General features: G+C 61.2%; 46 protein-coding genes and 1 pseudogene (1 of these 47 running past the window's edge). 14 read left to right on the top strand and 33 right to left on the bottom strand.

The window, feature by feature from the left end; genetic code table 11:
• From ACODSR_RS17500 to ACODSR_RS17515, 4 genes are all read right to left on the bottom strand, one after another.
• Nucleotides 1–408: hypothetical protein (locus ACODSR_RS17500; RefSeq protein WP_489077909.1), on the bottom strand; the 408-nt coding region annotated here is incomplete at its 3' end.
• Nucleotides 409–413: 5 nt separating this feature from the next.
• Nucleotides 414–4,145, bottom strand: a complete 3,732-nt coding sequence (locus tag ACODSR_RS17505; RefSeq protein ID WP_489077910.1) for a DUF6079 family protein — start codon at nt 4,143–4,145, stop codon at nt 414–416.
• A 21-nt stretch (nt 4,146–4,166) separates the two neighbouring features.
• Nucleotides 4,167–4,625 carry a BREX-3 system P-loop-containing protein BrxF gene (gene brxF / locus ACODSR_RS17510; protein WP_158514397.1) on the bottom strand — a complete coding sequence of 153 codons (459 nt, stop codon included), beginning with the start codon at nt 4,623–4,625 and terminating at the stop codon, nt 4,167–4,169.
• Nucleotides 4,618–5,514 carry a BrxR family helix-turn-helix transcriptional regulator gene (locus tag ACODSR_RS17515; protein ID WP_054725453.1) on the bottom strand — a complete coding sequence of 299 codons (897 nt, stop codon included), beginning with the start codon at nt 5,512–5,514 and terminating at the stop codon, nt 4,618–4,620. The genes brxF and ACODSR_RS17515 overlap by 8 nt, the downstream gene beginning before the upstream one ends.
• A gap of 406 nt (nt 5,515–5,920) precedes the next feature.
• Here ACODSR_RS17515 and ACODSR_RS17520 point away from each other — a divergent pair, with 406 nt between their 5' ends.
• The 4 genes from ACODSR_RS17520 to ACODSR_RS17535 are packed head-to-tail and all read left to right on the top strand — an operon-like array spanning nt 5,921 to nt 7,496.
• Nucleotides 5,921–6,562, top strand: a complete 642-nt coding sequence (locus tag ACODSR_RS17520; protein ID WP_031286149.1) for a S24 family peptidase — start codon at nt 5,921–5,923, stop codon at nt 6,560–6,562.
• A 12-nt stretch (nt 6,563–6,574) separates the two neighbouring features.
• Entirely contained in the window at nt 6,575–7,000 is a 426-nt protein-coding gene (locus ACODSR_RS17525) for a thermonuclease family protein (protein WP_489077911.1), read from the top strand.
• On the top strand, nt 6,964–7,299 hold the full coding sequence (locus tag ACODSR_RS17530) for a DUF5818 domain-containing protein (protein ID WP_054725451.1): 336 nt from the start codon (nt 6,964–6,966) through the stop codon (nt 7,297–7,299). The genes ACODSR_RS17525 and ACODSR_RS17530 overlap by 37 nt, the downstream gene beginning before the upstream one ends.
• Nucleotides 7,299–7,496: a DUF6961 family protein gene (locus tag ACODSR_RS17535; RefSeq protein WP_054725448.1), complete on the top strand. Its 198-nt coding sequence runs from the start codon at nt 7,299–7,301 to the stop codon at nt 7,494–7,496. Before ACODSR_RS17530 ends, ACODSR_RS17535 begins: the two co-directional genes overlap by 1 nt.
• A 24-nt stretch (nt 7,497–7,520) precedes the next feature.
• Here ACODSR_RS17535 and ACODSR_RS17540 read toward each other — a convergent pair whose 3' ends face one another.
• The 4 genes from ACODSR_RS17540 to ACODSR_RS17555 form a co-directional block, all read right to left on the bottom strand.
• Nucleotides 7,521–7,760, bottom strand: a complete 240-nt coding sequence (locus ACODSR_RS17540; protein ID WP_082395428.1) for a hypothetical protein — start codon at nt 7,758–7,760, stop codon at nt 7,521–7,523.
• Nucleotides 7,761–7,830: 70 nt separating this feature from the next.
• On the bottom strand, nt 7,831–10,755 hold the full coding sequence (mobF, locus tag ACODSR_RS17545) for a MobF family relaxase (RefSeq protein WP_489077912.1): 2,925 nt from the start codon (nt 10,753–10,755) through the stop codon (nt 7,831–7,833).
• A 37-nt stretch (nt 10,756–10,792) separates the two neighbouring features.
• A complete protein-coding gene (locus ACODSR_RS17550) occupies nt 10,793–13,189 on the bottom strand; it encodes a type IV secretion system DNA-binding domain-containing protein (protein ID WP_489077913.1) in 2,397 nt (798 codons plus the stop codon).
• The gene (locus ACODSR_RS17555; protein WP_489077914.1) at nt 13,179–13,511 is read right to left on the bottom strand and encodes a hypothetical protein; all 333 of its coding nucleotides are present in this window, start codon (nt 13,509–13,511) and stop codon (nt 13,179–13,181) included. The genes ACODSR_RS17550 and ACODSR_RS17555 overlap by 11 nt, the downstream gene beginning before the upstream one ends.
• Before the next feature lie 514 nt (nt 13,512–14,025).
• Here ACODSR_RS17555 and ACODSR_RS17560 point away from each other — a divergent pair.
• Nucleotides 14,026–15,225, top strand: coding sequence for a hypothetical protein (locus tag ACODSR_RS17560; protein ID WP_489077915.1), 1,200 nt, complete (start codon nt 14,026–14,028; stop codon nt 15,223–15,225).
• A gap of 1,285 nt (nt 15,226–16,510) precedes the next feature.
• On the opposite strand, the gene ACODSR_RS17565 is transcribed toward ACODSR_RS17560, so the two are convergent.
• From ACODSR_RS17565 to ACODSR_RS17580, 4 genes are read right to left on the bottom strand one after another with little or no spacing between them, the layout of a single operon-like run.
• A complete protein-coding gene (locus tag ACODSR_RS17565) occupies nt 16,511–16,840 on the bottom strand; it encodes a helix-turn-helix domain-containing protein (RefSeq protein WP_489077916.1) in 330 nt (109 codons plus the stop codon).
• Nucleotides 16,827–17,225: a type II toxin-antitoxin system RelE/ParE family toxin gene (locus tag ACODSR_RS17570; RefSeq protein WP_489077917.1), complete on the bottom strand. Its 399-nt coding sequence runs from the start codon at nt 17,223–17,225 to the stop codon at nt 16,827–16,829. Before ACODSR_RS17570 ends, ACODSR_RS17565 begins: the two co-directional genes overlap by 14 nt.
• On the bottom strand, nt 17,218–18,459 hold the full coding sequence (locus ACODSR_RS17575) for a tyrosine-type recombinase/integrase (protein ID WP_489077918.1): 1,242 nt from the start codon (nt 18,457–18,459) through the stop codon (nt 17,218–17,220). The genes ACODSR_RS17570 and ACODSR_RS17575 overlap by 8 nt, the downstream gene beginning before the upstream one ends.
• The gene (locus tag ACODSR_RS17580; RefSeq protein ID WP_489077919.1) at nt 18,456–19,712 is read right to left on the bottom strand and encodes a tyrosine-type recombinase/integrase; all 1,257 of its coding nucleotides are present in this window, start codon (nt 19,710–19,712) and stop codon (nt 18,456–18,458) included. The genes ACODSR_RS17575 and ACODSR_RS17580 overlap by 4 nt, the downstream gene beginning before the upstream one ends.
• Before the next feature lie 264 nt (nt 19,713–19,976).
• Between ACODSR_RS17580 and ACODSR_RS17585 the strand changes: the two genes are divergently transcribed.
• Nucleotides 19,977–20,171: a hypothetical protein gene (locus ACODSR_RS17585; protein WP_020820072.1), complete on the top strand. Its 195-nt coding sequence runs from the start codon at nt 19,977–19,979 to the stop codon at nt 20,169–20,171.
• A 102-nt stretch (nt 20,172–20,273) separates the two neighbouring features.
• Here the strand turns inward: ACODSR_RS17585 and ACODSR_RS17590 are convergent, their stop codons facing one another.
• Nucleotides 20,274–20,510, bottom strand: a complete 237-nt coding sequence (locus tag ACODSR_RS17590) for a hypothetical protein (protein ID WP_054725432.1) — start codon at nt 20,508–20,510, stop codon at nt 20,274–20,276.
• A 323-nt stretch (nt 20,511–20,833) separates the two neighbouring features.
• On the opposite strand from ACODSR_RS17590, the gene ACODSR_RS17595 reads away from it, so the two are divergent.
• On the top strand, nt 20,834–21,064 hold the full coding sequence (locus tag ACODSR_RS17595) for a DUF6437 family protein (protein WP_234716089.1): 231 nt from the start codon (nt 20,834–20,836) through the stop codon (nt 21,062–21,064).
• Between the two features lie 115 nt (nt 21,065–21,179).
• Here ACODSR_RS17595 and ACODSR_RS17600 read toward each other — a convergent pair whose 3' ends face one another.
• The 8 genes from ACODSR_RS17600 to ACODSR_RS17635 all read right to left on the bottom strand — a co-directional run bounded on the left by ACODSR_RS17600 (nt 21,180) and on the right by ACODSR_RS17635 (nt 33,460).
• Complete coding sequence (locus ACODSR_RS17600; protein ID WP_007688363.1) at nt 21,180–21,569, bottom strand: single-stranded DNA-binding protein; 390 nt, start codon at nt 21,567–21,569, stop codon at nt 21,180–21,182.
• 303 nt (nt 21,570–21,872) lie between these two features.
• Complete coding sequence (locus ACODSR_RS17605; RefSeq protein ID WP_489077920.1) at nt 21,873–22,301, bottom strand: DUF6915 family protein; 429 nt, start codon at nt 22,299–22,301, stop codon at nt 21,873–21,875.
• 10 nt (nt 22,302–22,311) lie between these two features.
• Nucleotides 22,312–22,773, bottom strand: a complete 462-nt coding sequence (locus ACODSR_RS17610; protein WP_489077921.1) for a DUF6878 family protein — start codon at nt 22,771–22,773, stop codon at nt 22,312–22,314.
• Nucleotides 22,774–22,894: 121 nt separating this feature from the next.
• Nucleotides 22,895–23,848 (bottom strand): DUF2493 domain-containing protein, encoded by a 954-nt coding sequence (locus tag ACODSR_RS17615; protein WP_489077922.1) that lies wholly within the window; start codon nt 23,846–23,848, stop codon nt 22,895–22,897.
• Nucleotides 23,849–24,152: 304 nt separating this feature from the next.
• The gene (locus ACODSR_RS17620) at nt 24,153–24,575 is read right to left on the bottom strand and encodes a hypothetical protein (protein ID WP_413021717.1); all 423 of its coding nucleotides are present in this window, start codon (nt 24,573–24,575) and stop codon (nt 24,153–24,155) included.
• Between the two features lie 11 nt (nt 24,576–24,586).
• Nucleotides 24,587–25,528, bottom strand: a complete 942-nt coding sequence (locus ACODSR_RS17625) for an ArdC family protein (RefSeq protein ID WP_413021715.1) — start codon at nt 25,526–25,528, stop codon at nt 24,587–24,589.
• 167 nt (nt 25,529–25,695) lie between these two features.
• Nucleotides 25,696–27,684 carry a ParB/RepB/Spo0J family partition protein gene (locus ACODSR_RS17630; RefSeq protein WP_489077923.1) on the bottom strand — a complete coding sequence of 663 codons (1,989 nt, stop codon included), beginning with the start codon at nt 27,682–27,684 and terminating at the stop codon, nt 25,696–25,698.
• A gap of 229 nt (nt 27,685–27,913) precedes the next feature.
• Nucleotides 27,914–33,460, bottom strand: a complete 5,547-nt coding sequence (locus ACODSR_RS17635) for a sacsin N-terminal ATP-binding-like domain-containing protein (RefSeq protein ID WP_489077924.1) — start codon at nt 33,458–33,460, stop codon at nt 27,914–27,916.
• Nucleotides 33,461–33,741: 281 nt separating this feature from the next.
• Here ACODSR_RS17635 and ACODSR_RS17640 point away from each other — a divergent pair, with 281 nt between their 5' ends.
• Both ACODSR_RS17640 and ACODSR_RS17645 read left to right on the top strand, forming a co-directional pair.
• Complete coding sequence (locus ACODSR_RS17640) at nt 33,742–37,548, top strand: hypothetical protein (protein ID WP_489077925.1); 3,807 nt, start codon at nt 33,742–33,744, stop codon at nt 37,546–37,548.
• A 3-nt stretch (nt 37,549–37,551) separates the two neighbouring features.
• Nucleotides 37,552–38,442 carry a DUF4238 domain-containing protein gene (locus tag ACODSR_RS17645; protein WP_489077926.1) on the top strand — a complete coding sequence of 297 codons (891 nt, stop codon included), beginning with the start codon at nt 37,552–37,554 and terminating at the stop codon, nt 38,440–38,442.
• 62 nt (nt 38,443–38,504) lie between these two features.
• On the opposite strand, the gene ACODSR_RS17650 is transcribed toward ACODSR_RS17645, so the two are convergent.
• Complete coding sequence (locus ACODSR_RS17650) at nt 38,505–38,696, bottom strand: hypothetical protein (RefSeq protein ID WP_489077927.1); 192 nt, start codon at nt 38,694–38,696, stop codon at nt 38,505–38,507.
• Between the two features lie 206 nt (nt 38,697–38,902).
• Between ACODSR_RS17650 and ACODSR_RS17655 the strand changes: the two genes are divergently transcribed.
• Nucleotides 38,903–39,415, top strand: a complete 513-nt coding sequence (locus tag ACODSR_RS17655; protein WP_489077928.1) for a DUF6933 domain-containing protein — start codon at nt 38,903–38,905, stop codon at nt 39,413–39,415.
• A gap of 65 nt (nt 39,416–39,480) precedes the next feature.
• Here the strand turns inward: ACODSR_RS17655 and ACODSR_RS17660 are convergent, their stop codons facing one another.
• From ACODSR_RS17660 to ACODSR_RS17675, 4 genes are read right to left on the bottom strand one after another with little or no spacing between them, the layout of a single operon-like run.
• The gene (locus tag ACODSR_RS17660; protein ID WP_489077929.1) at nt 39,481–40,215 is read right to left on the bottom strand and encodes an RES family NAD+ phosphorylase; all 735 of its coding nucleotides are present in this window, start codon (nt 40,213–40,215) and stop codon (nt 39,481–39,483) included.
• Nucleotides 40,212–40,625: an MbcA/ParS/Xre antitoxin family protein gene (locus ACODSR_RS17665; protein ID WP_489077930.1), complete on the bottom strand. Its 414-nt coding sequence runs from the start codon at nt 40,623–40,625 to the stop codon at nt 40,212–40,214. Before ACODSR_RS17665 ends, ACODSR_RS17660 begins: the two co-directional genes overlap by 4 nt.
• Before the next feature lie 53 nt (nt 40,626–40,678).
• Nucleotides 40,679–44,920 (bottom strand): strawberry notch-like NTP hydrolase domain-containing protein, encoded by a 4,242-nt coding sequence (locus ACODSR_RS17670; RefSeq protein ID WP_489077931.1) that lies wholly within the window; start codon nt 44,918–44,920, stop codon nt 40,679–40,681.
• A gap of 40 nt (nt 44,921–44,960) precedes the next feature.
• Nucleotides 44,961–45,890 carry a DUF7146 domain-containing protein gene (locus tag ACODSR_RS17675; protein ID WP_489077932.1) on the bottom strand — a complete coding sequence of 310 codons (930 nt, stop codon included), beginning with the start codon at nt 45,888–45,890 and terminating at the stop codon, nt 44,961–44,963.
• Between the two features lie 124 nt (nt 45,891–46,014).
• On the opposite strand from ACODSR_RS17675, the gene ACODSR_RS17680 reads away from it, so the two are divergent.
• Nucleotides 46,015–46,671, top strand: coding sequence for a lytic transglycosylase domain-containing protein (locus tag ACODSR_RS17680; RefSeq protein ID WP_489077933.1), 657 nt, complete (start codon nt 46,015–46,017; stop codon nt 46,669–46,671).
• 89 nt (nt 46,672–46,760) lie between these two features.
• Here ACODSR_RS17680 and ACODSR_RS17685 read toward each other — a convergent pair whose 3' ends face one another.
• From ACODSR_RS17685 to ACODSR_RS17710, 6 genes and pseudogenes are all read right to left on the bottom strand, one after another.
• Nucleotides 46,761–48,032 (bottom strand): tyrosine-type recombinase/integrase, encoded by a 1,272-nt coding sequence (locus ACODSR_RS17685; RefSeq protein WP_489077934.1) that lies wholly within the window; start codon nt 48,030–48,032, stop codon nt 46,761–46,763.
• Between the two features lie 365 nt (nt 48,033–48,397).
• Nucleotides 48,398–48,595, bottom strand: coding sequence for a hypothetical protein (locus ACODSR_RS17690; protein ID WP_489077935.1), 198 nt, complete (start codon nt 48,593–48,595; stop codon nt 48,398–48,400).
• A gap of 240 nt (nt 48,596–48,835) precedes the next feature.
• Nucleotides 48,836–49,396: a lytic transglycosylase domain-containing protein gene (locus ACODSR_RS17695; protein ID WP_489077936.1), complete on the bottom strand. Its 561-nt coding sequence runs from the start codon at nt 49,394–49,396 to the stop codon at nt 48,836–48,838.
• Entirely contained in the window at nt 49,393–51,105 is a 1,713-nt protein-coding gene (locus tag ACODSR_RS17700; protein WP_489077937.1) for an ATP-dependent DNA helicase, read from the bottom strand. Before ACODSR_RS17700 ends, ACODSR_RS17695 begins: the two co-directional genes overlap by 4 nt.
• A gap of 415 nt (nt 51,106–51,520) precedes the next feature.
• Nucleotides 51,521–52,303: pseudogene (mobF, locus tag ACODSR_RS17705) on the bottom strand (MobF family relaxase); the annotation flags it as partial.
• Nucleotides 52,300–54,348: a type IV secretion system DNA-binding domain-containing protein gene (locus ACODSR_RS17710; RefSeq protein WP_489077938.1), complete on the bottom strand. Its 2,049-nt coding sequence runs from the start codon at nt 54,346–54,348 to the stop codon at nt 52,300–52,302. The gene ACODSR_RS17710 and the pseudogene mobF (ACODSR_RS17705), both read right to left, overlap by 4 nt.
• Before the next feature lie 855 nt (nt 54,349–55,203).
• On the opposite strand from ACODSR_RS17710, the gene ACODSR_RS17715 reads away from it, so the two are divergent.
• The 3 genes from ACODSR_RS17715 (at nt 55,204) to ACODSR_RS17725 (ending at nt 57,628) form a co-directional block, all read left to right on the top strand.
• The gene (locus tag ACODSR_RS17715) at nt 55,204–55,371 is read left to right on the top strand and encodes a hypothetical protein (RefSeq protein WP_489077939.1); all 168 of its coding nucleotides are present in this window, start codon (nt 55,204–55,206) and stop codon (nt 55,369–55,371) included.
• A 153-nt stretch (nt 55,372–55,524) separates the two neighbouring features.
• Complete coding sequence (locus tag ACODSR_RS17720) at nt 55,525–56,463, top strand: tyrosine-type recombinase/integrase (RefSeq protein ID WP_489077940.1); 939 nt, start codon at nt 55,525–55,527, stop codon at nt 56,461–56,463.
• A complete protein-coding gene (locus ACODSR_RS17725; RefSeq protein WP_489077941.1) occupies nt 56,456–57,628 on the top strand; it encodes a site-specific integrase in 1,173 nt (390 codons plus the stop codon). The genes ACODSR_RS17720 and ACODSR_RS17725 overlap by 8 nt, the downstream gene beginning before the upstream one ends.
• Nucleotides 57,629–57,630: 2 nt before the next feature.
• On the opposite strand, the gene ACODSR_RS17730 is transcribed toward ACODSR_RS17725, so the two are convergent.
• Nucleotides 57,631–57,671 carry the final stretch of a HEPN domain-containing protein gene (locus ACODSR_RS17730; protein ID WP_489077957.1) on the bottom strand. It continues 886 nt past the right edge of the window, so 41 of the gene's 927 nt are visible here — the last part of the coding sequence; its start codon lies beyond the right edge, outside the window; the stop codon is at nt 57,631–57,633.

The raw sequence follows: 57,671 nt of genomic DNA on the forward strand, positions 1-57,671 counted from the left end.
AGTAATCTCAAATAAAGCCTGCATCAAACCCGTCAGGAGTTGTGCAACAAAGCCATCCTCCTGGATCCTCCTCAGCGTCTCGTGCTCATGCGGGGTAACAAGCTGCAGATCGTCTTTTGCCGTATCTAGTAGTTCACGTTCCAGCGCTTGCATCTGCACGATGTTTTTGTGTTCAATCGCATTGTCGAGCTTCCCAACAAAAGCGATCGATGCCGCATCTCCCTGACCGGCCAATTCCCGCCCCTTCGAGAAGATGTCGTGCACGACTGCGATCCAAACCGACATAATTGCGGAGCGGAGCGCTCCTCCGCGATAGGCGGTAATCGCTTCCTCAACCAGTCGACGAGACTCTCGGTCCCGAACCGCGAGCGCTAAGACATCGATGTCCGTGACAGCTTGGATGGACATGGACTTCACTCCACCACAAAGCGAAGTTTGGTCGTGTCCTTGCCCTTACAGCGCTCATTCAGGAAGGTTTCGAAGCGCTTGCGCAGATCGTCTGGCGTTGCCGGCGACCCTCCTTGCAGCAGCGCTTGCCTTATGTCTGCGCCGCTCACGTTGATCTTCTCCAGCCCAGACAGCGCCTCCTGAACGGCGGCGACAAAATCGGGCGTCACAGGGTCCGGCAGAGCCTTCGACGAAATGAAGCCATCGACGATGGAGCGGGCAGCAGGCATCAGGAGATCAAAGTTCTCCTGGATGATCGGATCGTCGAGGTTGTCGAGCAGGGTCTGCGCCCAGCCACCGATCAATCTGTCGAGCTCGTCGTCGAGCTGCTTCAGGATGTTTGAAGCCGGAAGTAGGTCGCCTTGCTCGTTCGCCGGCCGGAAGCCGCAGTGCGGGCACCAAGGGCTCGCCAACAGCTCGGACTCCACGAGGGATGCGCAGCTCTTCAATTTGTCCAGCTTCTCCTCGAAACTCGTCAGCTGGCTGGTCGGCATCAACGAGATACCAGCCAGAGCCCGCATTGCGACGAGCCGCGGATCTTTGCGAAGCGCCGACTTCGTGTTCTCTTCCGTGACCCCAAGGCGTGCCTTGCTGTGCAGCCCGACATAGGCGGTGATGTAATCCTTCTTCAGCTTGGCCAGCGCCTGCCGATATTCCACCGCGTTCTGCGCAGTTCGGTCGGCCGCGAGCTTTTCGAGGACTTTCTTGCGCTCATCCTGCGCCAGTCGAACCCAATCATGGTCTGCGGTCAGGACCATCTCGGCCTGCGACAGATAGCTGGCCGTGGTGCCGAGCTCGGCGACCAGCTCCAGCATCCCCTCAACAGCTTGCAGGATTTCGAGGTTCTTAGTCTGCGCCGCAATATCGTCGGAGCCGATGCGAAGATTCTTTAGCTTACCGACCGTATTGTAAGGCGCCAGGCTCTCTGAGAAGGCTTTGAGCGCATCAAGCTTGGTGCGCCAGTCCCGGATCTCTTCTTCCCGCAGCAGCGACTGCCCCCAGAAGCTCAGTCGACCAGACATATCCGTGGCGGCGCTGAGCACGCGCCGCGTCAGCTTCCCGACCTCCTCCTGAAGCAGTTTAACTGGTTCGTCCGAGCCCTGCGTAGCCTGCTGCGCGAGCCCGGGCGGCAAGCCCAACATCTCGAACAGCGAGCGGAGGACTGCGACGTTGATCTCCTTCGGCGCCTCGACGTGCTTGAACTGCTTCAACTCTTCGAGCGGCCGCTCGGCGAGCAGCGTGATCTTTCCAGAGTCGACCTTGTCGCCCGTGACCGCCAGAACGATGTCGCCCGAGTAAACAAGTCCACCCAACACCGCGACCATGAGGTCGGGTTCAAGGCGGAATTTGGTCGGTGCAAAATACTCGACTTCGGCTTCGCCGCTGACGAGCTCTGACCGGTTCAGGACCTGGCCATGCCCCTTAGCTTTCAGCCGGGCGAGGACCTCTTTCGCATACCGAGAATGGGTCGGATCGATGCGATCGCCGTCGAGCATCTCGAGACCGTCGAGGATGACGACGGCATCCTTCGTTCGATTTCCACCTGCCAGGGCGCGCAGCGCATTTCCGATCAACTGCTTGCGGTTGGCTTCAGTGACCAGCGCCGAGAAGGTGGGGTATTCAGGCGCAACCTCGGCAAACTGATTGTTCAGCGCCAAGCCGGCAATGACATTCACGACGTCACGGAAATTGATGCGCTCGTCAGGCCCCAGGCGCGCTTTGTCACGCAGCGAGACACCCTTGGTCCACTCCTGCAGGGTCTTGCTCTTGCCCTGATAGGTGACCTCATAGGCCGCCATCTGCTTTTCCTGCAGCCACTTGCTCATGTCCCGCAGGGCGTCTTTGGCCTTATCGAGGTACACTGTCTTCGCACCGCCGCTGGCGGTCGAAGCGAGCTCCTGCGCCGCAGCGTAGAAGGAGAGATGTCGCTTGATCGCCTCATCCAGGCCCTTCAAGCGGAAGAAGACCTCATCCCCCTTGGTGTCATCCCTGAACCGCGGAGGTTCGAAAGGCTGGATGAAATAGATATAAAAATCGCGCTCAGGCTGGGCAGTGGGTCGATCGTTTGGGGCACCGAAGAAGAGATACCCGCTGCGTTCGACACGGCGTTCTTGCCATTCGATCTGGTATTGCCAAATCTGATGCCCGGTTACGTAGGCAGTGTCGTCAGTACGCTCCATAAGCTGACGGATCGCGCTGTAGTAAGCACGATCAAGGGCATCGTCTGACAGCGCCTCCGCACGCTTCTCGATCTGGGCATCGTAGTCGACGTCCTTTTTCAGATCGAGATAGTACTGTTCGGTATCGGCCGCCTTGGAGATGAATTGGCCGTTGACCGTCTTTAGCGTCTCCCTCAGCACAGTCTGCACTAGGGAAAGGAGGTCTGCTTCTGGCTCGCCCCCCATGTCTTCGATACCGGGCTGGAACAGGCACAGCGTATCGCGAAGCTCTTCAGCCGTCGGACCGACCGGAACATAAATGTCTCCGCCGGTCGTCAGCCTGTGGACTGACAAACCATCGATGATGCGCAAAGCCATCGGCTTGTACGCAGGCCTCGTAAATGCCTTCGAGACACGCTCCGAAAGCACTTCGGAGACTTTCAGGACGGGCCCAATGTTCGGGTCTGCCCGCAGAACCGAATTGGATGTCACGGTTTCCCAGAACTTGTCGTAGCCGATCAGACCCGGTCGGTCTTCCGGCACCTGATCCTTCAGGATGGCCTGGATCTGATCGCGGAGCGTGACAAGGGCGCCGCGCTTCTCGGTGAAGACCAAACGCTCAAAGGTTCCGATGTAGTCTGGGTGGACCGGGAAGAGCCGGACATACTCGTCCATGCGCTCATTCATGGACCCATAGAATTTCGCAAATGGGGTCAGGTAGGAGCGAATTTTGTCCTGCTGGTCTGTGGTCTTCTTGAGAAGACGCTCAGCGACCACGAAACTCACGTCCTGCCGGGCCAGCAAGATCTGGGTGAAGCGATCCTTCACACGCCGCAAACTGTCGGCGACGTGCTGAAAGCGACTGCTATCGAAGATGGCTTCTTGGACGCCCGCCACGAAGCGAAAGCGCAGATGTTTCGCAACCTCGCCAATCTCGCGCAGGAAGGAAAGATCCAGAACGAGGTCGTGATCCTTGCGCGATCGCAGATATTCGAGGAACTCGTCGACCACCAGCAGCACGCCGTGGTTGGGATGGACCTCGGCGAAGGCCGCCATCATCTCCTCGAAAGCGGCCTTGTTGTTGATGACCTTGTCCGCAGCAGGGAAGGAGAAGCTAACCCCCTGCTTTTCGAGAAATGCTTCCAGCTGCTGCGTGATGATATCGCGCAGCGACATCTGGCTCGAAATCTCGATCCGGTGCACTTTGAACTTGCCTGCGATCGCGCTGGCCGCCTCGGCCACCTTGGGGTGGCGGATCATGGATACATATCCGGCATCTTCAGCGACTAGCGAGAGCACGGACATCAGGTGCGACTTACCGGTCCCGTAGTTCCCGACCACGAGGACGCCCTTGTGATCGACAGCCTCATCGAACGAGAGCTGGGGGATCATCTGCATGGCGATCCGCTCAGCCATGTCATCCGAAATGACGTAGGTCGAAACGAGCTTCTTTGCCTCGTCCGGGCGATTGGCATCCAGAAGCTGGATAACTGACTCAATCGGCTCAAACTGAATGAGATCGCCATACCGCATGGTCATCTCGGAAATTCCCCTCAAAGCTCAATTTAACTCGAATACGACGGCACCATCGATTGGCGCCTCGCAGTGCTCTCGATGCCCGGTCCGGGCATAGGTCAGTCGGCCATCCCGGAAACTTCCTGGCCAGGCCGCCACTAGGGGGCGAGCATGGGCAAGCTTTTTCAGAACATCGACCGGACTAATGTGAAGATCTTCCTCGAAAAGGATCTCGATATTATCGAGAACCACACACTTTTCACAATCCGTCTGATCGATCAAATCCCGCAGTAAAGGCATAACTTCGACACTTCTCTGCATCGCCGGAATTGACAAAAGCTTACGCGACAATTCGCGGCCGACATTGATCAAGGGCGCCCCTTCGCTCTCGGCAAAGCGAGACAGGATGTCTGTCTTCCCACCGCCAGCGTTCGCAACCACAAGGATCAGCTTGCTGTTCAATGTTGCAGCGTCTTCAGTAAGCTGCCGCAATCGCTCAAGCATATTGCGCCCCCTCTGCCTCAGACGTGCCCCCCGCTCGTTCCCCCGAACGAATTTCGGCTGCATTCAGCAGCACGATCTGCTGATCCTGGGGCCTACGCGCGGCGGGGTCCGTGTCTAATCCGAGCCGCTTGAGCGCGTAATAGAGGAGCGCCCGCCGGACCGTGATGGTCGTCACGCCAGCTTCCATGCCGTAGTCGAGCTCGATCGCCTTGCGCTGGCCAGCGCTCAGTTCGGGATGGGGCGCAATCTTTAGCTCAACCTGCTCCTCCCACTCGCGATCGGCTGATCCAGCGGCTTCAGTCGACTTGGATGCGCGCGTTTCGGCGATGCGAGAAAGTACAAAATCCTTGAAGGCACCGCTGCGTGGACAATGCGCGCGTGCATGCCATCGGAACCCGTCAAACACCAATGCATGGGGTTCGATCCACCGCCAGGCCGGTTCGGGGGATGACATGGATTGGTAGAAAACCTCGATCGCCTCGTGCCGCTTGATCGCAGTCACCGTCGCCCGAAGAATTTTGGGCGAAACACCCCGAGCGGGGGTCGGCGCACATGCAAAACTCGGCAGGCTTCCTATCCAGCCATCGTCGGCGGCGATGACTCCATCCGAGAGCGATCTGAGCTGGGCAAGATACTGCCCAGCATCCGGCTTGAGGAAAACCGGACTGAAAGATGAGCTGCGAACATAGGTCCGGGCGCTCTTGTCGTAGACCATGTTCGCTTCAGCCAGGCCGAGATACCTGTTCAGATCTGTCGAAGCCTGGTTGATCGAAACGCCGAAAACCTCGACTAGGTCACTTCGGTTGACATGGCCCTCCCAGAAGAGCCTGAATTCGATGAATTCGAGGCGACTTTCGACTCCGCGTCGCAATCCCAATTCTCTGTCCATGCCCGCCCCCCAAGAAACTAGTCTAAACCAGTTTCTGTACGGGTAGACCTACTGGATGCTCAGCGCCGATGCAATGGGATTCGAAGCCGATGAAGAGCCTGCTGGGCCTATCTACCCCCGGTTAACTCTTTCTGACGCTGCGAGAAAATCGGAGACTTTTTGGCAAGTTTTCCGCCTTGGTTTACGCCCTTCCCGAAGGTCATGAACAAAGCGAGGATCAGCGACGACGTGTCGACCGAAGGTGCTCGGCGACGTCCGGGTTCGCGCCAGATATTCCTCGATCTGCTCCAGAAGCCCCATGATTCAAGACTCGCTTTGCACTTGTGTTCTTATTATGTTCCTACTAGGAAAGGTTCCTAGAGTCTAGGATCGATTTTCCTAGGCACCCGCGATAGGACTGGCAGTCATGGACGACGCACGCAGAGCCTTGGACGAACTGATCCAGCAACGAGGCTGCAATTATTCCTCGGTTTCGCGACTGCTCGGGCGCAACGCAGCCTATATCCAGCAGTACATTCGCCGCGGCAGCCCGAGACACCTGGACGAGCAGGATCGCTCGGTGCTCGCCCGCTTTTTCGGGGTGGACGAGAAGGTGCTTGGTGCCCCTGCCCGTCGCTCAGGTCCGGTCGTCGAACTGGTCCATGTGCCCGTTCTCAATGTCGAGGCATCGGCTGGCCACGGCGCTCTGGCCGAAATGGAATCCAAATCCGCGCAATTCGGCTTCGATGAGAAGTGGCTACGCCGGCTGACCGCCAGCAAGGCATCGAGCCTGTCGATCATCGCCGTGCATGGCGACTCGATGGAGCCTACCCTCCACGATGGTGACGAGGTCATGGTCGATCTTGCAGATGGCCAGGCGCGTCTGAGAGACGGGATCTATGTCCTGCGGATGGATGACATGCTGAGCGTCAAGCGGATTGCCCTCGAACCGCAGGGCAAGCGCGCTTCGGTTCTGAGCGACAACCCGGCCTATCCGAGCTGGCGCGGCCTGGAAAAGCGGACGCTCAACATCGTCGGACGGGTTCTCTGGTTCGGACGGGCGCTTTAAGGAGGTCATCTTATGCTTGCCCTCCTTGCCGCCTCGATCGTCGCCTCCAGTCAGACCTTCACCTGCACACCAACCCATGTCTGGGATGGCGATGGCCCGGTATGGTGTGCGGAAGGGCCCCGCATTCGCATCGCTGGCATCGCTGCCCGGGAAATGGATGGCAGCTGCCGCACCAATCAGCCCTGCCCCGATGCCACGGCGATTGAGGCACGCGATGCGCTCGTCCAGCTGATGGGCGGCGCGCGCGGGACGATCCAGACCGGTCACATTGTGGTTCGAGGTCCGCGGCTGTCGTGCCGCTCGGAAGGTTCTGCAGGCGGAAGCCGCACGGCTGCCTGGTGCCGCCTGCCCTCCGGCGCAGATCTCTCCTGCGCAATGATCCGTACGCGAACGGTGCTGCGATGGGACCGTTACTGGAAAGGGCCAGCGTGCCGGTAAGCCCCGACCTACACCTTCGTGGGGAGCTCGTCGAAGGGCCGCTTGGCCTCTTGCTCCAGGCAGGCGGCGGCCACTGGGAACTGGATGCGCCGAGGTCAGCTCGACGCCTTGTCGGCCGCGAGGTCGAGGTCACTGGCCACCGTGCGGGCTTCAACGGCTTGATCTGCAAGCAGGTCTGGCCGGCAGGGACAGCCCAACCTCGCCGAATGCAGCTTCCAATCGAACGCCTGCTCGTTGGTGGTTTCGTGATTTACGGACTTCTGGCGACCCTGGCCGGCCTTGCGGGGCAGCTTTCTTGATGCTCAGCGATTGGGAACTCTGGGCCTGTGCCAACCATGTCCTGCGAACCCATGGCGACAAGGCACCGTTGCACGTCGCCGAACAGATTGGCGCTCTCGCTCTCGCGGGCGATCAGGCAGGAATTCGTGCGTGGCAGGCCATCGCTGAGCGGATTGTCCAGCTGACCTCAAACCGTGATGGCGCCCGGCTGCAGTAGCCGTCTTCGACGCTACCGTCTCGTTCATCCGATCGGCGATAGATCGCCTGGAAACAGACATGTCTGCGCGCTGGATGGGCCACTGGCATCGCCTTCGATCCTGAAACCACGCATGCGCTCCACCAGATGGCGAGCAAGATCGACACGCGCACCACGCTGCACACGCGGATCATCGGCATTGAGGCGAGCGAGGGTGTGCTCTGGCGCAACGGCCAGGGCGACTTCGAGGTGGGTCAGAAAAAGGTCGTCAGAGATTCGGCGCATGCGCCCATGAGAACAAATAAAGAACTTATCGTCAACCGGCGGCGTGCGGAGAGGTGTGGAAGTGGCGACACTATATGCCGATCTCGAAGGGCTTGGCGATCGAGCGATCGAGCTCTGGAGGCTTGCGTTCAGGCGCAGGCGCACGGTCTTTTGCCTGCCCTTTGGCGGCTGCATCGCGGAGCAGATCAACCGTCTCCAACGCCGAGCGCTTCATTCCGGCGTTGCGCTCGACCGCCGCTTCGAGTTTGCCCGCATTATCGACATACAGGGTGAGGCCATCGCGCAGCCGCGTGATCGTCACGAGAAACGTCTGCTGGTTGGCCAGATTGCGCTCACGGCTGTCCATGACCGCGATGCCGCGATCGGAGGTGAGCCCCTGAGCCATATGGGCATTGAGCGCATAGGCGAGATCGAGACGGCGGAGCATCGGGTCGCCCTGCTCCAGCCTGTGCTCTCCACCGAGAGATGTCTTCACAACCACCCCGGCGCTGTCGACTGCAACAATCCGAGCCTGGTCGGCATTAAGCAGGCCCCGCTTGTGATCGGTCTCTGTCCATCGAATCCGGTCATGAGTGTGGATGTCGATTTCACGCACCTCGAAGAGCCGCAGTGCATCCTGCTCACCTTGTGGCCGGAACTTGCCCGGACGAAGCTCGAACTGGCGCCCCCGCTCGTTTTCCAGCGTGACCCGCTCGCGCGCGATGTCGGCCGAGACCACGCGATACTCGCCGGGAGAAAGGCCCTGCCCCCGTTGGCGGCGCGCGACCTCGACCACCATGCCGGGCGCATAGGTGCTGGCATAACGCAGCTCTTCGCGGGTGACGTTGACGCGTGACAGGGTACTGAGGCGCATCGCCCCAGGTCCCAATTCCCCGTTTGCCTTCAGGCCCGTCTGTACGGCTTCGTTCACAGCGCCGCGCAGGACCCGGCCCGAAGCATAGATTGCGGTTGCCTCGCGCTCCCCTGATGGGAGCGACAACCATGCCGCCGCAGCCTCGACGGCAGCTCCGTTTCCCACCTCGATCACCTGGGGCGCCAGATGACGCATGGCGTCCTCGATCCGTCCCTCTTGGGCAGCCTGCTGGGCATTACGCAGCGCCTCGGTCCGCGCCCTGAGGTTAGTGTCCATCACCGCAGTCTCGATTCCGGCCTGCTGCATCACATCAAACGGCTTACCGGCATCGACTGCGCCCAGCTGCTTGCGGTCACCGATGCTGGCAAAGCGGCCGAGCTCGAGCAGGTTGGCCAGCCGCACCAGCTTTTCCTTGTCGGCATTGCCGACCATCGATGCTTCGTCGAGCAGCACGACAGTACCCCGCATAGCTGCGCGCGCCTCGGCAAGGCGAGCCGCGTCAGCCCCTTCGAGCAGGTCGCTGTGCTGGCGCAGAAACCGCGATACAGTCATCGACGGAATACCCGTCTCGCGCTCGAGCATCTGGACCAGCGTGTTCTGCACAGCGAGCCCGAGTACGGCCCTGCCCTCCTCGCGCAAAATGTCCGCCACGGGCTTGAGGACTGTGCTCTTGCCCGCACCGGCGACGCCCTGGATGGCGACGATGCGGTTGTGCGATCCAAGCAGCAACCGCCCCGCCCCTTCCTGCCCAGCGTTCAAGGTGAGCCCGTATTTGATCTGGGAGAGGGCCTGCAGGCGTTCGCCGGCAAGGTCGGGCGAGACAATCGCCGGGACCACACCGCGCCCACTTTCGACCGCCGCAATGATACGTTGCTCAAGCCTGATTGCATCGCGCGTTGTCAGGAGGTCCCGGTCGCCTCCCCTGCCCCTTTCCAGATGACCCTGACGCACGAGCTGGTCGACCCGGTGCTCGATCTCGGCGAGCGAGGTCGGCAGCGCAAAGCCAAGCGCCGCGCGATAGATCTCCGAGCGGGTGAAGGCTGCTTCCCGCTCGCCCAGATGCCGGACAGCCGAGGCAACCGCATGGATTGCGGCGACCTGCTCCACGCTGCGGTTACCCATACGTGCAGGTATCAGCGGATCGCCTTCACGCAGGCCCAGGCGTTCGGCAAAGGTGGCTGCAAGGGCTTGCCCTTGGCGGACAAGCGCTCGCACGGAAGGGCCAAAGCCGGTCACGTTTCCGAGGTCCTGCGCACTGCGTGCATTGGCTCTGGCAATGACCACGGCGGGATCAAAGCCGAACCTCGCGGAGGTCTCCCGCCACTGCTGCGTCAGCGCATCGCGATCCTCGATCCGTCCCTTTTCTGCTCGGGTCATCAAGGTTGCGGCATCCAGGACGCCTGGCCCAGAGAAGTTCATCTGGGCCGCTGCCTCCAGGATCTCTGCACGCCGGGAACTGAAGGCATCACGCACGGCCTTGGGCACCCCGACAGCCTCAAAGTTACCGTGCTTGCCGAACTCCCCAACCTCGTAGCCGAGCTTCTCCACGTCCAGACGAAACCGGGCCATGGTCATGGCATTGAGGAGGGTATTGTGCTGCCAAAGCTTATCGTTGCGCAACGCCCGCCATTTGCCGTCCGGCCCTTGGGTCACATTGGCAATGACGGCATGGAAATGCGCATTGGGCTCCTGGTTGCGGTTGGTGTCGTGCTGAAAGAGCGCGATCGCAAGGTTGCCGGTCTGCACGACGCGCTCCCTGCCGCGGACATCCATCCGGGTCTCCGCGAGGTTTTTCTCGGCCCAGCGCAGGGTTTCCCGGACGGCCGCGGCGTAGGCATCGAGGATCCGTTTGTCACCGCCCACCAGCGCGAGGACCGACCAGCTTTTCGGCATTGAAAAGGTGAGATCGGTCCCTGCCCGATGCGCCCGATTGTCACTGCCAACCCGGCTGCCATCGGGCAGCATGCCTTTGAGGATCGCCTCGAACTGCCGCGCGTCTACGGTCCCATTTAGCCCCAGCGCGGCAGCGCCCTTCCCGAGCCATTCGCCGGAGCGGTCGGCATCGGCCCGCGTGTAGTAGTTGTCGGCAGCAAAGTAGTTGGCCGCGCCGCCCGCGGTGCGGACGTTGGCTACCGACAGCATCGACCGTCTCCCGTAGCGGTGGCAATCGGTGACATGCTCACATCTCCATGTCGCCGAGGTCGGGCCCCGTCATCGGCGGCGGTTCCTGCTCGCGCAGCCCATCCTCGAGCATCAGCTTGCGCGCTGCTGCATCGCTGGAGCCGGTGCTTTTAGAATTGTCCGGCCTACCCTCTTGCGGCGGCTTCGCTTCCGACGTTCCAGCCCTAGCAGTGCCCTTGGGAGTAGCTGACTGATCCTGCGTCGCGGCGGCCTCGCCGGTCGGGAGGAGCGGGCGGGCGGAGGGTCCTGCCTTTCTAGGCGTTGCTTCAGTTCGGGTGTTCGAACTCTCTCGCTTGGCGTTGCCCGCCTTCTCTTTCCCCGATCGAGCGGCCCGTTCCTGCTCCTTCGGCGTCTTGCCGGGCCTGCTTTCAACGGGCTGCCGCAAATCCTTTACGTGCGCGTCAGGCTTCTGTTTCGGCTCGGATTGCTGCCTCTGGTCGAGGGCCAGTTCTCCCTGCTTGGGCACGACCGGCTTGCCCGCCCCATCGTCGTTAGACGAGGGATGCTCATTGCCCGTTGATGCTGTCGACTGCCGCGCCTGCTGTGCCGGCGGCTGAGGCTCGGCAACCGGAGCTTTTGGGCCATCCTTCACCCGGGCAATGAAGGTCTCCGCTCGCTTGGGCCGGTTGACCGGGGTGAGCCTGACGGGTGCGGCGGGGAAACCATCGGGGAACTTGATGTACCCGGACAGCCGCGGCAGGTTCATCAACTGGTCGGGCAGCAGCAGCGGCTCGATGTGCTTGCGCGGGGTGAGGCTCACCGCATCACGGGCATTGTTGTAGCCGTAGGTGTAGCCCTCCTCCATGTCGCGCACCTGGCGATGGCCAATGAAGTCGGAGCACCAGGTAGCCGTTTCCCGGTCGGCGGTGCCGAGGATCAGTTTCGTCCGGGCCAGCGATGACAGGGTCATCGCCATGTTCTCGCCGTAGACTTCCTTGAGTTTGGCGTAGGCGTGGATGCCAAGGACAATAGCGCCGCCGAAATTGCGCGCTGTCTGCAGTCCTTTCTCGAGGGCTGGCAGGCGATGCAATGCCCCCAATTCATCGACGAAGAACCAGCACCTGAGATCGCGGGTGCGTGGGCCAGTCATAAGCGTATTCATCGCTGTATCGAGCCAGAGCGTGAGCAGCTGCGCGCAGACGCTCATGTCGACGTAGCGGGCAGATATGAACAGGATTGAGCCCTGGTCCTGAACTCCAGCTGCGCCCTCTTCGATCCACTTTCGGACCGAGAAGCGAGGCCCGGTAGCCGGCAATAACTTGAGCGCCTTGGCATTGACGTTGAACACGGCGCGGATCGATTCCGCCATGCGGGCGGCTTCCGGTGCGGTCAGTGGATCGGCTATGGTGCCACGCATCATGGCATGAACGCGCGACAGGTCCGCGGTCATTAGCTCGCGGGCAAGTGCTTCGTTGCTCGCCCTGCCATCGGCCAGGAGTTTGAGGCAGAATTCGACGAACAGGGCCCGGGCGGCGATCACCCAGAACTGCGCCTCGCCGCCCCCGTCATGGGGTACCAGGGCATCCGCAGCTGCCCAGAACTCCCCCTCAGTGCGGCATTCGTCGAACAGGCTCCATTGGGGGCAGCGCGCATCCAGCGGGTTCAGGATGATGTCGCAGTGGGCCGCATGGAAATGTTCGATAAAGGCGCCGGTCAAATCGAAGACGATGCAGCGCTGGCCCTTGGCTCTTGCCTCCGCAATCATATCCGAGATCGCCACGGTCTTGCCCATGCCGGTGGTGCCAATGAGCATCGCGTGGCTCTGCTCGAGGCGCCATGGATAGGCGACCGTGGCAATATGCGATGGCCGGTAGGGAAAGACCCGGGCGATCTCTCGCGGCAGGCTGAGCCGCCACTTCCAGCCCATAGCCTGATCGAGCTCACGGGTGCGCTCGCGCCGGTTGTGGGTGGTCAGTTCATCGACAAGCTCGGGGAGCGTGACAAGCATCGCGCCGCGCTCGTGCTTGCGCTCCTTGGAGCGACCACCGAACCGCTCAGCGAACCAGTAGAAGACCGCAAAAGCGGGGACCAAAAGGAACCCGGAACGCCACAAGGCACTGCTCAGCAGAGCCGTGAGTTTCTCCCAGGCATGGACGACCGGCGGATAATGATCGAGCTGCGAAATCGGAAACTGAATGGTCGCGCCGAAGGCTGTCTCCAGAGTGATCCGCTTGGCAGGATCGAACTCCATGAAGCCGTAGATGGCGGCGTAGATCCGCATCCAGACCAGGTAGACTTCGTGGTCGGTGAGACCTGCCGAGATGGTCCACCACGAGGTCCATGTGATCACAAGCGCGGCGACAATCAGGGGGCCCTTGAGACCCGCCGCGAACATGAAGCTGAAGTGTCCGAGCAGCTGGCTGCCGCGCGTGAAGTTGACGAGGTTACGCTTCATCGGAACCTCCCTCGCCGGCGGACGTGGAGAGACCGAGCTCCTTGCATTTGCGCGCATAAGCCTGGTGAGCCCGGCTGCGAAGAGCATGATCGGGGTGCCCCGCCAGCAGCGCATCCACACCGACCATGAGGAATATCGAGCGGCGTGAAATGCGTTCAATGGAAGCGTCGAGCCGGGACGCAAGATCCTCCTCGGTGCAGGCATTGGCGAGCAAGGCGCGAACCCACTCGCTCATGCTGATCCCCTTGGCCTTGGCAGCCTTACGGATCAGCGAGCTAAGCTCGCTGGAGATGTAAACCTGGAGACAGATTGGCCGTGTCATGCACGGACTCCTTATGGTCAGGAGCCCGATTCACACTGCGAAAGGCAGGAGCGACACTAAGTCAGATTCAAGAACATGTCAAGAACGTCGCAACCTGATGGAATTCCGCCATTCTCGGTCCGGCTTTGGTCAAATCCACGGGATCACTTCCACCCAAGTCATTTTTGACGGAGAAGCTGCCATTTCAGAAAATTCCGCCTATGCATCTGTATTTACGCCACTTCCCTTCCTTCTTTTCCTGCGACCCGTCGCGTAGGGTGTGCGCGAAGTTGTTCCCTATTTGGACCGATGTGATCAACCACTTCCCCGCCCGATTACCGATGACAAAGGCCTTGGTTTCACGTGGATTTGTAGCCGATCCGGCGCGTGATGGATAGGCCGCGTGAGTTCGAAAACTCGGACAGAATTGACCTATTTGTAGCAGATAGCCATCAAGACTGTGCAATTCGCCGAACCTCTTGCCGGTGGAAGAAATGCAAACTTTGGGAACCCATTCGAGGCTATGAACCGATCGTTGGCAATCGACATCAAGAAGGGCACTTGGCCGCGCAAGGGATCGTTGCCAACGTTTCCGAGCACCTTCCATAGCGGTGTTCAGACCGTTGATATTCATGTCCCATCAGCACTGCTGATGATCGGATTCTTGACGACGCCCATAGCTACAACTGGGGTGTCATTGAGCGAATTTTGGGCTTGGGTGCGTTATCTCGCGGCAATCTCAGCAGACCCTGATTTGCGACTGACGCAGAGCTTCGCGGATCTGGACGCTCACCAGAAGACAATCCTCAGTGACGATTTCGGGATGGGCCTTCCAATACTCTGGCTCAACGACAAACTGCAGTTCGATAGGATTGTCGACGGTCGATATTTCATGCAGCGTTTTGCTGCATCAACGGGCGCTACACAGCATCGCGCGGCCAAGCGCGGCCCGAACAAGACGCCGGATTTCGTTGCCCGTGATTTGTCCGGCGTCTGGCATGTAGTGGAGTGCAAGGGAACGCAATCGGGCGTTGGGTACAGTAGCAATCAACTCGGAGGAAAAGGGCCACCGCCAGTCGGCGGAGTGGCGCAAAAGCTTTCGATAATCTTCCCGCCAGGGCATACCGGCCAGCGTCTTGTGTGCGGCTTGTCAATCGGAGTTGATGGCCGCGAAAAGAGCAAGCTGACGATCATTGATCCGGAGCCTGACGAGCCTTTGACCGTACGGTCGGATCAGATCAGTAACGCAGACGATGCAGCTACACGAGGGATGATCGCAAAGGCATTGAGACTGGCGGGATTCGAGGCAACAGCAGAAGTAACCGCAGCGCCGTTGGGCTTTTCAGTCACCGCCGTCCGACGAAAAACAAAGAAGGCCGAGAAACGACGGGAGGCTATCGTAGCAGAGCGAGATGCGCGTGCGCGTGCTGAACTTGGGCAGGCAGAGACGCTGCGGACAAAGTTTGACGACGGTTATCTGGGCCGTGAGCTCAACATCGACTTGCCAAGGCCTATCCCCCTCGGCTCGAAGCCCGTCAGCCGGGTCATAGTTCGCCAAGGTGTGAAGCAAGATGCAATTTCTGAACTGCGTGAGCAGCCAACGGTTGCGGAGCCGACATATGACGATTCCGCCCGATGGGTTAAGGAGGTTGGACCGATAGAAATCCAGAAGGACGGTCAGTTTTCAAGCTTCACCATCGGCGGATTTTTTCGTTCAGAATTGATACTTGAATAGTCCAGCGAGCCACCGCATAGCTTATTGCATCAGTTGTATTATTCCGTCGCCTTGAGGAGCTTCCTCAATTGCGGATTTGCCTGCCAGGGGAAGCAAGGCCGAAATGATAATATCGAGACAAGCCTATTTGCTCGCCACCCTCATTGTCTTGGCGGGGTGTAGCGATTCGGGGGCGCAAGCTGCCGATGCCGAACGTGGCGGGACGGATGCACCTACCGCTACCGATGTGATGTTGCCAACGGATGCGACCGAGAGGGTGCTATTTGAGCAACTGAGTTGCCGTCACCCAGCTCAGGCAGGGGTCGTCATTTCCGCGATGCTACACAGTCACACGGTCGCCAATACGAATGACGGTGGTGACGGCATCCGCCTTTTCGTCCCCGTCAAGCCGATGACATTTCTGGGTCATCAAGTCGTCAGGCTGGGTGGGTGGCAAGCCGATCCGAGTGGAGGGGCGATGGCTCCGTTTGGGCGCGGCCCTGGCACGGCTCCCCCTAACCACATTTCCGTAACTGTAATGGGTACGACCGAGGAGATTCGGGACAAATTTACCCGCCTTGGCGTTTCCGAAGCTGAATACTTGCCGGATCACACGCAAGAAGCTTGGGTGGATAGCCGAGGGGAAGTTATCCAACCTCGCCGACTAGTGCCTGGCCCTCAGTTTGAGGAGGGTGACAACGACCTCGCCATGCAACCTGTCAACGGGGCAGTCACGATTTCTTGCTCTGCAAATGAGATGGATTTTCAACGCGACATCGAAGCTCGTTTGGGGAGCAAGTGATGCCGCAGACTTCTATAGGACTGAAAGCTTTCTGTATCGGCGCTGCCATCGTAGCCGCGTCAGTCGCAGGTATCTCAAGCGCGCAAGCTCCTGAGGACGTATCTGCGCTTCAGGGGCAGTGTTCGTCCGATTCAGGTGTGATCATCGACAATGAGACGACCGGGTTTGCGTGCACCAATGCGGTGATGTCTTTTCATCGGAACAACGGCTCCGTGATGATTCAATTCTCCGGTAAAAGCGAGGATGGTCGCGACCAAATTCTCGGCTTTGCGGGCCCCATGAATTCTCGGGACATGGTTTCAATCGAACGAATATATCTCATGCCCGGGGCTCAGCCTCTTACCCCCGCAAATCGAGCGTCGGCTTGCGCGTTCATGCGAACTGGTGATCGGCTTATGACGGTGCAGTGCCGCGCCATCGCCATCGCTCAGGGCTCAACCATTGAGACGCGGGTCAGGTTTATCTTGGCGCAGTAACGAGGGTTCTCTTGCGGCTTACCGAGGCTCAAGCCACCGCATCCAGCCCACTACGCTGGATAATCGACAACAGCCGAAGTGCCGGACCGCCCGGCTTCTTCGCGCCTCGTTCCCAGTCCGACACAAGGTTCTTCGACACGTTGAGATAGCGCGCGAACACCGGCTGCGAGACATGCTCCGCCTCTCGGATTGCCTTGATCTGGTCGGGCGACAGGACCGGCGCGGGCGCGAGGCAGGCCTCATCGAACTCGCGCATGGTGCGCTTGTCGATGCTGCCCGCATCGTGAAGGCCTTCCATCATTTCGTGGACGGCGGCCATTGCCTCGCTCTTGTAAGTCTTTGCCTTAGCCTTGCTCATCGTCTTTCACCTCGACCAATCGGCCCGCTTCAACTTCCGTTTCGATCTGGTCATCGCCCAATTCCAGCATGATGCTGGCAGCTTTGCGATAGACCTTTAGTTCCGCCGCACCCAGGTTCGCCTTGTCGCTTTTGGCGAAGGCGAACACGAATATGGCCCGCTCGCCTGAGCGGAAGATCAGGATCGAGCGATAGCCGCCCGACTTGCCTCCACCCTGGCGCGCGATGCGCTGCTTGATGAGCCCATTGCCAAGGTCGGCATCGATCAGGCCGGATTCAGCCCGATGCACGGCACCAGCAAGCATGGCATCGCTGATTTTTTCCTTTGCCGCGAACTTGGCGAACCAGCGGTTGGCGTAGATGCGGATGCGCGGGTTGTCAGTCATGCAGCAACGGCCCACTATCATACTTAGCGTTACGGCTCAATGAATATGAGCCGCTCATGTTTTGCTCGATCTGGTCGCCGATGCGCTGCGCTGCCTTGATGACGTGCCCATCGTCAAGATGGGCATAGCGGGTGGTCGTCCGCACGTCTGCATGGCCAAGCAGCTTGCCGATCATCGGCAGCGTTTCCGAATGGGCGGCGGCGTGGCTGGCAAAGCTGTGCCGCAGATCGTGGATACGAACGCCGGGAAGGCCTGCCTCGTCGCGCAGCTTGCTCCACAAGTTGCCGATGTCCGTGATCGGGCGCTGGGTGGCCGGATTCCAAAACACATAGCGCTGCTTCTCACGGCGTGGCAGCGCGTGGAGGATGGTTGCAGCCGCTTCGGCCAGCCAGACCGTGCGCGGGCCGGTTTTGCTGTCGGTCAGCAGCAAGCGCCTTCCCCGCACCTCGCTCCATTTGAGGCAGGTGATCTCCGATTTGCGGCAGCCGGTCAGGATCAGCAAGCTGATCGCCGTGCAGTGCAACGGAGAAGTTTTGCGATGCCTGTCGAGCACTTCGCCAATCCGCCTGAACTCCTGATCGGAGAGGAAGCGCTCGCACTTCCGGCCCTTGTTCTTGCGGATATAGAGGCAAGGGTTCGATCCTTCGGGCCGCACGCCCCATTGCTCGGCTTTGTTGAACATGGCGCGCAGGATTTCGCCGCAACGGTTGGCAGCACCGGGGCCGCCGGTGTTTGTAATACGGTTGAACCATTCCTGCACATGGCGCTCCTCGATCTCATCGAGGAACAGGCCTTCGAACGCGCGGTCGAGATATTTCCGCTTGTAGTAACGGTGGGTGTAGAGCGTGGACGGTTTCCACTTGGGCGATACTCGTTCCCAGTAGGTCCTGAGGAAGTCCCGGTAGGATGGAACCTTGCGCAGCCGCTTGCGCTCCTCCGCCGGGTTCTCGCCGGTCTGGGCGCGGAGCAGAACGCGGCGCGCCACATCCATAGCCTGCACACGGCTCAGCACCTTGGCGTTGCCGATCGTCACCGTGCGCGTGCGCCCTTCCATGCGTGCCTGGACGATATAGACCTTGCGTCCGCTCGCATAATGCCGCGTCCCGAAGCCGGGCAGTTCGCGTGTCCAGCACGTCTTGCGCAACTCGCCCAGGCCACCGCACTTGCCAATGACATGGAGCCGGAGGCTGCCCAGCTCTTCGGCGACGATCCCTCGCAGGGTCAGCGCGTTCATGGCGCAACTCCGATCAGGCGTGCGATAGAGCCGGATACGCGCTCCGCCGCATCTGCGACGATCTCGTCGGAGAGGTGCGCGTATCTGGTCGTCGTTTCTGCCAGCGCATGGCCCAGCAGCTTGCCGATGACCATGAGCGAGATGTTGTCCCGGATCGCGACCGAGGCAAAGCTGTGGCGCAGGTCATGTAGGCGCACATCCGGCAATGCTGCGCAATTGCGGATTTTCGACCAATGGATGCCGAGCGTGATCGGCTTGGCGGGATTGCGGAACGAGGGAAACAGCAGGCCGGTTGCTTTCCGGTCTGGGAGCGATTCAATCACATCGATAGCCTGCCGGTTGAGATAGACTATCTTCGCTCCGGTCTTGCTATCAGGCAGCATCAGGCGCGGTTCCTGAACCCATTCCCAGCGCAGTTGCTCGATCTCTCCGCAACGTGCGCCGGTGAAGATCAGCAGGCGGATCGCCGTGACATAGAGTGGCTGCTCGGCCTCATATTCCCGCAATGCCGTGGCAAGCCGCGAATATTCGTGTGGCGACAGAAACCGTTCCATCGGCTTGCGCTTGTAGCGCGGCGTGCCCTTGCAGGGATTGGAGCCGCGCGGACGCAGGCCAAGGCGCTCTGCATAGCCCATCATCACCGAGAAAACCGGAAGGGTGCGGTTGAACACGCCGGGGCGTTCGACAAAGCTGTCGCGCCAGAACAGGATGTCGCCCTTTGCAAGTTCATCGATCCGCCGATCGCCGAACGCGCCCAGGATTTCCTTGAAGATGGCGCTCTCGTTGCGCTTGCGGGTCGATGGTTTCCAGTGTCGCGAATAGTCAGCCCAGAAACGTTCGGCGTAGTCGCGCAGCAAGGGCGCATCGCTCTTCTGCACAGCTCGGGCCTTCTTGCGCGTTGGCAGCCCGTCCAGCGCTACCTCCGCCAGTTTCGCCCGCGCGAGGCGGCGGGCCATGGCGGGCGAGGTGTCGCGGGAGGTACCGAGCGACACCCGCCGCAGCTTGCCGCGCTGGCGGAACAGCACGAACCATGTCCGCCTGCCGCCGGGATTTACCCGTAGGCCAAAGCCCGGCAGGTCGATATCCCAATACTCGCGGATGCGCTTACCTGGTTTGCGGCGGACTATGTTGCCGTTGAGCCTAACCCGGTTGGACGGCTTTGCCTTTTCACCACTCCCGCGCCCTTCACCGGATCGTGTTGCGGCATGATTCGTGGCTTCATTCGCTGGTAGCAGATAGCCATTTGCTTGCATTGACTTGCTCCTCTTTGTAGAGGAACAACTTCGCGTAACCTATTGCTTAACAATCTCTTTCTGCCGCATGGCGGCGTAAGGTGTGCTCCCCAGTCCCCAGCTGCAAGGTCAGGAACCAGCCATTGAGCCAGTAACGGACGATGCGTTTTGCGATGCCGATTTCTTGAGATGGCTCGCGGGCTGCCGTCGCCCGGATCTCGATAGTCACAGAACGGACCAGGGCCTATGATGGTTGTCTGAAAGCAGGCAACGAGGAGCCTGAGCATGACCCAGGTCACACTGAGCGCGACACCCAAGGGCAACGGCTTCCAAGCGACGATCACCTATTCAAACGGGGTGTCAATCAGTTCGGCCGAGGCTTTCCCCACACAGGCAGAGGCGATCGAGGCGGCGGCTTTGAAGGTCCTGGAAATGCCAGAGCGACTTGCTGACCTGGACAAACCCGATGCCCAGGATTGAAGTCGGCCATCGACAATTGCGCCTGGTCTGACGTGGTCTGCAAAGGGCTGCGAGCAAAAAGAAAGGAGGAAGCCCTGACGGACTTCCTCCCAAACCGGCGGGTCAGAATTCATCGCTGAGCCGGCCCGGCACCGTATCAATGACACGCTCCAACAAGGCCTTGGGCAGCGCGCCGTAATCCCCTTCATCGACAGCGATGTAGCCTGCCTCGTCGTCGGTCAGGATGTACTGCGTGAAGTAGCTGTGAAAGGACCGGGCATGGGCCTGATCCAGTGCGGCAACGAAAGCAGCCTGATCTACCTTGAGACCGGCATCGGCAATGTTCAGCGAAGCGTACATGATCTTTCCTCCTGATGTTCGATGCATCGCATCAGGGGTTGCGAGAGATGTGGGTGACGGGCTGGGTCAGGGACCGCGCAAGCGGCCGCGAAGCGGCGATGGGGGCAACGATTTTTGCCGGGCTTGCCCGGTAAAAATGGTGGGGCCCCGTCGTCCTTGACGCAGCCCCAAAGCCCGCATCAGACTTGGCCTTTCTGCGAGAGAGACCTCTCCAACGTCAGCGGGAAAGCGCACCAATCGCCCCACAAACCGTTTTCCTACACGCGTCCGGAATGCCAATGTCGTCAGCGGAGGGGACCAACGGCCAGCAAGAAGGAAACCCTATGGCCAGGTCCAAACCCACTGCACGCGATGCGCTCAGGAAGCTGCGTGAACAGCGTGCCCAACTCGAAAGCGAGGAAGCTCGTCTTCGCGAAGAGGCAGCGACCGAACTCGGCAAGGTGTTGATCGAGTGCGGCGCCGAGACGATCGAAGCGGCACAACTGCGTCAGATCGTGCGCGCATCGATGGCACTCGGGATCGAAGAAACGCTGAAGCGGATCGCTCCCGCTTAAGGCCCACCCAGCGGCGGCAAGGGGTTTGATGCCCCGCGCCGCCGCATAGTCCCCGAGCAAAAGAAAAGGCCCCGATGGCGTCTGCCACCGGGGCCTTGTCGTGGGGTAAGGACATTCAGTCCTCGTCGATATCGGGTGCTCCCTCGTTGCTGCCCGAACGGCCCTTGGTGAGGAAGTCGACCTTGTCGGCGATGATCTCGCAGCCGTAGCGCTTGGTGCCGCTCTGATCCTCCCACTGGGTGTAATGGATGCGCCCTTCGACCGTCACGAGCTGGCCCTTGGTGCAATACTTGGCGACGTTCTGGCCCAGGCCGTTGAAGCAGGTGATCCGATGGAATTCGCTGTCCTTGGCGGTGTAGCCGTTCTCGTCCTTGTAGGTCTTGCCATCCTTGCGGGCGGGACGGTCGGTGACGACCGAGATCGAGGTGATGCTGGTTCCACCTTGGGTGGTGCGGGTTTCGGGGTCGCGAGCGATGCGGCCAACGAGAATAACGAGATTGGTCATGGGCTTTCTCCTGATCGAGCATTCCGGGTCCATCCCGGCTGCAAACCCGAGCAGAAGCGCCCCGCGGCGAAGCGCACCGGAGGGGAACCCGGAACTGGTTCGGGTGGTGCGGGCAGCCGGGCAAAGCCCGGCAACTCGGCCGGACCTGATCCGGGTTGCGCGTCTCGACGGGGGGTGATTCAGGGACAGGTTTGTATCGAAGCCGGGTGGATCCGGATGCCGTGAACAGGTTTGCCCTGCCTCGTTTCCCTCCGGTCTTGGCCGGATCATTCCCCCGCCAGCCCTCCACCGGAGAACCCCTTCCTAGATCACGGTGGGGACCGCTCCTCCAGCAGGTGGCCTGGTCCTGGACGCAACTGCTTCGCCGGGGACAGGCATATCGATCGTCACCCCTTGAGCGCCGTCCAGAGGGTTGCCTCGCAGCATCCAGGCCTGCGGCGTGATCAAGCGCGCCCAGTCAGCAAAGGAGGGGATCGAGCCCAAGTCTTCGCGTACGTGCTGCTCGCCGACCAGACGCACCGGAACAACCCGGCCATCGGCATTCACGAGGGTCTCGCCGAAGATCGCCTCCAGCATGAATATCCCCTCGGCATGGTGCCGCAGCGCGCGATGTCGGGGGTCTGCCAGGATAGCCTTGGACTGGTCGAACCACTGGTGCAGCGGGAGATAGTCATCGACCGTGCCGCCCCATTTTCGGACTGACGAGAGAGCGTGGTAGTAGCAGTGTGCCATGCCGGGTCTCCTAGAGCTCGGTCGAGTGATCATCGGTCGCGGTGAAGCGCAGGCTGCAGTCGAGCACGAAGATCGCTTCCGCCACATCGATCACGAGTTCGCCGCAGGCACCGTCGTTGATCTCCCAGCCAGGGTGGTGACGTTCGAGTGCCAGATAGGTCAGCCGCTCGAGAGCCTGCCCGAGTGAGTGCAGTTGCTCGGAACCGGTACGATCAGCTTTGTCAGCTTCGCCTTCCAGCAGGGTGACATCCGGGCAAGGCATCGGCGCGCCAGTTGCATCCAGACAGACACATTCCTCAACGGCGCCGCTGTCGCCGCATCCGTCAAAGCGGATCTCGACGCGGGCGATGCCTGCTTCCTGCAAGCGCGGGAGAATGACAGTCTTGAGCTGCTGAATCTCTTCGACCACCTGGGTCTGCCGCTCGGCCTGGCGAACGGCAAAGTCGGCCATCACAGCCTCGATATCGATCATGGAATGCCTCCTGTAGAACCGAGCCAACGACCATCGCTGGCTCCAACCGACAGGCGCACGCCTTTCCTCTGATGGACGACGCCAGCGCCGATCCGGCGCTGGCGCGAAGACCGACAGGGCCTTAGTCGGTCCTGGCCGAAGTGTTCTTCGGATTGGTGCCGAGGGGCCCGCGGCGATCGACAACGGTGATCCGCCGAGCCTTGGCGTCGATCACCAGGCGTTCGAGTACGCCATTACCCGGGAACGCGATGACGTAGCGCGGATCGAGTGAGAGCATACGCTCGTTGCGCTTGAAGCCAGCACGGGCGCCCAGGCGCATATCGAGCGAGAACGTCACCTGCGGGATGCCGCGACGTTCAGCCCAGCTCGATGCCAGACGGTCGACGCCCTTGGTGTCGCCGCCGTGGATCAAGACCATGTCCGGCACGCGGTCGCGGACCTTGTCGAGCGTGGCCCAGACATTGTTGCCGAAGGTCAGCGCATCGTCTTCGGTAGCATGACGGGTGCGCCCGCCAGCGAATACGACCGGGGTTCCTTCGGGCATGGCCGCACGGCGTTTTGCCTCGGCGCGGGCGCGCAGGAAGTCGCGCCCTTCGACGAGCGCGGACGTCAGCATTGCACTGTGATTGAAGCGCGAACTGGAGACTGGCTTCCAGGAGGAACCGAACTCGTTGAGGTATAGGCCTGCTGCGACTTCGCGCATCTCTTCGAGCGCCAGCATGGCGCTTTCGGCGCACTGCGCCCGCTCGACCTGGGTCTCGAGGTCGTGGGTGTGGACTTCGGATCCATCGGCCGTCGCAATCAGCGCGCGGACCTCGTCGGTCGCCCGGTCGAGGGCAGTCGATTTGCGCTCGGCGGAGCGGTGAAAGATGTTGACGAAAGCCCAGCCGAGATCCTCGGCGTCGGCTTCAAGCGCGGTCCCTGACACCATGGCGAAGAGATCGGACCAGACCGCTTCGAGGGTTTGAACGACAGCCTCCCGGACCGGGAAATCGCTTGTCGATACGGGAGCGGGTCCAATCGAGAAGCCGGCGAGATCGAGCCCGGCGAGTTGATCGGCGAATGACGTGTGCATGGGGGTGTCCTCCTGACTGACGTGGGGCCGACGCACCCGTTCATGGCTGCGCCAGCGAGAGCCCGTCAGGGCCAGCATTCCGGCAGGGTTGCGCACCCGTCAGGGGAAACCTGGCTTGGCGGGCTGGCGCGGGCAGGCCTTGAGCCCTCAGGGCGAAGGCCAACACGGGCCCGACCAAGCCGGGTTGCGCAAGACTGGCGGCTGGCCCAGGGCCTCTCTCGCATGGCGCCAGACCATGGGCGGTCGGAACAGACATTGGCAGGGGCACGCCCTATGCCTCATGCATGCACCGCCCCGGCTCAGCTCAAGCCGCTCGCTTGGCGTAGACACCCTCTCCGTTCGACATGTGCCCGAGACAGTCATAGTCGCCGAACACGGCATCGAAGCGGGATGCGATCTGGGACAGCCAACGCTGTGCCCGCGGTGAGCGGGCCGTGCGGCAATCGGCATCCCAATAGGCCCCGTCATCGCGTTCGACGATCCAGACGGCCACCAGCCCGCCGTAGACCGATACGCCGAAATCCGCATAGGCATTGCGCATGAGGATCCGATCCTCCCGGTCGCGCCAGCCGTCATGCGGGATCAGCGACGGGAAGGCTCGGCCGGCCCGCTCGCGCAGGTCGTCACGTAGCCATTCATACTCGAACTCCCAGTCGTCCTCGGCTTCGACCTCGAGAACCGTGAATGCCACGATTGCGCCGCTAGGATAGCTGACTGATCGGCCCATGATATCCTCCCTCAGGCAGCAAGCGCAGCGTCGTGTGACGCGTCGTCAAACTGTTCGGGTGTGACCCTTCCGCCAAGCTTCAGCAGTAGGGTCGACGCCTCCTCGGCCTTGGCGGCAGCGGTCAGAATGGCGCGGTCGTCATCCTTCAGAAGCTTGAGCCAATGCTCGATGTAGCTCGCATGGCTATCGAGATGCGTGACCGGCAGCCCCAGCTCAGCGCCCAGCATGGCGCTGGAGAGTTCGGCGACCAGTTCCTCGGCGGCATAGGCCGCCGTGCCGAAGCGGTTCTTGAGATCGCGGCCCAGGCGGCTGGCATGTCCGGTCCAGTGCGAGAGCTCATGGGCGAGCGTGGCATAGTAGTGGTCGAAGCCGGAAAACAGGCTGGTCGGCGGCATCGTGACACGATCCGCAGTGGGTTCGTAATAGGCTTCAGAGCCCTGGTGGCGCAGATTGACGGGGATGGCGGCGAAGAAGGCATCGAGTTCGGCCTCGCGGCCTTCAGGCTCGACCAGTTCCAGCGTCGTCGCCGGATGGAAGCGCTCGGGCAGACCTTCAACCTGATCGGCATTGAAGACCGGGTAGGCCTTCAGCACCCGGCGGGCCTCGTCGGTCTTTTCGCCGGTATCAGGGGCTTCAGCCTCTTTGGTGTAGCTCTTGTAGAAGATCGCGATAGTCGACTTCTCGCCCTTGCGGACCTGGGCACCGAGCGATTTGGCCTGATTGTAGGTCATCCAGAACGGCGAGGCATAGCCGCACATGTCGGCGACCATCCACAACCAGAACACATTCATGCCTCGGTACGGAATCCCGCAGGCCCGTAGGGGCCGCGAAACGGGCACGCCGCGCCACGGCTTGATCCACGGCTTTGTGCCAGCTTCCAGGCGCGCGATGATTTCCTGGGTAATGCGGGTAGCGGGCGACAAGCCGCTGCTCTGTCCCTTGCGATAGGCCATGATGGGTCTCCTGATCTTGGCATCTGGTCAGTCGGCGACGGGTTCGCCGGTCAGTGCCACAGGGTCCCGAGCCCCCTCTGCTCTCCTTCCAAAAAGGAAGCGGCCCTCCGGCGTAAGCCGAAGGACCGCTTCACGAGGTGCGAGTGGCCTTGCCTGTCAGGAGGAGGTCAGGCGGCCAGCTCGCGGGGGGTATGAATTTCGCCGTCGACACCCGGCTCAGCTTCAGTAGCGCCGATCTCGGGGTAGCCGGCGTCCGGCGCAGCGGAAGTGAAGCGCATAACCTCGGGTACCCAGGCCAGAGCCTTCTCGCGGACTTCTATCTCGGTGATGTAGGTGCCAGCGAAGACGCGCTCGGCGCTCATCGCGAGATCGCCTTTCTTGACCGAGGCAAAGCGCGAGGACAGCTCGAGACCGCCGACGTCGGTCAACGCGTCGAGGATCACCTGCTTTGACACCCGGTCGAAGTAGTTGGCCGCAGTCGGTCGCCACCACTGCGCCATGTCGATGCCGATCAGGCTGCCGAGGTGGTCCTGGAACGGCAGCTGACGCTCACCGGTCATGTTGAGGCTCGCCTCGAGCGACCGGGCAACGACATAGCCAAGCCAAGCGGCACGGCTGTCGTCGGACAGTGCCCGGAAGAGGTCGAAGCGGGAAGTCGCATCGGTGCCCGCGCGCCAGCTTTCGTCGAGACTGGACCTGAGCTCGGCAAGCGCGCCGCTCGCCGGAGCATCCTTGGCCTCGAAGCCAATGATCGGCCCTGCCGGAAGAGGCGCACGCAGCGTGGTTGCAGCCCGCGCCCGCCAGTCGTGCGTATCGGCATCAGCCAGCGTGAACACCATGACATCAAGCGCAAGCCCGGGGTCAGAGGCAACATGCAGGGCCAGGACATCACGGCGCTGCATGGCCAACTCATCGACCAGGCGCTTGGACAAGGTGGTCCGGCGCTTGTCCGAGCCGTCGTCTGCCAGAATGACTTCGATTCCGCTTTCGCCTTCGGCAGGTTCAGCCTGTCGCTCGCCGTAGAACACGGGCTGGAGTACCGGCGTGCCATCGCGCGAAAGCACCAGGATCATGCCCGCTTCGGCCTTCAGCTCGGGCGCAATGACTGGCGGGCGTGCGCGGATTTCCTGGCATTCGCGTTCGATGGCCTCGATAGCCGCTTCGGCTGCCGCCACGGCATCCTCGGCACTGTCCTCATCTTCGAGGATCGCCGCATGCTCGTCGTAGGAGGCATCGAGTTTGTCGAGCCTCGCCAGTTCCGTCTCAGTGAGCGGCGCCGGTTCGGCAGGAAGCCGGACCAGCCCTTCGACCAGATCGTGGCTGGCATAGGGATCGAGCGTGGGCTTGACCCAGGCGAGACCCTGTTCGGCTGCGAGCGCCTTCGCCTGTTCTTCCATCTTCGCCGCCGCGAGGCTCTCGAGCAAGGCGACATCGACCCAGGATTCACTGTCGTCGTCGTCGAACAGTTCGCGCTCGATCCGACCCCCGGCAGCGATGTAGGCGTCGCGGCCGACAAGGCGGGCGCGCGGATCGCTGCCCCGGACGGTCCCGGAGAGGACCATGCGCCGGATGCTGTCTGGATTGGGCGCATAGTAGGCTGAGGAGACTTGCTCGAAGACGCGTGCCTGGATGTCCTGATCCGAAGTGGCGCCAAAGGCTTTGGCGATGTCGAGAGTGATCTGACCCGAGGCCAGCGCCTCGAACACGACGGGCGCGAGCGTCGCGAGACGCAAGCGCCCCTCGACAAAACGGACCGTCAGGCCGAAACGGCGGGCAACATCTTCGACTGTCGCACCGCCTGCAACGAGCGCGGCAAAGGCCTGGGCTTCATCGGCTGGGTTCATGGCCAATCGGTGGAAGTTCTCCGCGAGGCTGGTCTCGACCGCCGCTTCAGCACTGTCCTCGAGCACGAGGCACGTGACTTCGTGATCACGCGCGAGGATCTTGTCGTCCGCGAGCGCCAGCATCGCGCGGCGGCGGCGCTCGCCGGCTTCGACCTCGAACTTGCCCTTTGCGGCAGGCCTGACAATGAGGTTTTGCAGCAGCCCATGGGCTGCGATGCTGGCCTTAAGCTCAGCATCTGCTGCCGGATCACTGTGACGGCGGACATTGCGGGGAGATTGAACGAGCTTGTTCAGCGGGATCGACTTGATCATGGGACACACTCCTGATTGTGAGCCCGGTGCATCGACCATCGATGCCCAAATGGCTCAATCAGGGCAAAGCCAACTCTCCTCTGGGGCGTTCGCAGAAAATTTCTCGACAGCAACGGGTTATAACGAATGGCCATGGTTGGGACGAGGCTGCGGTCCACGGACTCGATTGCCAGGGTCACGCCTTCGCAAAAGCGGACGTTTGACTATGCTCAGGATCCCGGCCTTGGTCCTATTTCGGTTTGAACCCGAAGCGCACGCCTTCGCCGAGGAGGCGGAGGATACCATCCGCCTCCTCGCTCATGGGGTTGGGCAAGACGTCGATCCGCGTTGCGCTCGAAGTTGCCGGGTTGGCGACGTAGATCACTACATAACGCTGACCCGACCGGGGCCGGGCAGCCTCCCGCGCGGCACGAACCTCTGACTCTCCCATCTCGAACTGGCACCGATCACCCTGGCTGGATTTGACCTCGATAAGCCAGGTTCGCCGATCATGCTTCAACTCAAAATCGTAGCCGAGGTCGTCGGACCAAGCTTTGCCCTTCTGCAAGGCACCGAATCGTGAAACCCATGCCTTGTCGATGTCCTGGTTCCGGAAGCGATCCTTGAGCCAGTGATACACAACGAGCTCTCCCAGCCGCCCGATCATGTCCTTCTTGGCTTGCGGGGTCCGATCCGGCCCAGGCGGAACATCGCGCGGATTACGACTCGTTGGCGGCTTGTTTGTCCGTTTCTCGAGCACGGCTAGTTCGGTGGGCGTGGTCAGCCTCGCCGATTTGACCTGCTTGGAAAGACGGGCGGCGATCTCGGCCGAGATTTCGGTCCAGTCAGCATGCTCGGGATCGACATCGCGATCATTGACGCGAACAGAGCGCGCCTTGGCTGCCCGTTCCTCCGCCTCGCGTTGCGCTTCCTTCGCAGCCGCATCGATTGCATCGGCTCCGATACCTAGCATGTCGAGATCGAGCGTTGGCTCCATACCGTCAGGCCAGAAGGCGAGCTTGACGCACCAGGAAATAAGCGCTGTCTCATCCATCGGCTTGAAGTCGACCGCACCAGCCGCATCGAGCTTGGCACGGATATGCTGTTCGGCCGCCTTGGCCTCGCGCCAATAGTCGGGAATGCTCGAAACCGGCCCCTTCCACCAAGCCCGCACGATGGGCGCCGCCGCGGCCGCGAAGCGGTTAATCGCCGCTAGGTTGGCCAACCTGACGTCGGCAAGGTCAGGCAGGCCATGTGGGTTCGAGCCGATCGCGGGTGCCCCCGCGTCTTCCAGCCACCGTGCGAGATACTCCTCTAGCACGGCCTCTGGCACGAAATGATAGAGCGGCAGCCACGCTTGATCCGTCTTCATCGATCGCAGGGCGTCACGGCGCTGGGCGTAATCGGGAGCAGGCGTGAATTTGTCGAGCGTTGACGCGACCGCGTTGCGGAGAGCCTCCAGGATGGACGTCTCATGGTCCACGATATGATTGAGGAGCTGCGAAGCGTGGACCGCGGGGTAGGCCAGCGGCTCGCTTCCTGTAGCCGCCAAGCTCTCGTTGAAGCGCGCAAAATCGAGGTCGAGAAGCTCACCGAACTGTGCAGTTGATTGAGCTCGCCGACATGCCTTGAGCAGCCCGTCGGCATCCGTCGCCGCGGCCGTGATAAGCGGCATCAGTTCAGCGAGTAGACGAGCGGGGTCTGCTCCATGCTCGGCCTCAAGTCGATCACAGTCCTTCAGAGCTTCTGACCCCAATCCGTAGTGGATGGCTGCGCGGATCCACGGCATCCGAAGATCGACGCGCTCGCCGATAAGATGCTGGACCGAAGCCACGAAGCCGTCTTCGAGCTGGAGGGTGCGGCCGAGTCGGGAAATCATATCCTCATCGAGACCGAGTTCGCCGATGTCCTCGCAGGCAGCGGCGAGCTCGTGGGCGAGTAGACGCATGCCATTGGCGACTGGGGAAAGGTCGATCGCGTCGCAGATCGCCGGGAGACAGAGTTGGAGGCCATTCCAGGTAAGAGGATCGCCGACCCGGGTAACAACGAGAGTCGGCCGGTCCGAGCGTCGGAAGACATAGGCGGGGCGATCACCAGGGGCCATTATCCGCTGTTCGTTGATTTCGAAGGCGACATCTTCCGCCGCCACGAGGGCGATATCACTAAGCCGTTCGAGAACGGTGCCACGATCTGCAGGAAGCTGACCGGCGTCGGTGCCGCGCAACCCCTCCATCGCAACCGCGAGCATCACGCGGAGCCAGGGGCATTTGTCGAGCGCCGTTTCGCTGGTTTCAATGTCGTCGAGCGCAACGTCGTCTATTTTTACGTCGTAGCGCATCGTGGATAGGCGGCTCACCTTCTTGCCGAACAAGGCTTCTGCTGCGGCGCCCACCCGCGCGCGATCAGCGCCCCTGATGTCGAGAAGGAGGCCATCGATCGACACGACAAGACTCGGCGCAAGATCGTCGTCGCTGTCGCGGACGTAGAGTGGCGCGGTCTCCTTGACCGGGATCGTAACCGCGAGATCGGCGCGCCGACGGACAAGGATCGGCATGTCGTTAGCCGCCTTGCCGGTCGCTTGCGGATCCGCTGCGTGCTTGTCTGCGATAACCTTCCAGGTCGCGTTGTAGAGGTTGGCGAGCTGCTGCTCATAGTGTGGGCGAACCGTTCCGGCGGCATATTGGGACGCAAGGAAACGTGCTTGTTCGAGGGCGATCGCGGGATCGTTCAGAAGGCGTAGTCTTCCATAGATTCGCAGTTTCTTGAGCGCGTCGGGCTGCCGGCGATCGATGATCCTGCCGATCGTGACCGCCACTTGCCGAAGATAGAAGGGAAAGCGCTCGTTGCTCGAGACCCAGACGTCCGACGGGCTATAGAAGCGTCGAACCGGCCCGTCGGATGATGGATCGTCCGCGGGCAGCCAAGCGCCGCTACGAATAAAGGCACCCGCAGGCGTCGACCATGGGTATTGGTCGCTCGAAAAGTGCTCGTGACGAAGGTCGACGCGGAGCAACTCCTTTCCGGCGCCTGCCAGCCACTCGATCACCAGACCGGCGTAGATTTCGCGGCAATCGTCGGAAAAGCGTTCGTGGTCGCTTTGGCCGGGCAGGTGCCACAGCGTGTTCGCAAATTTGTAGTTGGTGGAATATGTGTGGCGGAGGCTCTCCTTGTTAAAGGTGCTGACGTCCCGCTTCCAGTCGGCAATGGCGGCATCACTAAGACCGAGCTTCTTGGCGAAGCCGAAGCTCGTTACCTCGTAGGATCTTGTCGGGGGCATGGTGGGCAAGGGAAGCGCGCGCAAGCCAGTTCCAACACCCAGTCCGCGCAGAAACTCCGCCCACAGCGTCGCCTGGCCCTTGAAGGCGCGATGGCTGGTCGGCGCGAGAAGGCGCTTTCGATAGTCGGAAAAGTCGGCAACGTCGGGCGGCGCGGCGCTGAAGAGCGCATTCAGCCGCCGGCCGAGAAGTTCATCAGGCCAGGTCTCCGAGAAGACGGCCTCAGTCGCGTGGATCATCCCATCCGCTGTGGGCACGAGCAAGCGATATGAGGAATCGACCTTAATCGACCTCGTGGCCTGAGCGCGACGCCAGATTGCAAATGCCCAGCGGAGACCCGCCAGAGCCTCCTCGACCGAGGCGCCCGCGTTGACCACCTGGGAGATACGGGTGAGGACCGTTTCACCATCATAGGCAGAGACTTGACCGCGCTCTAGGAACTCACGAGCCGGGCGCAGCTCACCGTGCCAGGGGAGCGTGTTCGCGGCAAAGGCGAAGTGGGCGGCTAACGGCGCCGGCACACGGAGTTGCTCAAGCGGGATATCCGCGTTCTCACCCGATGGCCGCGTCGCGGGTGGGAAGAAGAGGGAGGGTTCAATCCGCTCACCCTTGCGCCGGCGCCGCCGGACACGCGGAAGTTCGCCATCGGTAGGGACGTCGCTGCGGCCGGCACGAACCGTCCCGTCATCGCAGAGAATTACGGGGAAGCCGACGAGCATCTCCGGCCCCTCTTTCATGAAGGAAGGCAGATCTCGATAGAAAGCGGTCCACTGGCTCGTCGCCGGACGCTTTCCAGCACGCAGAGTACCGGCGATCTTCGCCGCAATTCGCGCGCACTCGATGGGTGCCAGACCGTCACGAAACAGGGCTGGAGCATACTGACGAAGAAAAGGTGTTAGCCGGCCGATGCGCTCGGACGTGAGTTCAGGAAGAAGCGGCGCGATCGGCGGGGAAATAGTCGCACCGTGCTTCGCGACCGCCAAAAGATCAAAGGTGGCGGAAACCTCGAAGGTGGCGCGCACCTCCATGGGGCAGCGCCAACCGATCGAGAGCAAGCCACCTAGCGTTACAGCGCATGGGATAACCGGTACAGAGGCGAAGTCTTGCTCGCCGAGGCGCGCGACCTCCGCAGCCGAGAGGGCCGGCAAATCTAGTCGCTCGCCGGGGCTCTTCGCCGCGGTGAGGCTCGACGGGTTGGTCCATACGAGGAGATCGACAGACGCCTTCGCCCGAGAGATCGCCGTGAGAGCCGCATGACTGCGGCCGGTATCGCGGTCCGCGAGCCAACGCACGCTTGCAGCGGCGAGTGTGACCGCTTGGGTGAGGAGCAGGCGATTTAGCGCCACACTAGCATCGAGGGCTTTTCGGTTCGAAGACGGGAAGAAGCTGCCGTGGAGGTGGCCTTGAAAGGGCGCTGTGGCGCCCTCCCCCATTGGCAAGAACGTATAGAGGCGGGGCGACGAAATTTCATGATCAAGGGGCACCGCCAGGCCGACTTCACCGACCCCTGTCCAGTCCTTCCAACTGCTATGGAGTTGCTTGGCCTTGACGCCATCGTCGACGGCCCGCTGCATGAGAGCCTCGGGCGCATGATCGCGGACAAGCAACCAGTGCGCACCGCTTAGCGAGACGATTGAGGCGGCAACCGGCGCGGACGTGATCGACTCTTCATGCCGCTCAAGAGTGAACGCCAAGGAGGTCTCACCAGCGCGGGTCCGTACTTTGGCGTCGAGCTTCTCGAGACGATCGAGAAAGAGGAGCAAGGGAGCGCCATCGTCATCTAGCGCCGCCACCTCGTCCCTCGCCGTCTGAAGCGAGTCTAAATCTCGAAGCGGAAGCCGAATGACGGACGAGAAGCCGCGTGCTGCATACTCGACGATGGTCTCAGGCTGCGTACCGAGGGCAATCGGCAGAAAGAACATCGGCAGATCGGACTGCGCCAGGCCGAGGACGGTCGGGTTGTCAATCCGCGAGGGCAGATCTTCAGACCGGGCGAAAGTGAAGCAATATCCCTCGAACCTGCCTGCGCCGATCGCGTTCGACGCCTGCGAGTATACTTCGGGCGCGTCACAGACGTGGCTCACACTGCGGAAGCCGAGCCCTTTGTTGCCGATCGACTCACCGGGCGGCTTGGTCGACATTCCGATGCGCGAAAGCGCCACGACATTATCGTGGGTGAATGGTTTTCCGAGATTTGCGACATAGAGGGTTCCGAAATCACCCTCGTCCTCGACCAGGAGCACTTCGATCTGACCATCATGCGCGCCGCGCACATGGACGTCGTTGGCGTTCTGGACGAGCTCAATCAGGAACCGCCCATGATAATCGGCGGCTGTGTGTTCGGCGACGCTCTTGTTTTGGGCATAAACGTCGTCGAGATAGATGCCGGTGGTAACGTCGATTGTCCCGGCAAACGCGCGTAACTTCCCCTCGGCGATACGATGGATCTGATCGGCGGGCGTTAAAGCCTCGTTTTGCTCCTCCGATGCGACGGGATCTGTAAGATCAACAACGCTGGCCAAGCCGCCTCCAAGTCATATCGCCCGTTCATCAGCTAACCTAACCCTGTTCTCGAGGATAGTGCCGTCGGCATTATAACGCGTTTTGGGACATTCCTGTCGGTCAGCTCCGCGACAGGAAACGTCCGGTTACGCCCACACCGGCCATTCAGATACCCGCCTAAGCTGCTAAAAGAGGTCTTGGCTTTTGGACAATTGTCACTGTCCGGCATCGGAAATGCGGCTCCGGTGGCTGCCACACGGCGCTTCCCTTGAGCTTCAGCACTGTCTCGCTAAGTGGAGATATGTTTGCTGTCGATCCTTCAGAAATCCAACATCTCGATGGGCTGCAATTGGTCCGTTTGCTGCGCGTCCTGCTGTATGCCGAAGCCCGGAAGGCAGGCGTCCCGCTGCGCAACGTCGATGTGCCCCTCCAAATTACCATCGCGGATGGTGGCCAGGACGCGATCGTCAAATGGCAGGATGGCGAGGTTTCGACCGATTATTTCCCCGGGCGAGATGTCGTATTTCAGTGCAAGGCGACCGATTATGGCGACGCGCAGTGGAAAAAGGAGGTCTGGACCAAAAAGTCACAGCGCAAGAAAGCCAAGGTCCTGAATGACGCTGTTGCCGAGGTGCTTGAACGCGGCGGTAGCTATGTCGGTGTCACGGTCACCCCGCTCGTAGGCTCAAAGGCCGATGATCGCGCTGCAGCGATCAAGGACGGCATCCGCGCGGCGGGCGGCGATCCGTCAAAGCTCACTTCGGTTCGAGTATATGACGGCAACAAACTTGCCGCCTGGGCAAGCTCGCATCCCGCAGTTGCCCTATGGGTAAAAGAACAAAAGGCCGGCGTCCCATTCGCAGGCTTTGCGACGCTCGATCAATGGGGCAAGCGCGCAGATGTGGCGATGCCGCCGTTCGTGGGCAGCGCGTCGCGTGCGTTCTCCTTGGGATCGAACCGCGCCGACCTCCTGGATTTCACCCAGCTTGCTGGCCGTCTGGTCGATCATCTCTCAGCTCCCAGAGCTTGCGCCCGAATCTGGGGAGCGTCGGGGATCGGCAAAACCCGCGCTTTGCACCAAGCGTTGAGCACCAGCACAGGAGCCCTTCGTGACCTCGCGGTCGCAAACTTCATATTCTGCGATTATCGCGACGTGTCGACGCGCATCTGGGACGTTGCCAATCAGATCAAGAACGACGGCTCGCCGGCTGTTCTCGTGGTCGATGCGTGTTCCTGGGAGGACTCGCGACGGCTTTTCGAACTGGCCCGCGCCGAAGGCAGCCAGCTTCGCGTCATCACTATCGGTGCGGAGGGGCGTGATCAGATTGTCGACTGCCTCTCGATCCGGCCTCAGCCTGCCGATCTCGACACGATCAAAGGCATTCTGGTCGGCGGTCTGCCGAAGGCCGCTGCGGACGAGATTGAATATATAGCGCAGCTTTGCGACGGCTTTCCGCGGATCGCGGTGTTAGTTGCCGGAAGCTACAGCAAGCATGGCATCCTAAAGTCCGCCGACGACGTAGCCCAGCAGATCATTCAATCCGCAGGCCTAGATCGCGACACGGTTCGAGCATTGGAATGCTTGTCGCTGTTTGAGCGGCTAGCGCCTGATGCCGACCCGCAAGCGTTCGATCATCTTGCCGAAACACTGGCCCATATGACTGGCGGGCTGATGTTCGAACATCTGGTCGTCGCTTCAGAACAACACCTCGTCGGCCGCAACAACGACCAGATGAATGCACGGCCACGCCCGATCGCCGACTATCTCGCGATGCGGCGCTTGAGCTATCTGCGGCCATCGACGGTAATCGACTTTCTGTTGTCGTGCGCGCCGATACACCGCGATATGATGCTCGCGCGCTGGCGCTATCTGGCCCGCTCTCTGACTTTGATCGACGTCGTTCGCGCGCTGCTGCGCGGCCCGTTTGCCGATGCGACGGTGCTGCTCGGAGACGAAGCAGCGCCTTTCCTGCCGTCGCTGATGCACGTCGATCCCGATGCGACAGGATCGGCCCTATACTGGTCAATCACGCAGATGCCGCTCGAAGAGCTGGCAAACATATCCGCAACGGGCGATCTCCTCGACGCCTTGCGTCTGCTCGCCTCGCGCCAGTCGAGCTTCAAGCCCGCCGCGCAGATGGTTTTGCGTCTCGCGGCGGTTGCCGACATCGAGGGGGCGTCACCCATCCGCGACCTGTTGCGCCAGCTCTTCCAAGTTGCGCTTGCAGGAACAGAAGCCGACGACCGACGGCGGCGCGAAGCGCTGGCCGACGCATTGGACGAGGACGATCCCAGAATTCGGCGAGCCTGCGTCGAGGCGCTAGGGGCAATGCTTCAGACATACATCTCGCGGTCCGCTGATTTTGAGCAGATTGGCGCAGAACCTTATCGCACCGAATGGACCCCTGCAGACCAAGAGACGATCTTCGGCTATTTCCGTTGGGCGCTCGAGCGATTGCTAGATGTCTGGCGCGCGTCTCCTGACCTACGTGCGCCCATAGAAAAATACGTCGCCGACGACCTTCGCAACCTGATCGCCCCGGATCTGCTTCCAGCCATTGAGACATTCGTTAGCGAGGTCGTCGCGGCCAAAGGCCATTGGTTCGAGGCCACCAAAGGCATCGGCGATTGGCTCTATTTCGACCGTCCTGATCCGCCGACCGCCTTCGCCAAGGCCGTTCGCGTGCTCTATGATGCGACGCTGCCGACCGATCCCGTCGAACAGGTCCTCCTGTATAGTCGCTTTTGGACCGCGGACATACACGATCCCGATACGCGCTATGCCGAGACCGTGCATGACCTCGATTTCGAGTATTCAAGCCGGCGTGCGAGAGCTTTGGCACCCGCAATTGCCAAGGACCCGGAGCAACTCCGCCGCGCGATCGCCGCGCTGTCGAGCGAAGAGCTGAACGGACCTGGCGCCTTTGCCGAAGCGCTTGCCGCGCATGTGCCCGATCCATTAGACGCGATGGCGCAAGCGGTTGCGGCGCTCGATGCCAAAGGCACCCGCGCCGGGGCGGGCTTCGTGCGCGCCCTCCTCGCGTCGCTGGATCGGCGGCTTTCCCATGAACCGGCGCAGAGCGAGGCGCTGGAGGCCATTGCCAACAGGTCGACCGTGCTCGCCGCCAGCCCCATAAACATCTACACAGCCCTGCGCGTCACAAACGAGCGCTTGGGGCGCCTCACGGCGCAAGTGCGGGCGGGTGAGATCGCCGTGGCTCATGTCGTGCCAATTTCCTATGGCAGAGGACTTGCCGATGTCTCGACGGCCGCGCTGACAGACCTCGTCGACGCCCTAGTCGATCAGGGCGGTGCTTGGGCAGCGCTCGAGATCTTGTCGATGGTGACCCACGAGCAAAAATGGCTCTCACCTGAAATCGCCGATCTCACCAAAATCGCCATTCTGTCTCCGGCGATCACCAAAGAGGTCGACGGACACCTAGGCAACGCCGATTACAACCATGATCGCATGATCAGGTTGCTCAGCGCCTCGGGCGCAATTGACGGCACCTTTGCACGCAACTTTGCTCTTCAGATCGAGAACGCGTGTCAGTCGGTCGGCGGCAGACATGGAAGTCCATCCGATGCTCTGCGCAGCGCCCTGGCAATCGTCGTCAAGCACGCGCCCGAGGAAGTTTGGGCCGTGCTCGCCGGCTTCTTCGAGATCGGGTCGCGGCTTGAACGAGAGCGACTTAATGCGATCATTGCGCCGACCAACCCGTTTGCTTCGAATGTGTCTCGCGTCGGCGCCGGGGCATTGTTCGAGACGCCGATCGATCTGATGCTCGACTGGGTCGAGCGGGAGCCGGAGGGGCGTATCGCTTTTCTGGTCAGCTTTTTCCCGATTCTCGTCGAGGTCGAAGACAGATGGACCTGGCACCCGGCCTTGCAGCAGCTTGCTGACCGCTATGGCGGTTCCAAGCAATTCCGTTCCGCCCTGCGTTCTCGCATCTTTCCGAACTCGTGGAGCGGGTCACTAAATCCGCATCTGGCCGGTTTCAAGGAACCTCTCGCAGAGTGGGCCGACGATCCGAAACTGGGCGACTGGGCCAATGCAACCCGGGAAGCGATCGACCGCTCGATGCAGAACGAATTCAATCGGGGGTGATGCGTGGCCGCGAATGAACCCAAAAAGCATCATTACGTACCACAGTTCTACATGCGCAGGTTCGCCTGTGCCGATGATGTCAACAAGGTCATGGTGCTTGAGCGTCACCGCGACGTCGTCGTCGCCGACCGAAAATCGATCGAAGGCATTGGCTATGAAGAGCATCTCCATGACTATGAGGGAAACGGGTTTCGTGGATCGATCGAACGCCCGCTGAACCGGGCGATCGAAACGCCGTTTTCCGAGAGTCCGACCTGGCTCAAGATCAGCGGCGGGAACTGTGCAAACCTCGACGAGACCGATCGTATGCCTATTTACGGTTTCGCGCGGCACCTTCAGCTCCGCAACCTTGAAATGCTGCAATTCATCGAGAAGCAGCACGCCCGGTATCTCGCCGGCGAATTGGAAGACGAGCTCACCGAAGACGAGCGCGATATGTATGCATGGATCACAGCCAACCCCGGCGCTGCGCATACGCTGTTCCGCACCGGCGCCATGCAGACGATGCTTCCCGCCGATGCCAGCGGCATCAGCGTGACTATGTGTCAGGCCCCGATTGCCCTGCGGTCGTCAACCAATCCTGCCGTCCGGCTCTCGCATCCGGGCCGCAGCTCTGTGTTCGGCTCAAGTTTCAATTCCGTACGGACATGGTGGCTTGCACTCGACAGGCATTGGGGCGCCTTGATCATGGCTGGCGGTCCTCCCGGCTTCATGGTCGAACCAGTGCCGATGGATTTCGCCCGCGTGGTCAATCGGCAGTATCTCGTGCAATTCCTGGAAGGCAACGCGCGCTATCTGATTGCCGACGATGAGTTCCTCGGTGAAGATCTCGAATGGGCTGGGTTCAGCTTTGCGCAGCAGACCACCCGAGGCTTCCGCTATCGCAAGACTTAGGCGGCACCCGTCGCCCAAGCCGGGAGTCGCGCCAGATCGATCAGTTCAGCGCGAACGACCCGTCAAGCGCCTAAGCGCTGGAAGTCGCGGATATCCTTGCTCTTTTGGAGAAGGCGTGCGGCCTCTGCGGGATTGCTCGTCTCGATCTCGTCGATGCGGCCGTAGATGATGGAATGCGCGGTATTCAGGTTTTGGTTGGCAATCTCTGCCTGAACGCCCTGCTCATAGGTGTGTTCCGGGGCCATCCTGCTCATGCTTTTCATTCTGTTCGTCAAAAGCAAAGCCAGCCATCCCAGATCCTCTGGATGGCGTGGAATGACCAATTCCAGCGTGAGCAGACGTTCATGCGCCAGCTGCGGAATGGCTTGAACTGGTCGGTGCCTTCCATTTCAATCATTACATCTGCGTGGCCGGTGGCGTGAGTGGACACCCTTGACAGCGAGCACTATCCAAAGCCGCCATGTTGCACCTCCACTGCACCAAGAAACTGCTAGATCGGATCAAACCCGAGATCGCGGAGCCCGGACAAAGCGACACCGCCCTGGGCAATTGGTATGCCACGGTGCTGTTCTGGAAGCCGCAGGTCGCTTTGCTGGTTTCTGAGCGCACGCTGCTTCCCGTGCTTATGCCGCTAGCCCCAGCAGCCACGCTTGCTCGAAGATTCCCCGCACAATTGGCGCTGGTTCTGAAGGAGCACGGCGTCTCATCTGAATTCATTGCCCAGGAAGTCTGGCGGATGGACCAGGCCCGGTACGCAAAGACCGCGAACCGGAGTGTCGTGGGCATCCTCAACGAGTTCGTTAAGCAGGCCGAATTCTGGCTGGCCGCCTATGCCTATGAAAAGGGTGATGATGACGACCTCCTAGCGATTTCCGTCAAGCTAGCGGAGACACCGTGTAGCCCGCTGTACAAGGGCCCGGTTTCGCCAGACAAAGCCCTTCATGAACTCGTGATGGCTGGTGCGCAGACTTGAGTCTGCTGGCCGACCACTGTGCTCGGAGATACTACAGCACTCGGCCGGAAGGCCAACTCATGCGGTCAGACAGGATCGGGCGGCAAATCTACGATACGGAAAACAGCTCCCGAACCGGCATCGCGGACAAGGTCAACGCGCTGACCATCCCAGTGATAGTCGAGGTGGCGCCCCTGCAAAGGATTTGACGCGCAGTCCGGGTAGAAGAGTGCGACGCACTCCCCACCAGGATGCCGGATGCTCGGGTAGACAATGCCGTCGGATTCTGCGCCCCTGAGATTCGCAGCGAGAGCTTGAGATGCCGCGTAGCTATCAGGGTCCAGCATCGGGGCCGGTTCCGCAGCTGCGGATCTAAGATCATGTAGGCCTGCATCGACCGCCATGACGATCTCCCGGAACTGCGAAGTCCAGCCAGGCGCTTCCTTTGTCCGTGCCATGAAGCGGGCATGGTGGTGGATCGTCTCGAACAGCGCGGTCTCGAACTGGTCCCCGACGTAGAGTACGCCGTAGCTGCCATCGGTAAAGCGGCTTGGCCGGTCGGTGCTGACATGGGTGAACGGCGCCATGAGGTAGGAAGCGCCGTTGCCGCCGACGCGGCGGTCGACAGGGACCAGATCCAGATTGCCAATCGTCGCCATGATGCGGGGATTGGTCTTCTGCTCTGCCGAGATCAGCAACGGCCAGTCGGCTGGATCGGCGATGTCCTCGAAAAGGTCGATGGGCGGAAAGGCACTGCGGATGATCCTGACAGCGCCCTCCCACTCAACTCGAGAAACGGGAATATCCGCCGTTCCGCTCACCAGCCACCACGCTCGGCGTCGAGGTAGCGACGCACCCGCATGATGTCGGTAAGTTCGCCCCCGAGCATCACGTCGAGCGCACTGGCTCCTCCGAACGCGTCGTTGGCTGCCCTGATCCAGGCATAGCCTCGCGAGCTTTCCGAAAAGATGATCCGGAGCGCCTTGTGGATGCCCATGAGGTTGGACAGACGAGCGCGGCCATCGCGCGAGACGCGCCCGGGGCCTTCGGCCTTCCAGCGGCGATAGGAGCGCACTGGCATGTCGAGCAGCGTTGCTGCCTGGTCGTCGGTCAACTCCCATTTGCCGAACAGATTGAGGACTGCCCGGAACATGGCAGCTGCCTCGTCCTGGGTAATCGGATCGGGACGGAAAGCGGTAACGGCAGTATCAACGGGTTGCAGAGCCAGCATGGCATTTCTCCATATGGCAGTATATATGCTCTATAATGCCATTTGGCAATGGTCTATGCGGATGATGCCAATCTGGCAATCACGCTCGTCGCGCCCTCGATCGGCACGAACAGCCGCGTCTGGTAGCGGATGATTTCCGTGAAGCAGCCCTGGGCCTTGTACCAGTCGAGGCGAACCGCACTCCATCCGGTCAGTTCAATTCGCTGTGAGCCATTGACCAGGCTCCGCTTGACCATGAGCTGCTCACGGCCGGCGAATTCCATGGGTCGGCCGGTCGCCAGGACAGTCTGAACGATATCTTCGGCAGAGAGCGTTTGCTCGCGTGCCAGACCCAGCGCCCGGCACAGTTCCGGAACACAATGGACAGGAACCTCCCGGCCAAGCAACGAGCGGCCATCCGCCGCCGAGATGCGACTGACCCTCACGAAATCCGAAGGGAGCTTGTCCCAGACCGGCAGCAGGAGGCCCGTCGCGAGATAGAGGCGCTCGCGCTTGTGGCTGGTCCGCGCTTCCTCAACCTCGGCTGCCCAGGCTTCGCGGAAAGCGTCGACGGAAATTGCCTCCCAGCTGCTCTCAGCGAGCTGATCCTCGGTGATGTGAGTGCGCTTCAACGGGCGCAGCAGTTCGAAGCGGGAAACGCGCGTGCCGTCATCGGCAAGAATGCTGCGAGCGGGCATAAGCAAGGCAACTCGGCCCGAGCGGCCGTTCCGAACAGGCCGCTGCCGTGGCCCAGCGATGCCGTGGAGCTCCTCGAGCCGCTTCAGCGTCAGCGGCTTCAGGGCTCTGGCAATTTCCAGTTCCAGCAGATGGGTTGTTGCGCCCGACGCCGGATCCGTGCGCAGCAGCGTGTCCGACAGGAGCGTGAAATCCTCGACCGCGATGGTCTCAAGGCCGAGATCGAGCGTCCCGGCCTGGCGGGCAGCATCGATACGCGCCTCCACCAGCCCCATGAACTCGTCAAAGATCGCATTCTGCAAGGCAATCGGCAACGCGAGGATGCGATTGAGCCAGCGCTGGATCGACGGCAGGTCATCGACCATCGCCCCGTCAGGAGCTTCGATCCTGAGACCCGTCAGCTCCTGGAAGCGCCCGAGGCTGACCGCTTCGAGCTTGCCGGTGAACAACAGGCCGAACCAGCGATGGAGCGCCTCCTTGGCATAGATACTCTCGAGGTTGTCAGCCGGATCGAACAGGTTTTGACCGCCGGTCTGGCGTTGCCCGCGCGTCAAGGCACCGAGGCTGTCCAGGCGCCGCGCAATCGTCGAGATGAACCGGCGTTCGCCGCGCACATCGGTCGTCACTGGCCTGAACAGTGGGGCCGACGCCTGGTTGGTGCGATTGGTACGGCCGAGCCCCTGGATTGCGGCATCAGCGCGCCAGCCCGGTTCGAGCAGGAAATGGACGCGGCGAGCCTGGTTCTTGGCGGCCAGATCTGCATGGTAGCTGCGTCCGGTCCCTCCGGCATCCGAGAAGACCAGGATGCGTTTGGTCCCGTCCATGAAGGCCTGGGTTTCAGCGACATTGGCGCGCGGTGACCGGGATTGGAGTTTCTGATGGCCATCGTGCCCGACGATAAGCCGCCGCGTCCGGCCGGTCACTTCCGCCACCTGTTCCACGCCGAAGCGTTCGATGATGGCATCAAGCGCGGTCGCGATCGGCGGCAAAGCGCAGAGCTGCTCGATCATCCGGTCGCGCGCGGCGAGTGCTGATCGGCACAGTATCGGCGCGCCCTGCTCGTCGCTCATCGGCTCTGAGCGAGGATTGCCGTTTTCGTCGGTGAAGACCGCCATCAACCGGACAGGAAAGCTCTTGGCGAGATAGTCGATCACATATTCCCGCGGGGACAGATCAATCTCCAGCGCTTCGCGTTCCTCGTCCGAGAGGTCGGCAAGCCGTCGGTCAAGCATGGCTTCTGCGGTCGAGACGAGCTGGATGACAACGGCGTTCCCCTCGGCAATCGCTGTGTCGATGGCTGGTAACAGGCTTGGCAGCTTCATCGACAGAAGCAGCTGCGCGAAGAAGCGCTGCTTGGTTCCCTCGAAGATCGACAGCGCTGCGGACTTGGCACCGGAGTTGAGCGTCCCGCCGGTTTCGCTATCGACGATCCGCGTGGCTTCCAGCGCTTCTCGGAGGTTGGCGTGAATGACCGCCCAAGCTTCAGCATAGGCATCGTAAACCGCAACCTGATCCTCGCTCAAGCGATGCTCGAGGATCTCGTACTCAACACCCGCAAAGGAGAGTGCGCGCGCGGTGTATAGGCCGAGCGACTTCAGGTCCCGGGCGACCAACTCCATCGCTGCGATCCCGCCGTCACGAATGTCGGCGACGAAGGCCTCCCGATTGGCGAAGGCTGTCTCAGGTCCCCACAGGCCAAGGCGCGTCGCATAGGCCAGGTTGTTGACGTCGGACGCGCCGGTTGCCGAGGCATAGAGCACCCGCGCGCGGGGCAGGAGGTTTTGCAGGCGCACGCCGGCGACGCCCTGCTCCGAGCCCTTGACCTTGCCCCGTGATCCTTCTCCGCCAGCAGCATTGGCCATGGCGTGAGCCTCGTCGAACACGATCACGCCGTCGAAGTTGTCGCCCGCCCAGGCGAGGATCTGGTCGAAGCGAGTCGCATCGTTTCGGCCCGAACGCAGGGTCGGGTAGGTCACGAAGAGAATGCCATCGCGCATGGCGATGGGGGTGCCGAGTTTCCAGGAAGCCAGAGGCTGGATATCGATCGGCAGGCCGCCGAGCGCTGCCCAGTCGCGCCGGGCATCTTCCAGCAGTGCATCGTTCTTCGAAATCCAGATATGGCGGCGTTCACCGCGCACCCAGCGATCGAGGATGACGCTGGCAACCTGACGGCCCTTGCCGGCACCCGTTCCGTCCCCGAGGAAATAGCCCTGCCGGTACGTTTGGCCTTCCGCAGATGCCTTGAGCGAACAGCCCTTGTCCTCTGGCTCGAACCGACCGGGAAGATCGCGCGCATGGGCGCTTGCCGCGTAGATCAGAGTCTCCGCCTGGGCAGCAGACAGCAGCCCCTTGGCAACCAGCCCGTCGGGCAGCTGCGGCACCGCTTCGGGCATCGGTGCGGCGATCGACCCCATGGCGACGGACTCGACGAGCGGCGTCGGATGCTCGGCTGCGCCATGGATCACGATCCTGCTCGGACGATAGGGCAGATAGTGGCCGACCTGAGGGGCAAGCGGCGAAGGGGTTTCGAGGGTCTGGTACGTGAGCGACCCGATGGCGGTGGCTGCAGGAGTGATCCGGTCCGGTGTCGGCAGCGGCCTGCGCGGCGCGGCGACCAGGCGAAACGGCGCACGAGCCGGAAGGCTCGATTGCTCGGGAAAAGCCTCCAAGCTGGCACGAGCCGGCAAGGCATCAACAAGATCGGCCAGCTGGCGAAAGTCGTTTGTGCGGATAGCAACAGGCTCATTGGAGCCCTCCACCTTGTCGAGGACCAGCAGCCGCGTGGTGATGCCGGTGCCATGCTTGACGAACGCGCGTTCGACGGCGGCATTGAGCCGCAGCGAGATCGGTCCCTTCAGCCCCGCGAGGAACTTCGCGCAGTCGAACCATTCAGGCATGATCGCGACCAGCCGACCTCCACGTGCCAGGCGGTTCCAGGCCGACCGCAGGTGGCGCGAACCGGTGCGACTATCGTGCCCCCGCTCGATGCCGTGCGAATAGGGAGGGTTCATCAACACGACGCTCGGAATGATGGCGGGATCGAGCAGTTCGTCGATCAGCTCAGCGTCATGGCCGGCCACTCGGGCAGCCGGGAACAGGGCATTCAGGCAGTCGCGGCGGAGCGGCGAGATTTCGTTGAGGGCAAGGCGCGAGCCGGCCTTGGCGGCCCAGACCGCAAGCATACCTGTTCCGGCTGAGGGTTCCAACACAAGCTCGTCAGTGGCCAGCACGCAAGCCCTGGCGGCAATCCAGGCAAGGCGCGGCGGCGTCGCGAACTGCTGCCATTCGATCTGCTCGTCGCTGCGATTGGCCTGGGTCGGAAATCGGGCATCGAGGGAGCAGAAGTACTGTTCCGCCTCGTCGATCGGGGTCGAGAGCAGGATTTGATCCGATGATTGCAGGTACTGAACCTGTGCCAGCTCAGCAGCTGCGTGAGCGTCACGAACGGACCAACGCCCGAGAGCATCGCTGCCCCCGAAGTGCTCCGTCATGATACGCGTGACGTCACTGCGCGAGAGCGCGCGGCCTGCCGCCAGCTCCGAAGCCATGGTCTGGGCCGCCATCACAACAACGGGTGGTGATGGGTCATCGAATGCAAAGGCGATGGAAGAGTTGGACATGGGAACCTCCTGACGAGGTCCTGCGATGGGCAGGCCTCAATCAGCCGAAGGCACCCTCCCCTCTGCTCGACGGATCGGGTTGTCGGGCGAGCCGCGACTTCAGCTCATCGTTCCAGTCAAAACCAGGCGAGGCTGGTGCGCGTGAGTGGATGACACGATTGGGCGCAGCGTAGGCCTTCAACGCTCGCTCCTCAGCGAGAGCGCCTCCGGCGTCATTGTCGATGAACAAGTAGAGCTCGCGCACGCTCTCCGGGATCGAAACGAGACCGAACCGCTCGTTCCCAAGTGTTGCCCAGCACGGGATCCCGAACAGCTGCATTGCTGAGAGGGCGCTCTCGATACCTTCGGCGAGCCCCAGACGCCCCTGCACTGCCGGCGCAAGCCTGACGGCACCGCATCCGAGGCTACCCAGAGCGCGTTTGGGTCGCTCGAAGCCAGCCAATTTGTCGCTCACAATGTCGAGAAACGTCCTGTGAACCGCGATGACACCCATGTCAGTTGTGACTGCCGCCAACATCGCAGGGAGAAATTGAACTGCCCCGCGTGGTCCGAGCGGCGTACGTTCCAGATAACGAAACTGGTCAGATCCGCGCTGGAGACCGCGCTGTACGAGATATCGTTCGACTGGGCTGTCGGAGATCGCCGAAGCCGATTGCCACAAGCGTCGTGCATTCGGACTGAAGTCACCTTGATTTTGCCGATCAGCGGTTCCAGCGCCAGAACCATCAAAGAGCTCGCGGCTGCGAATGCCCTGGCGATCCAATGCTGCAATGACCTTCTCATTCGAACATCCGGCAAAGCAATGAAACAGGATGGCCTTTCGCCCCAAGGTCACGCTGAGCGACGGTGTGCGGTCGTCGTGGGCGGGACAGCAGCACATGCCCTTGCCCTGGCGCCATGTTCCGTTGAGGCGTTCGACAATCGTGCGGGCGCGGCGTTCGAGTTGCTGAGTTATCTGTAGCTGGGGCATCGACCTACTCCGGTTGAGGTGCCCTCCCCGTGCAGCCTCCGCTCTGCACCAGCGCCAAAACATTTTCCTACGCCATATGTTCTTTATATGTTCTCTCTCGATTCGACTACAGAAGGATCGAGAAATGACAATGAAAGCCCTCCTGATCGGTGGCATTGCCATCGCATCAGCCATGCCCGCCAATGCCCAGGAATTTCCGATGCCAGCATCAGTTGGCGCCCCCGCCAGCTACTCCGACGGCATCCGAATTGCCGAAGCATCAAACGGCTTCCAATTGGTTGAGCATGGGCTCTGGCGATCCGCACAGGATGCCCCGGCATCAATTTTGACCGTGGCAGAAGATGGCCGGGTCAATCTGCCTTACAGTTACGAACCCAAGGCCAAAACTGGTCCATCCGGGTTTCGGCGGGCTAGCTACCTGCCCCACGTCTATGCGGCGGAAGCGAAGTATTCATTGCCCACCGGCCTGCTCGACGCGCTCGTCTGGACGGAATCCCGCTATAACCCCCTTGCTGTCAGCCCGGCAGGCGCTGCGGGCCTTGGCCAGCTGATGCCAGCGACGGCAAAGGAACTCGGCGTCTTCAATCGCTTCGATCCCATGGCCAATATCTTTGGCGCGGCGCGGTACCTAAGGCAGATGCTCGACAGGTTCGGCGTGGTTCACCTCGCTGTCGCGGCCTACAATGCCGGTCCAGGAGCAGTCGAACGCGCGGGCGGTATACCGCGGAATGGCGAGACCCCCGGATATGTCCGCGACGTCCTTCGCCATTGGCGTTTTTAGCGGTCGCTCCGCAAGTTAACCGAAACTGAGTCAATCGACGGATTGTTGCCGGGCTGGACCAGCTTACAAGCGAGCGACTGCACGGGAGTCTAGCCGTTTCTGGCCGCGGCTGGGTACTTGGCTACAATCTGCATAACCTCCTTACCCCACAACGCCAACGCCTCGCGCTTCTCGTTGGTATACTGGTGGCGGTGATAGACCCCCGCCACACCGGCCATAGCTGATCCTGACTGGTGATTGAGGACCGCTTCAGAAACCACCAGAGGTATGCCGAGACGCTGGAGACCAGTTGCCACCGTCCGCCGAATGTCATGCATTGTGAAGTGACCGGCCTCGTAGCCGAGCTTCTCGTCCACGCTTGCTCTGATCCGTTTCCAAGCCTTCGATAGTCCGCTAACGCTGTTCGTGTTGGTGACCTTCGATGCCAACAGGATCTGGGTTTGCTTGTGGGCGTCGTCAGGGTCGATCCCCGCAGCCATGAAGACCTCGGTGATTACTCCAAGGGCCTGCGCGGATAGCGGCACCACATTCGCTTTGCCGTTTTTCGCTCGGTCGCCCGGGACGGTCCAAACCTTCGCCTTGAAGTCGAACTCGTCGCACGCTGCATCGAGCACTTCTCCCCGGCGTTGAGCCGTAAGGACAAGCATCTGGACAAGGTGACCAAACGGATAGCCATCCTCGACCGCAGATTGCCATAGTGCCGCGAGTTCTCGGTCGCTGAGTACGCGATCGCGAGGTTCATTCCGCTTCGGACGCCACGCGTCCCGGCAGGGATTGGCGGGCATATGCTCGAGTCTGGTGAGTGCCCACGTGTAAAAGGTCGAAAGATGGCGATAGACGATCCGCGCCATCGTCAGCGTTTCCCTGCCCCGCTCGAATGCGATCTTCTCAACAAAGCGGCTCACGTCACCTCGGGTAATGGAGTCCGCGAGGCGGTCTCCCAGCTCGGGCTCGATGTACTTTCGGAAGACCCGATCGAACTCCCTCGCGCTGCGCTTTTTGCCCTCGATCTGCTGGGACAGATACGTCTCGTAGAGCTCGGCGACCGTACCGACGCCCTTTGCCCCCTTCCTCTTAGCACCCGGCTTTCTGGCAATGCTCTTGCCCTGCTCGACATCGACAAGCAGATCTCGCGCCTTCTTACGGGCATGGGCGAGGGTAAAACTCGGACCATGGCGTCCGATGGTCACATTCAACCACTTGCCCTGAACCCGCTTGCGCAGAATGTACGTCTTGATACCACTGGCACCCATGCGGAGCCTCAGGCCGGGGACGATACCATCGGCCAGCTCAATCTGACCAGCCGCCGGCGCCTTGAGCCCTGCGATCTTCGCGTCCGTCAAACCTACTTTGTTCGCCATATGTGCCTGCTACCTTAGGTAGCTTTTTGTAGTGGATACTGGTGAACATTTCAAGAACAATGCGGACTATGAATCCCAGATTTCCGCCATTTTTGGACACATGCGGACGCGCCAGGACCCTCTGATCATGGCTCTTAATCAGCGGGTCCTTGGTTCGAGCCCAAGTGCGTCCACCAAAATTCCGATATAAATGAACGATTTACCCCTATGGGGCCGGATGGCCAAGACGGTTCTTTGGATATGGGTCCGCTGTGGGCCACGCTGTGGGCCACAAATTTGTGAGATTGAATGAGACGCACGGTGCCCCTCCAAGCCGGCAACTCAACCAGATCCTCAAAGCCTGAAAAGGACAGCCGCATTGGACGTCACTGATCGGAAAGAGCTTCTCTATCCAACGCATCGAGGCGTTCGGGCATCCCGAGCAACTTCAGTGCAGCAGCCGCGATCGCTTCAGCTATGGTCGGGTAAGTCTCAACTGAACTCATCGCGGGTCCATCCATAAAGGTGACTGTCGCCTGATAGCCATTGCCCTTTGGCGTAGCCGACAACGTAACCGACATCATGACATACATCTCCTATCGTGTGGCTCCAGATGATAACAGTGTGTTGGTTTGTATTCGATCCGATTGATCGACCTGACGTCGACTTATACAAAGCTCAACGATGGCCGCTTCTCTTCCCAAAGATTTGGGCTCGCCGTCGGGCGATCCTCATCTCATTCGCTCCTGCGTGCCTGACTTGTCGTTATCCCATACGGCAATGATGTGCACCAACACCTGAAATTCCGCGCGGGAGCGACTGCGTCAATTCCGGGTGCCAGGCATATTCGGTCCCACGGCTGCCGCGCTAGACGCGCGAGGCATGATTTTGAGAAGTCTCGCCACGTCCCGCGCATAAGCGATTTGCCGCCATCCGGTTGGGCTGTGGTACATGCCAATCGACTGCCAATAATCTTTGGATTGCGCCAGTGCCGAAAGGAATATCCACTTGGCCGCCCCCACATTGAAGCATGGATCGTGCGTCAGCCAGGTCCGGACAGTTATCGCATCGCGATCGATGAGTATCGCTATCTTCGGCACCCACCAGTCATTCACCTGCATAGGGCCAAGGTCGAAGCTGCCATTGCTGTTGCGGACCTGCGCCCCAATCCAGCCGCCCTCCTTCTGCCGCAGAGCCAAGAGGGTGCGCGCGAGCCATCCACGACCCTGAGAATGTTGATGGATACATTGGCGGACCAACAACTCCTGGGCTTCGGTTGATGGGCGCTTGGAGATTCTCGCGTCTGCCGGGCCTTCAACCATCGCGACCAGTATGAGGGGCAGCACTGCAATGCGCGCCGACGCTTTCAAGCTTTTGGTGATCATCGTTCCAAACCTTTTCGTGGCTCATGCACGGGATCGTGCTGTTTGGTTGACGGTCGCTCATCGGCTTGTTCGGGCTGACCTTTCACCAGTGCTCGGGACAGGCGAGCCATGGTCTCCATAGCCTGGCGGACTGCGGCGGACGAACCCGTCTCTACAGGGTAACCTGAACGATCGAGTGCGCGGTCTCGGCGTCCTTCCGCCTTTAACAACCGAGCCTTTTCGATCTGCGGACCAAACCGTGCCTGGAGTGCATCGGACTTCCGGTTGTTCAGTTTCCCAAGGGCTTCAAGGGCCGAACTCTTCTCGCCGGAGCGACGCTCGAGCTTATCTGTCAGCCGCTTTGCATCCTCGGTCCAGAGCTTAACCCCAAACCGGGCGCGGGTGATCGCGGTGTAGAAGTTTTGGCCGTTCACAAGGGGTGAAGCGACCGGTGCCAAAATATAAACGCGGGCGTAAGTCTTGGATTGCGAGGAAAACACGGTCTCGGCGTAGCCATGATCCCAGGTCTTGAACCGGGAGAGATCGACCTTGCGCACCTCGCCGGTCCGATCCCATCGGATCGCGGCGACCGAACCCTGCAATTGCTCGATGGTGCCGCGTTCGGCGTTCTTGAGATCGAGCGCCTTGGTCGCAAGACGCCACTGGATGCGATCGCCCTGGGCAAGGTCGCGCTGTTCGCTGTTGAATACATTCACCTGTGTCGCGCGGCTCAGTCGAGGGTCCCAACGGATCTGCCTGCCCTGCTCATCTGCAAGTCGCACGATGGGACGACCGTTGGGTTCCCGCCCTACCCCCACGACCCGATATTCGGCCTCGCGCATGACGCCCAGGCGAGGGTCATCCGGGCTGAACATCACTGTCTGGCCGCCTGAATAAAAGCGCGCCATCTTTCTTTGCTCGACCGACATCCGGGCCGGCGTCAGGACCTGCAACCGACTGTCCTGTGCCGCAATCCCACCCTCGGTCCGTAGGGCCTGTCTGATCTGGTCGTTCACGACCAGGCGCGTGGCATTGTCGAGAACAAGGATGTTTGTGGAGTCGCGGTTTGCAGATTTCAGACGAACCCATTGCGAAACAAGGTCTCCGGCGAGGGCATCAGCGGTCATGCCCGTCACGACCTTGTCGAGACGATCAATCGCGCCAGCATAATCTCCAAGCCGGGCCTGCATCACAGCCTCTCTCATGAGGGAGGACTGCTGGCGCACAGGTTCCGTGAGTTCTGCCTTGGGCAGCCCCAGCGTCTGGAGAAGCCAGAACGCCTTGCCCTGCTCGATGGCGCCAGTCTGCTTGTTATCGCCCAGAATGAGGATGCGTGCGCCGGTATCGCGGCTGATCTCAAGGAGCCTTAGTGCCTGACGGTTACCCACCTGCCCCGCCTCATCAAGGACGAGCAGATCATTGCCGTCTAGCCTCTGACCGCCGGAGGCCAGGAGACTGGCAACCGTCCGCGAGGATATCCCTGCTTTCTCTCCCAGCTCGGCCGCCGCCGAAGAGGTCGGCGCGATTGCCTGGATCCTGGTCTGGGGATCTAGCGATGCCGCCAGCACGCGCACCAGGGTGGACTTCCCCGAGCCGGCGACGCCGTGGATACCAAGCAGCCGATCTCTGGAACCTGCGAGCAACGCGAGCGCCTGTTCCTGGGGCGGTGTAAGGCCCGCCCCCTTCAAGAGCGAGCAGCAGGCGATCGCTGGACGCCAGGCGCGGCGCATCGTCGATAGCAAGGGCCAGATGATTTGAGAGGGCGAGTTCGAGTCGCACAGTCCTGCGGCTGGTCCTTGCGCGGGTAAGGATCGCGTCCCCGCTCTGATGGCGCCCTGCAAGAAGCTTTCCCCTCGCCTCATGCTTCTGGATATATGGCCGAAGGTCGCTGAGCCTAACCTCACCGACATGGGCGGCGAGTCCCGATCGGATGATCTGGCCCTGATTGTTGACTGCCTCGCCCGTCTCACTGTGCCGCAACCCAAACAGCGCGGCCCGGATCGCGAGTGCCGGCTCGACGGCAAATACTGATCGCTCGCCATATCCAGCGGATTGGCGAAGCTGGGTGAGAGACGCTAGCTCTTTCCCGGCCCGTTCCCGCCATTGGGCATGCAAATCATCCAGGCCGATCTTCTCCTTGGGGCGGCGGGTCTGGTAAAAGGATCGCACCCTCGCCGCCTGACCGGCATGGCCATGTTCGGCGGCATGTTGGTTGATCTGTTCGGCGCGCTGCGACATCCGCTGGATCAGCTTTTGAGGGACGTCCTTGATCTCGAACAACCCGCGCCGGGGATCAGCATCGATCTCATATCCCAGTTCGCGAAGGCCATGGGCCAAAGCATTGCGGTACACCTGGCCTGCTACCATCTGCTCAGCGAACATGGCTCGGGTCTCAAGGCTTGTCATCGGCGCGCCATCATCACGGTTGGTGATGTTCATCACGACGACATGGGTGTGAAGATGCGGATCAAGCTCCCGGCTGGCATGTTCGGTGAAGCGCGCAAACAGAAGGCGGCCGGTGGTCTCATGGGCTATTCCGCCCTCTTTGCGAAACCGGAAGGCAGCATGTTCCTCGAGCCAGCCAAGTGCTGCGCCAACGGCCTGCTCGTGAAGATCGAGCACCCGTTCGTCCTTGCCGACAAGCGCCATGATCGACACCGACTTTGGCGCGTTGACGGCGAAGTCCCACCCCGGATGATGCTCGACTGAGCCATCCGCCCTGTGTCGACCCAGCACCTGGCCAGCGACACTGCCGGCGAGGAGTTCCTTGAACCGCTGAGGATCGACCTGCCCTTGCAAGCCCAGCTCGCGGGCGATCAGGCCACCCCACTCGCTCGGTTCTCCCTCACCTTTCGAGTAATAATCTCCCACCGAATAATAGCGGGCGATGTTCCCGACCGATCCGGACAGGCGACGGGGATGGATCATGCCGGTTCAGCCTCATCGGGCGTGTCGTCGACGCGCCCGTGGCGAAACAGCGGGACGGTGCGCGCGCCGGCCTTGGGCCCGAGCATGGTGGTTGGTTTCGCCGGTGCCGCCTGCGACCCGCGCGCCTGCCGAGGCGCCGCCGCATCAGCTGCGGTCGTCAGGGGGAGTTCAGGCGGTGCACGTTGGGGCTCCACCGCATTCGTCGCCATGGTCGAGGGCGTTCCATCCTGCTTTCTTTTGCGAGGCTTCCTCGCTCTCCCGGTGCCCCCTTTCTCGGCTGCTTCACGGTGCGACCCGATGATCTCATCGGCGAGCGGAAGGCGGATTGGCGGTTGCGTACGTTCAATGAAAGCTGGCGCGACACTCGGGATCTCATTGTACCGGTCCGAGAAGCGAACGACGGGAAGATCCCGCCCAAACCTCAGGAAGCCCGAAAGGTTTGGAAGGTTCGTAACTTCGGTATGCATCACCAGCGGGCGCGTCACCTGCATGCGCGACAAGTTGACACCATCGCGCATGTCGTTGACGCCGTACGACATGCCTTCATTGGCTTCGATTTGCTCGACCTGCCCCAGATTCTCCGAGACATGTTTCGCGGTCGGCGTAACGTTCGCCCGCAGCGCAATCCAAGTTGAACAATAGCCCGTTATCGCCGCGGCATCCTGGATGCCGTAAGTGGCTTCGAGCTGAGGGTAAGACTGAAAACCCAGGATACCGCACCCGCCATATTTGCGCGCCCGGGCCAGGAAGTCGCTGAGGGAGGGAAGGCGCTGAAGCGTGGGCAGCTCATCAATGATGCAATAGAGACGGCGCTCGGGGTCGGGCGGCATGCTCATGATCGCGCCGATCGCGATATCGATCCAGACGGTGATGAGAGGCCGGAGCGAAGGCAGCTGATCGGCCTTCACGGTGATGAAGAGCCAGCTGTCGTCCGCTTCATTTTCGACCCAGGAGCGGATCGAGAAGCCGTTCGTCGTATCGTCGAGGTAGGAGAAGCTGCGCATTACCGTTGCAAGCTCAGCCTGGATACCTGCCGACGTCCGGTCTCCCTCCAGGCTGATGAAGGCAGCCGCCTCAGTGCCCTGCGCGAAGGCAGCAAGCTCCTTGAGGCCCGAGCGCACGAGCCTGTCCAGCAGTATCGATACGAGGGTATGACGCTGACGCGCGAGCTTCTTGAGCACACCCACGAGGGTGCCCCGCGCGGCTCGGGCCCAGAAGGGGTCACCCGCCTTGTCGGGAATGGTCGACTGGGCGATCTGGTCATAATGATAGTCGCGCGGCACATCGACCCAAGGCGACCAGCGGTCGGTGCGCTCGTCGAGCGGATTGAGCAGGATGTCCTTCCCCGGCCGGTAGAATTTCTCCACGAACGATCCGGCGGTGTCGTAGACGATGGCGCGTTTGCCATCACGCCGAATGCCTTCGAGCATAGTCGTGATGATATTGGTCTTGCCGGTCCCAGGCGCACCGCAAAGCACGATATGCTCGGGCTCATAGGCGTGCGGCATTGTGACGCCGCCTATGCTGAGGCTTCCCTTGCGCTGGCGGCGAAGCAAACTTCGGATCATGCGCACGCTTCCAAAGCGCGCGCCCCGCAGGAACTGGTTGGACCCCAGGCCACGACCCGTGCGGGTGAAATAATACCAGGCCCAAACGAGAGCGATAAGCGCGCCGATCCCTCCAATCAGTGCGCCCTTGATGAGCGCGGCTTCCGCTGCCTCAAGGGTCGCGTGCGCGATCTTCGAGTTAAGAAGCCCCTCGGCCGTGGTCCAATATTCTAGGCCGTCGGGGGCCTTGAACCGGACGGGATCGGCGGCGCCCCGGGTCGCGTCACGACGGAAACTCGAAAGTGCGATCTGCACCAAGAGGTAGCGCTGATAGGCGGTCAAAACCTCGAAGCAATACCACAAGATGCCCATAATCCAGAGTACGAGACAGGCGGAGATGGTCTGGAAGAAGACCTGGGTGGTCATGCGGACATTATGAACAATCGCCTGCCCACCGCGCGTCCATGATCCCAAAGTGTCATTGCGAAAGATGCTCACTGGCCGACCCTCCCCTTGTCTGGAATGGCGGCAGCGGTCGCTGCCGCGTCAGGGTCGAGTAGGCCGCGTTCGGCGAGCAGGGCGCGGGCCTCTGCCATCCCTTGCTCCAGGGTTTCGGGAGACCGCCGACCTACCGCGACGGCAAGAATCGAGAGGATCTGGATAGAGGTCGCGAGTATCTCGTCCTTAGACGAGAATATATATCCGCGATGGGGATCGGCGGCCTGCGTCAGAACCAGCCGGACAAATTCCGAAAGGCTCAATTCCGCTGCGTGCGCCCGTTGAAGAAGACGGGCATGAACATGCTCGTCTATCCGAAAATTGAGTTTGACCAACGCTTGGCTCCATAGACTGGAGCCCCGTTAGAATGTCGTAAAGCACGGTCCTTATAGCCGCTCGGCGGGCGGTCATCAAACGAAAGTAAGTGGTACATGGCCCACGTGAACAAATGGCGGATCGCCGCGACTCCCAAGAGCTCCTCGAAGCTCTGGTGATACTTGGAAGACAAGACTCCAAGAAGCGGTGCATCAGAACACGTCAAATAAATATCTGATTTAGAACAATTTTGCTCCGCAGCACCCGTGCGTAGGGTGCATTACAATTTACGCCTTTCCGGCGTGCGTCGGTTCCATCGCATGACCTTCAGGTCATGCGCTCGATCGACAAAGCGAAGGGCGGCAAATGATTGAAGCGGCTGGAGAAATCTCCGATGCCAAATTTATCCGGACGGCTCCCTTGGACCGTCCAGCGCACCCTACGAATCGACCCTGCCAATAAATCCCCGGTGTGCCCTGGGAATGTCCCATGGCGCTCGCACTCCGGCCCCTTGGGGCACGGGATTTATGGAATGCGGACATGGGAGCGATCAACACTCTGGACTTTAGCGACGTCGATCTGGCGGCGATCGATCCGCCCGAAAAAGGCGAACGCACTATTCGCGATATAACGGTTCCAGCGCTTGGCTTGCGCCTTCGATCGGGGGGCAGCCGGACATGGGTTCTCCATCAGATGAAGGGAGGATAAAGTCACCGGACGACCCTGGGCGACGCCCTGACAATTCCGGTCACATCGGCTCGAACGATGGCGGCGGCTGAATGTGACAGCTTGACTGACACCCCCGATCCAGTGGCACCCGTCCCTCCCCTGTTCGGACCTGACGCGAGCATAGCGGACCTGATGTCGGCTTACCTGTCGTTCGGCGCAAAAGGCCGATGGAAGCCTTCCACTGTCCGACAAATGCGGTGCGTTGCGCGCTCCCACATCATTCGGCTGTTGGGGACGCAAAAGGTGCGTGACCTTTCCCCGCAAGTGGTCGCTCGCTGGTATCGTGACGTGTCGTCTCAGACGACGGCGGCGCGCATGGCGCTATCCACGTTATCGGGCCTCCTGCTCTATGCGGAGGATCATGGGGTTCGATCGCCGGGCACCAATCCCTGTCGCGGACTGCGCAAAAAGCAGACAAGCCATCGGGGGCGGCACGTCTCCTCAACCATAGTGAGGGGATTGTGGGAGGCTCTGGATCGACTGCAAACGAATATGCCCGATGCCTGCGACGCGATCCGTTTGTTACTGCTCACCGGGGCACGGCGCAGCGAAATCCTCGGCTTGGTGTGGGATCGGATAGTCGGCCCGCGCGCAGTGCTGGAAGACTCCAAAAGCGGCCCGCGCACGATCTGGCTTAACGCTCCGGCACGGGCAATCCTTGATCGCCGAAAAGAGGAAGCAAGCGGTCCCCTTGTGTTCCCTTCGCCGCGCAGTGACGGGCCTGTCAGGGTCATTGACCGGCATTGGCGAACTATCTGCAAGGAGGCCGGAATTAACGGCATCCGGGTCCATGACCTGCGTCATCATTTCGCTTCGGTAGCAGTCTCGAACGGTATCGATTTGAAGGTGGTCGGGCAGTTGCTTGGTCATCACGACATCGACAGCACGCTTCGTTACGCCCATCTTGCCACCGGCGCTCTGGTCAAGTCTGCCGGTCGCGTGTCCGCCCTGATCGACCGGTCTCTCGCTGCCACATCGAAGGCCGACCGCGTAAAAAGACGCGCCTCAAAGCGCCAGCAAGGCATCGGTCAGAAGTCTTCGGCCCAGCCGGAGGAGGCAATCCATGGCTAACCTCCGTCTCCCGCTGACCGATGCAATCTGTAACCTGGCCCGCCCTGAAGTTCGGGAATATGCGCTGCGCGACACACGCCAGCCGGGCCTCTGCCTGCGGATACAACCTTCGGGCGCGCGTAGCTGGATTATGCGGCTCCGCGTTGAGGGCGTTCAGGTAAAGCGCTCGATCGGGGCATTCCCGGAAATAGGTGTGAAGCGAGCGCGCAAAGCCGCTGCAGCGATCCTGTCCGGCGAGATGCAAGCCCCCTCGCCGTCCCCTGCTCCGGTTCCAGTTTTCCCTCTTTTCGCCGACTTCCAGACGGAGCATGAAAAGCTGCAAACTCAGCTTCTCAAACCCTCCGGCCTCACCGCCTATCGCAGCTATGTTCGTACCCAACTGCTCCCCGCGTTTCGCAATAAAAGGCTCGACGCGATTTCGCGCCGTGACGTGGTGATCTGGTTCGAGCGCTACAGCGCGACAAGTCCGGGCGGTGCAAACCGCGCGCTCGGTATCCTGGGGCAGATGCTGACAACAGCCATCGCCTGGGGACATCTGCCCTCAGACTGGATCAATCGTGTTACGGGCATTCGGTACAATCGGCGCAAGGTCGTCGGGGCATTCCTGTCCGAGACACAGATGACGCGCCTCGGTGCGATACTGGCTGTGCGGATAAAGCGGGGCTGCATGGCATCGCAACTGCTCCGCTTCCTGACGCTCTCGGGCTGTCGGGTCGGGGAAGCGATCAATCTGGAATGGAGGGACGTGCTGCCCGATCGACTAAGCCTGCGCGACGGCAAGACGGGACCGCGTGACGTGGTGTTGGGTGCGCCTGTTCTCCGCTTCCTCAAATCACAAAGAGGCCGCGCGGAGCGATCCCAATCCGCGCTGAATCCCGACCGGGTGTTTCCACTGATTGAAGGGAAAGAATATGAGGCCGTGCGGTCGGTCTGGTTTTCGGTGCGCCGGGACGCCGACTTGCCCCCGAAGCTGCGTATCCATGATCTGCGGCATAGCTTTGCCAGTCATTCCGTGATGTCGGGGGAAACCCTGCTGACCACCTCCCGGCTGCTGGGACATCGCCGGATACAGACGACGGCGCGTTACGCCCATTTGGCCGACGATGCTCTGCTAAAGGCGGTCGAAAGGATCGGCATGCTCATCATGGCGCAGGTCGCGGGATAGGATCAAGAGGGGCAACCCGCCGCAGCCTCAAGCGCCGCGATCT

The organism is Sphingobium sp. FG125 (assembly GCF_057809795.1).

Excerpts from the sequence above, each read along its gene's own strand:
- ACODSR_RS17505 (WP_489077910.1), bottom strand. The coding sequence starts at position 4,145 with ATGACCATGCGGTATGGCGATCTCATTCAGTTTGAGCCGATTGAGTCA.
- brxF (WP_158514397.1), bottom strand. The coding sequence starts at position 4,625 with ATGCTTGAGCGATTGCGGCAGCTTACTGAAGACGCTGCAACATTGAAC.
- ACODSR_RS17515 (WP_054725453.1), bottom strand. The coding sequence starts at position 5,514 with ATGGACAGAGAATTGGGATTGCGACGCGGAGTCGAAAGTCGCCTCGAA.
- ACODSR_RS17520 (WP_031286149.1), top strand. The coding sequence starts at position 5,921 with ATGGACGACGCACGCAGAGCCTTGGACGAACTGATCCAGCAACGAGGC.
- ACODSR_RS17525 (WP_489077911.1), top strand. The coding sequence starts at position 6,575 with ATGCTTGCCCTCCTTGCCGCCTCGATCGTCGCCTCCAGTCAGACCTTC.
- ACODSR_RS17530 (WP_054725451.1), top strand. The coding sequence starts at position 6,964 with ATGGGACCGTTACTGGAAAGGGCCAGCGTGCCGGTAAGCCCCGACCTA.
- ACODSR_RS17535 (WP_054725448.1), top strand. The coding sequence starts at position 7,299 with ATGCTCAGCGATTGGGAACTCTGGGCCTGTGCCAACCATGTCCTGCGA.
- ACODSR_RS17540 (WP_082395428.1), bottom strand. The coding sequence starts at position 7,760 with ATGCGCCGAATCTCTGACGACCTTTTTCTGACCCACCTCGAAGTCGCC.
- mobF (WP_489077912.1), bottom strand. The coding sequence starts at position 10,755 with ATGCTGTCGGTAGCCAACGTCCGCACCGCGGGCGGCGCGGCCAACTAC.
- ACODSR_RS17550 (WP_489077913.1), bottom strand. The coding sequence starts at position 13,189 with ATGAAGCGTAACCTCGTCAACTTCACGCGCGGCAGCCAGCTGCTCGGA.
- ACODSR_RS17555 (WP_489077914.1), bottom strand. The coding sequence starts at position 13,511 with ATGACACGGCCAATCTGTCTCCAGGTTTACATCTCCAGCGAGCTTAGC.
- ACODSR_RS17565 (WP_489077916.1), bottom strand. The coding sequence starts at position 16,840 with ATGAGCAAGGCTAAGGCAAAGACTTACAAGAGCGAGGCAATGGCCGCC.
- ACODSR_RS17570 (WP_489077917.1), bottom strand. The coding sequence starts at position 17,225 with ATGACTGACAACCCGCGCATCCGCATCTACGCCAACCGCTGGTTCGCC.
- ACODSR_RS17575 (WP_489077918.1), bottom strand. The coding sequence starts at position 18,459 with ATGAACGCGCTGACCCTGCGAGGGATCGTCGCCGAAGAGCTGGGCAGC.
- ACODSR_RS17580 (WP_489077919.1), bottom strand. The coding sequence starts at position 19,712 with ATGCAAGCAAATGGCTATCTGCTACCAGCGAATGAAGCCACGAATCAT.
- ACODSR_RS17585 (WP_020820072.1), top strand. The coding sequence starts at position 19,977 with ATGACCCAGGTCACACTGAGCGCGACACCCAAGGGCAACGGCTTCCAA.
- ACODSR_RS17590 (WP_054725432.1), bottom strand. The coding sequence starts at position 20,510 with ATGTACGCTTCGCTGAACATTGCCGATGCCGGTCTCAAGGTAGATCAG.
- ACODSR_RS17595 (WP_234716089.1), top strand. The coding sequence starts at position 20,834 with ATGGCCAGGTCCAAACCCACTGCACGCGATGCGCTCAGGAAGCTGCGT.
- ACODSR_RS17600 (WP_007688363.1), bottom strand. The coding sequence starts at position 21,569 with ATGACCAATCTCGTTATTCTCGTTGGCCGCATCGCTCGCGACCCCGAA.
- ACODSR_RS17605 (WP_489077920.1), bottom strand. The coding sequence starts at position 22,301 with ATGGCACACTGCTACTACCACGCTCTCTCGTCAGTCCGAAAATGGGGC.
- ACODSR_RS17610 (WP_489077921.1), bottom strand. The coding sequence starts at position 22,773 with ATGATCGATATCGAGGCTGTGATGGCCGACTTTGCCGTTCGCCAGGCC.
- ACODSR_RS17615 (WP_489077922.1), bottom strand. The coding sequence starts at position 23,848 with ATGCACACGTCATTCGCCGATCAACTCGCCGGGCTCGATCTCGCCGGC.
- ACODSR_RS17620 (WP_413021717.1), bottom strand. The coding sequence starts at position 24,575 with ATGGGCCGATCAGTCAGCTATCCTAGCGGCGCAATCGTGGCATTCACG.
- ACODSR_RS17625 (WP_413021715.1), bottom strand. The coding sequence starts at position 25,528 with ATGGCCTATCGCAAGGGACAGAGCAGCGGCTTGTCGCCCGCTACCCGC.
- ACODSR_RS17630 (WP_489077923.1), bottom strand. The coding sequence starts at position 27,684 with ATGATCAAGTCGATCCCGCTGAACAAGCTCGTTCAATCTCCCCGCAAT.
- ACODSR_RS17640 (WP_489077925.1), top strand. The coding sequence starts at position 33,742 with ATGTTTGCTGTCGATCCTTCAGAAATCCAACATCTCGATGGGCTGCAA.
- ACODSR_RS17650 (WP_489077927.1), bottom strand. The coding sequence starts at position 38,696 with ATGAGCAGGATGGCCCCGGAACACACCTATGAGCAGGGCGTTCAGGCA.
- ACODSR_RS17655 (WP_489077928.1), top strand. The coding sequence starts at position 38,903 with ATGTTGCACCTCCACTGCACCAAGAAACTGCTAGATCGGATCAAACCC.
- ACODSR_RS17665 (WP_489077930.1), bottom strand. The coding sequence starts at position 40,625 with ATGCTGGCTCTGCAACCCGTTGATACTGCCGTTACCGCTTTCCGTCCC.
- ACODSR_RS17670 (WP_489077931.1), bottom strand. The coding sequence starts at position 44,920 with ATGTCCAACTCTTCCATCGCCTTTGCATTCGATGACCCATCACCACCC.
- ACODSR_RS17675 (WP_489077932.1), bottom strand. The coding sequence starts at position 45,890 with ATGCCCCAGCTACAGATAACTCAGCAACTCGAACGCCGCGCCCGCACG.
- ACODSR_RS17680 (WP_489077933.1), top strand. The coding sequence starts at position 46,015 with ATGACAATGAAAGCCCTCCTGATCGGTGGCATTGCCATCGCATCAGCC.
- ACODSR_RS17685 (WP_489077934.1), bottom strand. The coding sequence starts at position 48,032 with ATGGCGAACAAAGTAGGTTTGACGGACGCGAAGATCGCAGGGCTCAAG.
- ACODSR_RS17690 (WP_489077935.1), bottom strand. The coding sequence starts at position 48,595 with ATGATGTCGGTTACGTTGTCGGCTACGCCAAAGGGCAATGGCTATCAG.
- ACODSR_RS17695 (WP_489077936.1), bottom strand. The coding sequence starts at position 49,396 with ATGATCACCAAAAGCTTGAAAGCGTCGGCGCGCATTGCAGTGCTGCCC.
- ACODSR_RS17700 (WP_489077937.1), bottom strand. The coding sequence starts at position 51,105 with ATGCGCCGCGCCTGGCGTCCAGCGATCGCCTGCTGCTCGCTCTTGAAG.
- ACODSR_RS17715 (WP_489077939.1), top strand. The coding sequence starts at position 55,204 with ATGGGAGCGATCAACACTCTGGACTTTAGCGACGTCGATCTGGCGGCG.
- ACODSR_RS17720 (WP_489077940.1), top strand. The coding sequence starts at position 55,525 with ATGTCGGCTTACCTGTCGTTCGGCGCAAAAGGCCGATGGAAGCCTTCC.
- ACODSR_RS17725 (WP_489077941.1), top strand. The coding sequence starts at position 56,456 with ATGGCTAACCTCCGTCTCCCGCTGACCGATGCAATCTGTAACCTGGCC.